This is a genomic window from Enterococcus sp. DA9 (genome assembly GCF_008000875.1).
Classification (GTDB): domain Bacteria; phylum Bacillota; class Bacilli; order Lactobacillales; family Enterococcaceae; genus Enterococcus_B; species Enterococcus_B lactis.
This window is the reverse complement of the sequence record NZ_CP042839.1, coordinates 567501-625171: the sequence shown is the minus strand read 5'-3', so window position 1 is coordinate 625171 and position 57671 is coordinate 567501. Positions and strand designations below refer to the sequence as shown.

Annotated in this window: 45 protein-coding genes, 1 tRNA gene, 2 rRNA genes, 2 pseudogenes and 1 riboswitch (2 of these 51 cut by a window edge); of the genes and pseudogenes, 44 read left to right on the top strand and 6 right to left on the bottom strand. The window is 40.3% G+C overall.

Annotated features, from left to right (window positions below; all coding sequences use genetic code 11):
* A protein-coding gene (gene proC / locus FTX43_RS03855) for a pyrroline-5-carboxylate reductase (RefSeq protein ID WP_147606755.1) crosses the window boundary here: on the bottom strand, positions 1-95 show its start. It extends 712 nt beyond the left edge of the window; the window shows 95 of its 807 coding nt (coding positions 1-95); the start codon lies at positions 93-95; its stop codon lies off the left edge, out of view.
* Between the two features lie 140 nt (positions 96-235).
* On the opposite strand from proC, the gene mprF reads away from it, so the two are divergent.
* The 9 genes from mprF to thiT all read left to right on the top strand — a co-directional run bounded on the left by mprF (position 236) and on the right by thiT (position 11166).
* Entirely contained in the window at positions 236-2809 is a 2574-nt protein-coding gene (gene mprF / locus FTX43_RS03850) for a bifunctional lysylphosphatidylglycerol flippase/synthetase MprF (RefSeq protein WP_147606754.1), read from the top strand.
* Positions 2810-2962: 153 nt separating this feature from the next.
* On the top strand, positions 2963-3814 hold the full coding sequence (gene ispE / locus FTX43_RS03845; RefSeq protein ID WP_002307715.1) for a 4-(cytidine 5'-diphospho)-2-C-methyl-D-erythritol kinase: 852 nt from the start codon (positions 2963-2965) through the stop codon (positions 3812-3814).
* A 244-nt stretch (positions 3815-4058) separates the two neighbouring features.
* On the top strand, positions 4059-4997 hold the full coding sequence (locus FTX43_RS03840; RefSeq protein ID WP_002345655.1) for a metal ABC transporter substrate-binding protein: 939 nt from the start codon (positions 4059-4061) through the stop codon (positions 4995-4997).
* 22 nt (positions 4998-5019) lie between these two features.
* The gene (locus tag FTX43_RS03835) at positions 5020-5700 is read left to right on the top strand and encodes a metal ABC transporter ATP-binding protein (protein WP_002287343.1); all 681 of its coding nucleotides are present in this window, start codon (positions 5020-5022) and stop codon (positions 5698-5700) included.
* On the top strand, positions 5673-6497 hold the full coding sequence (locus FTX43_RS03830) for a metal ABC transporter permease (protein ID WP_002287344.1): 825 nt from the start codon (positions 5673-5675) through the stop codon (positions 6495-6497). The genes FTX43_RS03835 and FTX43_RS03830 overlap by 28 nt, the downstream gene beginning before the upstream one ends.
* A gap of 166 nt (positions 6498-6663) precedes the next feature.
* Entirely contained in the window at positions 6664-7482 is an 819-nt protein-coding gene (gene purR, locus FTX43_RS03825; RefSeq protein WP_002287345.1) for a pur operon repressor, read from the top strand.
* 502 nt (positions 7483-7984) lie between these two features.
* On the top strand, positions 7985-9358 hold the full coding sequence (glmU, locus tag FTX43_RS03820; protein ID WP_002298200.1) for a bifunctional UDP-N-acetylglucosamine diphosphorylase/glucosamine-1-phosphate N-acetyltransferase GlmU: 1374 nt from the start codon (positions 7985-7987) through the stop codon (positions 9356-9358).
* Positions 9359-9451: 93 nt separating this feature from the next.
* A complete protein-coding gene (locus FTX43_RS03815; protein WP_002287347.1) occupies positions 9452-10423 on the top strand; it encodes a ribose-phosphate diphosphokinase in 972 nt (323 codons plus the stop codon).
* Positions 10424-10428: 5 nt separating this feature from the next.
* Positions 10429-10531, top strand: a riboswitch (TPP riboswitch).
* A 65-nt stretch (positions 10532-10596) separates the two neighbouring features.
* On the top strand, positions 10597-11166 hold the full coding sequence (gene thiT / locus FTX43_RS03810) for an energy-coupled thiamine transporter ThiT (protein ID WP_002293068.1): 570 nt from the start codon (positions 10597-10599) through the stop codon (positions 11164-11166).
* An 80-nt stretch (positions 11167-11246) separates the two neighbouring features.
* On the opposite strand, the gene FTX43_RS03805 is transcribed toward thiT, so the two are convergent.
* On the bottom strand, positions 11247-12020 hold the full coding sequence (locus FTX43_RS03805) for a hypothetical protein (RefSeq protein ID WP_002293067.1): 774 nt from the start codon (positions 12018-12020) through the stop codon (positions 11247-11249).
* Between the two features lie 256 nt (positions 12021-12276).
* On the opposite strand from FTX43_RS03805, the gene FTX43_RS03800 reads away from it, so the two are divergent.
* From FTX43_RS03800 to FTX43_RS03785, 4 genes are read left to right on the top strand one after another with little or no spacing between them, the layout of a single operon-like run.
* On the top strand, positions 12277-13977 hold the full coding sequence (locus FTX43_RS03800) for a patatin-like phospholipase family protein (RefSeq protein ID WP_002345656.1): 1701 nt from the start codon (positions 12277-12279) through the stop codon (positions 13975-13977).
* On the top strand, positions 13947-14165 hold the full coding sequence (locus tag FTX43_RS03795) for a YdbC family protein (protein ID WP_002293064.1): 219 nt from the start codon (positions 13947-13949) through the stop codon (positions 14163-14165). The genes FTX43_RS03800 and FTX43_RS03795 overlap by 31 nt, the downstream gene beginning before the upstream one ends.
* Before the next feature lie 19 nt (positions 14166-14184).
* Positions 14185-15075: a YicC/YloC family endoribonuclease gene (locus FTX43_RS03790; protein ID WP_147606752.1), complete on the top strand. Its 891-nt coding sequence runs from the start codon at positions 14185-14187 to the stop codon at positions 15073-15075.
* 17 nt (positions 15076-15092) lie between these two features.
* Positions 15093-15377 carry a hypothetical protein gene (locus tag FTX43_RS03785; RefSeq protein WP_002287356.1) on the top strand — a complete coding sequence of 95 codons (285 nt, stop codon included), beginning with the start codon at positions 15093-15095 and terminating at the stop codon, positions 15375-15377.
* A gap of 254 nt (positions 15378-15631) precedes the next feature.
* Here FTX43_RS03785 and FTX43_RS03780 read toward each other — a convergent pair whose 3' ends face one another.
* Positions 15632-16849 (bottom strand): IS110 family transposase, encoded by a 1218-nt coding sequence (locus FTX43_RS03780; protein WP_073490895.1) that lies wholly within the window; start codon positions 16847-16849, stop codon positions 15632-15634.
* Between the two features lie 625 nt (positions 16850-17474).
* Here FTX43_RS03780 and gmk point away from each other — a divergent pair.
* From gmk to FTX43_RS03705, 14 genes and pseudogenes are all read left to right on the top strand, one after another.
* Positions 17475-18089, top strand: a complete 615-nt coding sequence (gmk, locus tag FTX43_RS03770) for a guanylate kinase (RefSeq protein ID WP_002293062.1) — start codon at positions 17475-17477, stop codon at positions 18087-18089.
* Between the two features lie 4 nt (positions 18090-18093).
* Complete coding sequence (gene rpoZ, locus FTX43_RS03765; protein ID WP_002287365.1) at positions 18094-18399, top strand: DNA-directed RNA polymerase subunit omega; 306 nt, start codon at positions 18094-18096, stop codon at positions 18397-18399.
* Positions 18400-18651: 252 nt separating this feature from the next.
* Complete coding sequence (gene priA / locus FTX43_RS03760) at positions 18652-21060, top strand: primosomal protein N' (RefSeq protein ID WP_147606750.1); 2409 nt, start codon at positions 18652-18654, stop codon at positions 21058-21060.
* 14 nt (positions 21061-21074) lie between these two features.
* Positions 21075-21566, top strand: a complete 492-nt coding sequence (def, locus tag FTX43_RS03755; RefSeq protein WP_002287369.1) for a peptide deformylase — start codon at positions 21075-21077, stop codon at positions 21564-21566.
* Positions 21559-22496 (top strand): annotated as a pseudogene (gene fmt / locus FTX43_RS03750) (methionyl-tRNA formyltransferase). The gene def and the pseudogene fmt overlap by 8 nt, the downstream one beginning before the upstream one ends.
* Positions 22496-23854, top strand: a complete 1359-nt coding sequence (gene rsmB / locus FTX43_RS03745; RefSeq protein ID WP_002314334.1) for a 16S rRNA (cytosine(967)-C(5))-methyltransferase RsmB — start codon at positions 22496-22498, stop codon at positions 23852-23854. Before fmt ends, rsmB begins: the two are co-directional and overlap by 1 nt.
* 12 nt (positions 23855-23866) lie before the next feature.
* Entirely contained in the window at positions 23867-24607 is a 741-nt protein-coding gene (locus FTX43_RS03740) for a Stp1/IreP family PP2C-type Ser/Thr phosphatase (RefSeq protein WP_002310425.1), read from the top strand.
* Complete coding sequence (gene pknB, locus FTX43_RS03735) at positions 24604-26673, top strand: Stk1 family PASTA domain-containing Ser/Thr kinase (RefSeq protein ID WP_002344843.1); 2070 nt, start codon at positions 24604-24606, stop codon at positions 26671-26673. The genes FTX43_RS03740 and pknB overlap by 4 nt, the downstream gene beginning before the upstream one ends.
* 283 nt (positions 26674-26956) lie before the next feature.
* Complete coding sequence (gene rsgA, locus FTX43_RS03730; RefSeq protein WP_104760129.1) at positions 26957-27856, top strand: ribosome small subunit-dependent GTPase A; 900 nt, start codon at positions 26957-26959, stop codon at positions 27854-27856.
* A gap of 12 nt (positions 27857-27868) precedes the next feature.
* On the top strand, positions 27869-28519 hold the full coding sequence (rpe, locus tag FTX43_RS03725; protein ID WP_002310420.1) for a ribulose-phosphate 3-epimerase: 651 nt from the start codon (positions 27869-27871) through the stop codon (positions 28517-28519).
* On the top strand, positions 28520-29158 hold the full coding sequence (locus FTX43_RS03720) for a thiamine diphosphokinase (protein ID WP_002335302.1): 639 nt from the start codon (positions 28520-28522) through the stop codon (positions 29156-29158).
* A gap of 155 nt (positions 29159-29313) precedes the next feature.
* Complete coding sequence (gene mreC / locus FTX43_RS03715) at positions 29314-30168, top strand: rod shape-determining protein MreC (RefSeq protein ID WP_002316855.1); 855 nt, start codon at positions 29314-29316, stop codon at positions 30166-30168.
* Positions 30169-30171: 3 nt separating this feature from the next.
* Positions 30172-30681 carry a rod shape-determining protein MreD gene (gene mreD / locus FTX43_RS03710; RefSeq protein WP_002310417.1) on the top strand — a complete coding sequence of 170 codons (510 nt, stop codon included), beginning with the start codon at positions 30172-30174 and terminating at the stop codon, positions 30679-30681.
* 254 nt (positions 30682-30935) lie between these two features.
* Entirely contained in the window at positions 30936-32492 is a 1557-nt protein-coding gene (locus FTX43_RS03705) for an NlpC/P60 family protein (protein WP_002345658.1), read from the top strand.
* A gap of 67 nt (positions 32493-32559) precedes the next feature.
* On the opposite strand, the pseudogene FTX43_RS03700 reads toward FTX43_RS03705, so the two are convergent.
* Positions 32560-34358: pseudogene (locus tag FTX43_RS03700) on the bottom strand (M3 family oligoendopeptidase).
* Between the two features lie 121 nt (positions 34359-34479).
* On the opposite strand from FTX43_RS03700, the gene FTX43_RS03695 reads away from it, so the two are divergent.
* Both FTX43_RS03695 and FTX43_RS03690 read left to right on the top strand, forming a co-directional pair.
* Positions 34480-34986, top strand: coding sequence for a VanZ family protein (locus FTX43_RS03695; protein WP_002310414.1), 507 nt, complete (start codon positions 34480-34482; stop codon positions 34984-34986).
* Between the two features lie 78 nt (positions 34987-35064).
* Positions 35065-35787 carry a YebC/PmpR family DNA-binding transcriptional regulator gene (locus FTX43_RS03690; protein ID WP_002290927.1) on the top strand — a complete coding sequence of 241 codons (723 nt, stop codon included), beginning with the start codon at positions 35065-35067 and terminating at the stop codon, positions 35785-35787.
* Positions 35788-35868: 81 nt separating this feature from the next.
* On the opposite strand, the gene FTX43_RS03685 is transcribed toward FTX43_RS03690, so the two are convergent.
* On the bottom strand, positions 35869-37266 hold the full coding sequence (locus FTX43_RS03685) for a L,D-transpeptidase family protein (RefSeq protein WP_002316851.1): 1398 nt from the start codon (positions 37264-37266) through the stop codon (positions 35869-35871).
* Positions 37267-37435: 169 nt separating this feature from the next.
* Positions 37436-38410 (bottom strand): L-lactate dehydrogenase, encoded by a 975-nt coding sequence (locus FTX43_RS03680; protein WP_002287399.1) that lies wholly within the window; start codon positions 38408-38410, stop codon positions 37436-37438.
* A gap of 352 nt (positions 38411-38762) precedes the next feature.
* Between FTX43_RS03680 and pth the strand changes: the two genes are divergently transcribed.
* The 15 genes from pth to FTX43_RS03605 all read left to right on the top strand — a co-directional run.
* Positions 38763-39323, top strand: coding sequence for an aminoacyl-tRNA hydrolase (gene pth / locus FTX43_RS03675; RefSeq protein ID WP_002310408.1), 561 nt, complete (start codon positions 38763-38765; stop codon positions 39321-39323).
* Between the two features lie 16 nt (positions 39324-39339).
* Positions 39340-42861 (top strand): transcription-repair coupling factor, encoded by a 3522-nt coding sequence (gene mfd / locus FTX43_RS03670; protein ID WP_147606748.1) that lies wholly within the window; start codon positions 39340-39342, stop codon positions 42859-42861.
* 14 nt (positions 42862-42875) lie between these two features.
* Positions 42876-44471 carry a polysaccharide biosynthesis protein gene (locus FTX43_RS03665; protein ID WP_002310406.1) on the top strand — a complete coding sequence of 532 codons (1596 nt, stop codon included), beginning with the start codon at positions 42876-42878 and terminating at the stop codon, positions 44469-44471.
* A gap of 10 nt (positions 44472-44481) precedes the next feature.
* Entirely contained in the window at positions 44482-44751 is a 270-nt protein-coding gene (locus FTX43_RS03660; protein ID WP_002287407.1) for an RNA-binding S4 domain-containing protein, read from the top strand.
* 67 nt (positions 44752-44818) lie between these two features.
* Positions 44819-45244 (top strand): septum formation initiator family protein, encoded by a 426-nt coding sequence (locus FTX43_RS03655; protein ID WP_002287409.1) that lies wholly within the window; start codon positions 44819-44821, stop codon positions 45242-45244.
* Positions 45245-45289: 45 nt separating this feature from the next.
* Positions 45290-45760, top strand: a complete 471-nt coding sequence (locus FTX43_RS03650; protein ID WP_002290937.1) for a S1 domain-containing RNA-binding protein — start codon at positions 45290-45292, stop codon at positions 45758-45760.
* Positions 45761-45879: 119 nt separating this feature from the next.
* Positions 45880-47325 carry a tRNA lysidine(34) synthetase TilS gene (gene tilS / locus FTX43_RS03645; RefSeq protein ID WP_002314340.1) on the top strand — a complete coding sequence of 482 codons (1446 nt, stop codon included), beginning with the start codon at positions 45880-45882 and terminating at the stop codon, positions 47323-47325.
* The gene (hpt, locus tag FTX43_RS03640; protein ID WP_002310403.1) at positions 47325-47870 is read left to right on the top strand and encodes a hypoxanthine phosphoribosyltransferase; all 546 of its coding nucleotides are present in this window, start codon (positions 47325-47327) and stop codon (positions 47868-47870) included. The genes tilS and hpt overlap by 1 nt, the downstream gene beginning before the upstream one ends.
* 89 nt (positions 47871-47959) lie before the next feature.
* Complete coding sequence (gene ftsH, locus FTX43_RS03635; protein ID WP_002310402.1) at positions 47960-50071, top strand: ATP-dependent zinc metalloprotease FtsH; 2112 nt, start codon at positions 47960-47962, stop codon at positions 50069-50071.
* Positions 50072-50287: 216 nt separating this feature from the next.
* On the top strand, positions 50288-51175 hold the full coding sequence (hslO, locus tag FTX43_RS03630; protein WP_002310401.1) for an Hsp33 family molecular chaperone HslO: 888 nt from the start codon (positions 50288-50290) through the stop codon (positions 51173-51175).
* Positions 51176-52180 carry a tRNA dihydrouridine synthase DusB gene (gene dusB, locus FTX43_RS03625; RefSeq protein WP_002310400.1) on the top strand — a complete coding sequence of 335 codons (1005 nt, stop codon included), beginning with the start codon at positions 51176-51178 and terminating at the stop codon, positions 52178-52180.
* A 110-nt stretch (positions 52181-52290) separates the two neighbouring features.
* Positions 52291-53787, top strand: a complete 1497-nt coding sequence (gene lysS, locus FTX43_RS03620) for a lysine--tRNA ligase (protein ID WP_002310399.1) — start codon at positions 52291-52293, stop codon at positions 53785-53787.
* Positions 53788-54467: 680 nt separating this feature from the next.
* A 16S ribosomal RNA gene (locus tag FTX43_RS03615) occupies positions 54468-56027 on the top strand.
* A gap of 76 nt (positions 56028-56103) precedes the next feature.
* Positions 56104-56176: transfer RNA gene (locus FTX43_RS03610), tRNA-Ala, on the top strand.
* Between the two features lie 177 nt (positions 56177-56353).
* Positions 56354-57671, top strand: a 23S ribosomal RNA gene (locus tag FTX43_RS03605); it runs 1597 nt beyond the window's last position.
* The 16S and 23S rRNA genes sit together here with 1 tRNA gene alongside, the layout of an rRNA operon.

Below are 57671 nucleotides of genomic sequence, written 5' to 3'. Positions count from 1 at the left end.
ACGAACACTTCTTCTTTCGAGACTGTTCCTGTTTTCAATAAACCATCAATAATAGCTTGTGCCATATTCCCTGTACCGATAAATCCTACTTTCATGTTATCCTCTCCTTTAGCATTAGGATATCTTTCTTTTTCTATGATCGCAAGCAAAGAACAGGTCTAAAGTGGAAAAATTAAAATAAATAAGATAACATTGGGGTATAACACAAAAGTATACAAGTTAGGAATGGGAAAATGTGAAAAATAAACGATACTTGATGCTGCAATGGATAAAGGAACATAGTCTGATTTTAAAATTGATTTTTTTCGGCTCCGTGTTAGTCTTTGTGGCAAATCAAGTCGCAAATATTGCTAATGGCATGAGTTGGCAAGATATTTGGCAAAGGATGGGACAACAAAGCCACATGACGATTCTGCTCATGATTCTGGCTGGACTGCTGGGTGTCACTCCGATGTTGTTGTATGATTGGGTGACGATCAGAGTCTTAGAAAAACAAGGAAAACCAAAAATGGAAAGAAAAGAGTTCCTTCTTGCTGCGTGGGTAACAAACACGATCAACAATCTCGCCGGTTTTGGTGGTGTGGTAGGAGCCAGTCTTCGGGCTAGTTTTTATGGAAAGCAGACAAATAGGAAAATGGTGTTAGTGACTGTTTCAAAAGTCGCGCTATTTATGCTGACTGGTTTGTCTGTATGGTCGTTTCTTACATTTATTGATGTCTTTTTTATTCAGTCAGAAAGTATTTTTCGGAGCTATTGGATCTGGCTTTTCGGCGGTAGTTTTTTAGCACCAGTCATTTTCTTTTTTGCTTATCTAAAGAGAAAGTCATTGTTCTTCGAGTTTTATCCAAAAGGCTTGCTTGGTCTGCTACTGGCATCCTTTGGACAATGGACGGGAGCCCTTGCGGTATTTTTGATCATCGGCAAGTTGATGAGAATAGATATTTCCATGTTTTCGATCTATCCTATGTTCATGATTGCGACGCTGATAGGAATGTTGACAATGGTCCCAGGTGGAATGGGGACTTTTGATGTTTTGATGATTTTAGGAATGAGTCAATTGTCTGTTCGGCAAGACGTAGCAGTAGTTTGGTTGTTATATTATCGGTTGTTTTATTATGTCCTGCCTTTTTTGACGGGACTTCTATTGTTCATCACACATACAGGAGTCAAAATCAATCGATTTTTAGATAATATACCGCGATTATTTTTCCAAAAGGTTGCGCATATCGTGCTCGTAAGTGCTGTATATTTTGCAGGAATCATGATGGTACTCCTGTCAACGATCACTAATCTGTCTGCAATTAGTCGGCTGTTTCAGGTGTTATTGCCGTTCTCGTTCAACTTTTTAGACCAGACATTGAACCTATTAGTGGGCTTTTTATTGCTCGGTCTTGCTCGAGCGCTTTCAGTAAAAGTCAAAAAGGCATTTCTGCCTACGATTGCTTTACTAGCTTTTGGTATTTTAAATACAATCACACGTACACTATCTTGGCAATTGTTATTGGTATATGTCTTGATTCTATTAGCTGTGTGGTTATCTAGAAAAGAATTTTATCGAACAAAATTCGTTTATTCTTGGGGAGCTATACTATTTGATGCTAGCTTGTTCGGTTTCTTGTTTATTGTTTACGCAATTGCAGGTTATCATAGTGGACGCTTTTTAGTTGGACGGATAACAGGTAACCATTTTATTTTGTTTCCTTCAGATGATGTGTGGTTCTCAGGGCTCATTGGTTTGGGCATCTCATTGCTAGCTTTAGTGGCGCTTTATCAATACTTAGCAGAAGATACTACGACGCTTGGCAGTGAGTACGAAAAAGAACGTTTTGACCGTTTATTGGAAACATATGGAGGCACAGCTACAAGCCATCAGCTTCGCTTGCCAGGATACAGTTATTTTTATTACCAAAAAGACGACCATGACCAAGTCGTTTTTGGCTATCAAATCAAAGGGAATAAATGCTTTGTTTTAGGAGATCCAATTGGTAATCCCAAAATGATGCAGGCAGCAACGAATCAGTTCATGAAACGAGCAGATTGTTTAGGTTATCAGCTTGCTTTTTATAAGATATCAGAAAGCTACGTAGTGATGCTTCACGAATTGGGCTTTCATTTCACGAAAGTAGGTGAAGCAGGAATTGTTGATCTAGCGACAGAAGACTTGTCTCGGCTGAGTCAGCAACTTGAATATCAACGTTTGATGAAAGAAGGATACCATTTCACTTGGTATGACCAACTACCAGAAGAATTACATCAAGCTGTAAATGAAGTTTCACAAAAATGGCTTCACGGTGCACGAGAAAAATACTTTTCTGTGGGACGATTCGATGAATCCTATGTATTGTCTAGTGGCGTCGGTATTGTCCGTAAAGAGCAAAAAGTCGTGGGCTTCATCACCGCTCAACCGATGACGAAGGAGCAAGCGGGGTATGATTTACTGCGAATCTTGCCTGAAGAGCCTGAAGAATTAGCGGATTATCTATTAGCTAATTTGTTCATTGTATACGAGAAAATGGGCTATCTGGAAGCAAATCTAGGATTAGCCCCTTTAGCAAATGTTGGAGAAACAGATTTTTCTTTCTTTCAAGAAAAAGTCATGCATATCGTATATAATTATGGTAATTTTTTCTATTCCTTCCAGTCTGCTTATGAAAAGAAATTAAAATATGTCGATCATTGGGAAGGTCGCTACTTTGCATATCGGAAAGGAAGTAATTTCGGATTTGCTACCATGCAGCTGCTCAGTCTGATAGGGAAAGAAAAAGGAAATGTGCCGAGTTTGGCAGAAGAAGTGCTCACAGAATTATAAGAATCACTAGAGTTTATTTGGATTATGAAGAGAAAATTCTATGAAAGCTGTTGAAACGATGACAAAATCAACCACTAGGCAGACATAAGCTATACTTTTATTTTTCCCTATGATAGAATACTTGCGACTTAGACTTTTCGAATGGGTGAGAGGATGGAATTGATTGAAAAAGCGCCAGCCAAGATAAATTTAGGACTGGATGTATTATATAGACGGCAAGATGGGTATCATGAGTTGGAAATGGTGATGTCGAGCGTAGACTTGGCAGATCATCTATTTTTTGAAGAAATAACAGAAGACAAAATCATTGTAGAAACAAATAAAGCATTTTTACCGGTAGATGAACGGAACAATGTTTATCAAGCTGCTTTATTGTTAAAAAATAAATACAATATCAAAACCGGTGTCAAGATCTTTGTTAAGAAGAATATTCCAGTAGCAGCTGGATTAGGCGGAGGAAGTACAGACTGTGCAGCTGCTCTAAGAGGGATCAACCAATTATGGAATTTGGGCTGTTCGTTAGAAGAACTGGCAGAAATCGGTTTGGAAGTCGGTACAGATGTTCCTTATTGTGTCTACGGAAGTACGGCATTTGTCGGTGGCAAAGGGGAAGAAATCCAAGTATTACCTTCTATGCCACAGTGCTGGGTTGTGTTGGTCAAACCAAGAATGAGTGTCTCTACACGTACAGTGTTTAGAGAAGTAGATACGCAAGCCATCCAACATCAAGACATCCACGGACTTGTTGAAGCCATCCGAGAGCAAGATTATCAGCAGATGATCAAAAAAATGGGAAATAGTTTAGAAGATATAACGGGAAAGCGGCATCCAGTCATCCATCAAATCAAAGAGCGTATGATCAAGTACGGAGCAGATGCTGCATTAATGAGTGGAAGTGGACCAACCGTTTTTGCCTTGTGTCAACATTATTCAAGAGCGCAGAGAGTATATAATGGGTTAAAAGGTTTTTGTGAGGAAGTTTATTTAGTACGAACCCTGCAATAAAACATAAAAAGTAAAATAGGTGATGAAAAACTGAGGAATCCTAAAGTGGTATTCTTCAGTTTTTTATTGTAGTGAAATGACTAGATATGAGCAGCAACTCATCCATTTTACGATTTAATCAAGAATATACATGTTTAAATCAGAAATTGATGGATTTCTATTGACTGTGTTTTTTTATTTTGATACATTAGTTCTCGTTAATAAATCGTAAAATTCCGATTTGTTCATTGAAAGGAGCATATAAATGAAAAAATATCTTTTGACAGCTACGGTAATGATAGGTGCTTTACTGTTTGCAGCATGTGGAAATATGAACAAGGAAGCAGACAAAAAAGAGGATTTGACGATCGTTACGACTTTTTATCCGATGTATGATTTTACAAAAGAAATCGTAGGGGATGAAGGAAACGTGAAACTTTTGATCCCTGCTGGAACGGAGCCGCATGATTTCGAACCAAGTGCAAAAGAAAGAGCAGAAATTTCCGATGCAGATGTTTTCGTGTATAATAGTTCAGACATGGAATTTTTCGTGGATTCATTAAAGGATTCAGTGGATAGCAAACAGACCTTGATGATCGAAGCAGCTAAAGGAATCGACCGTTTAGAATCGCAAGAAGCAGACGAACATGAAGAATCAGAAGAAGGGCATGGTCATTCACATGAATACGATCCACATGTTTGGCTCGATCCGGTATTAGCTATAAAAGAAGTCAGAACGATTGCTGAAGAATTAGGCGAAAAATATCCAGATAAAAAGGAAACTTTTACGAAGAATGCCGATGCTTATATCAAAAAGCTTGAAGCACTGGATCAAAAATACTCCGATGGGCTAAAAGATGCAACAAACCGCACATTTGTCACTCAGCATGCTGCTTTTGCTTATTTAGCGAATCAATACGACTTAAAACAAGTAGCGATTTCGGGCGTTTCACCGGATCAGGAACCCACACCAAGCCGCTTAGCTGAACTAAAAGAATTTGTGAAGAAAAACAACATCAAAGTGATTTATTTTGAAGAAAATGCCTCTTCGAAGGTAGCTGAGACATTGTCGAATGAAACAGGAGTGAAGCTAGAAGTGTTGAATCCTTTAGAAAGCTTGACTAATGAACAAATCAAAGCAGGCGAAAATTATATTTCTGTCATGGAAAAAAATCTGAAAGCTTTAAAAGAAAGTATCAATTAAGTTTTAGAATGGAGGTTGTAAGGTGCGTTATATCGAAATATCTGATTTGACCTTTTACTATGATGATGAACCTGTACTAGAAGATGTCTCTTATCATGTAGATGCGGGTGAATTTGTCATTTTAACTGGAGAAAATGGAGCAGCCAAGTCAACCTTGGTGAAAGCATCGTTAGGATTACTGAAACCTTCAAAAGGAATGATAAAGATTGCTGAGAAAAATCAAGAAGGAAAAAAATTAAGTATCGGCTATATTCCTCAACAAGTTGCATCTTTCAATGCAGGTTTTCCTAGTACGGTGATCGAATTAGTCCGTTCAGGAAGATATCCAAGAGGCCGCTGGTTCAAGCGTCTCTCTGAAAAAGATCATCAACATGTACAGCGTGCTTTAGAAGCTGTAGGGATGTGGGATATGCGAAATCGGCGAATAGGTGAATTGTCTGGCGGACAAAAGCAGCGAATCAGTTTAGCGCGTATTTTTGCTACTGACCCTGACTTATTTGTTCTTGATGAACCAACAACAGGAATGGATGAAGAATCCAGAAATGAATTTTATCGTCTTCTCCGACATAGTGCGCATGTCCATGGGAAATCAGTTCTAATGATCACTCATGATCATGAAGATATCAAACAGTATGCGGACAGACAGATCCGACTGGTGAGAAAGGAGGATTCTCAATGGCGTTGCTTTCATATGAATTCATGAGAAGAGCTTTTCTTGCGGCTATCTTCATAGCGGGGATCGCCCCGATGCTAGGTGTGTTTTTAGTGATCAGAAGACAATCGCTGATGGCTGATACACTTTCTCATGTCTCTTTAGCAGGGGTAGCGTTAGGATTCTTTTTGAACCTTAATCCTACACTTACGACCATGCTAGTCGTTGTATTAGCAGCTGTGATATTAGAGTATCTGCGAACGATCTACCGAACCTATTCAGAAATCTCCATTGCCATTTTAATGGCTGGTGGTTTGGCGCTAGCATTAGTATTGATGAATTTGAGCGGAGGGAATTCAGCAACAAGTATCCAATCTTATCTGTTTGGTTCGATCGTTACCATTACATGGGAGCAAGTCATCTTTTTAGGAATCTTATTCGTTGCCATCGGTATATTGTTCTTTTTATTCAAACGGCCGATGTATGTTCTGACTTTTGATGAAGATACTGCCCACGTGGATGGGCTACCCGTTCATTTGATGTCGATGATGTTCAATGTGATTACTGGTGTGGCTATTGCTGTGATGATCCCAATTGCCGGTGCACTTTTGATATCCGCAATCATGGTTCTTCCCGCAGCAATCGGTATGCGATTAGGCAAAAGCTTCAATGTCGTGATTGCTATCAGTGTTTGTGTCGGATTTCTAGGAATGCTGTCAGGACTAACTAGCTCATTTTATCTAGATACACCTCCAGGAGCAACAATCACATTAGTCTTTATTGCTTTGTTCCTGATTGTCAATATCATCAAACGAATATTGGTTGCCTTCAGAAGAAAAAATAACTAAATTATAAAGAAAAGAAGCCTGATAAAAACGAAAAATTTTTTATAGGCTTCTTTTTATTTTAATAAATACCGAACTATTTTCTTATTTTTTCATAAAATGCTCGAATTTTTGAAGAAAAACTTATATAATGTAAAACGATAAAATTTCTTAAAAGGAGTTGGAATAGGTGAAAGTACGTCGCAGTGAACGTCTAGTTGACATGACACAGTATTTATTGAATCACCCGCATGAATTGATTTCCTTAACAAGCTTTGCCGAACGTTATGAATCTGCTAAATCTTCTATCAGTGAAGATTTGGGAATCATCAAGAAAACATTTAAAGAACGAGGGTATGGAACCTTGGAAACAATCCCAGGTGCTGCAGGTGGTGTATTGTTCATCCCTGAAATTTCATATGAAGAGGCGAAAAAATATATTGAATCTCTAGCAGAACGTCTATCAGAACAAGACCGTCTGCTTCCAGGAGGATATGTTTATCTCTCTGATTTGTTAGGAGAACCTGAACTGCTGCGTCAAGTTGGAAGAATCATTGCTTCTAAATACCTTGGTGAAAAAATCGATGCTGTAATGACTGTAGCCACAAAAGGCGTACCTATTGCCCAAGCTGTGTCCTATTATCTGAATGCGCCATTCGTTATTGTACGCCGGGACTCAAAAATAACAGAAGGATCAACAGTAAGTGTCAACTATGTGTCTGGATCTTCTGAAAGAATTGAAAAGATGGAACTGTCTAAGAGAAGTTTGAAACGTGGTTCACGTGTCCTTGTAGTGGATGATTTCATGAAAGGCGGCGGAACAGTCAACGGAATGAAGAGCTTGATTGAAGAATTCGAATCAGAACTTGTTGGCATCACTGTATTTGCCGAATCAAAATTCAACGGTCATCGCGCCATCGATGATTATACGTCACTGCTTTATGTCAAAGATGTAGATACTCAAACGAAAAATATTACGGTTGTGCCGGGAAATTATTTTTCAGAATAAGAGGTTGTGAAAAAGCCGCTTAGTTTCGAGTAGTAAGAAAAATTTTGTGAAAATGGCTTTCCACATTTTTTCATAAATTTGGCTTAATACCGAGAAACTGGCTTTTGAACACCGTTTATCTAGAGGTTGTGAAATCAGCGTCCTGTCCTGAGTATTAGCTCAATAAACGGAAAAATTGCTCCTCATATTTTGCCGTTTATTGAGCTAATACCGAAGGTCAGCTGATTGAAAACCGTTTAATGAAGAGGTTGTAAGCCTACCGTTTAACTCTAAGTCACAAGAAACGATTTCAAAAAACAGCTTTTCATGTTTTATGAGTAGTGTGACTTGTGACCGAGGAGTTGGCAGGAGAGCACTGGTTACCAAATAGATAGGCCCGTTATGGTCTATCTATTTTTTTATCCAGAAAACGCTGGGATAAAAGAAAATCACTTGTTTTGTTGAAAAAATGGGTATACTGGGATAAACTGAAATCAGCAAACTATATTTAGGAGTGACGCAGTTGGACGCACGTTATGCAATTATTTTGGCGGCAGGGAAAGGTACCCGCATGAAGTCAAAATTATATAAAGTTTTACATCCCGTTTCTGGTAAACCTATGGTAGAACATATCATTAATCGGGTCAGTGAAACGAAACCAGATGAAGTGATTACGATCGTTGGACACGGAGCAGAACAAGTTAAAGCACAACTAGGAGAACGCAGTAAATATGCGTTACAAGCAGAACAATTGGGAACAGGACATGCTGTTTTGCAAGCCGCTTCTTTCTTGGAAGGAAAAAAAGGAACGACGTTAGTTATCAGTGGCGATACACCGTTATTGACTACTGAAACGCTGAACAATCTTTTTGAATATCACCAAGGAAAAAATGCAAGTGCGACAATCTTGACGGCACAAGCAGAAAACCCAACAGGATATGGTCGGATCATTCGTGATCATATTGGGATCGTAGAAAAAATCGTGGAACAAAAAGACGCAACACCAGAAGAAGCACTTGTACAAGAAATCAATACAGGAACATACTGTTTTGACAACGAAGCTTTGTTCGATGCGTTAAGCAAAGTCGGAACAAACAATGCTCAAGGTGAATACTATCTGACCGATATCATCGAAATCTTAAAAGAAGAAGGCAATACAGTTGCTGCTTATCAAACAGATGATTTCGAAGAATCAATGGGAGTCAATGATCGAATCGCGTTAGCTAAAGCAAATGAGATCATGAGAAAGCGGATCAACCAGATGCATATGGTCAATGGCGTAAGCTTTGTCGATTCAGCAACGACATACATCGATGCAGGCGTAGAGATTGGTCCAGACACATTGATCGAAGCAGGTGTACAAATCCAAGGCAATACAGTCATCGGTTCTGATTGTGTCATCGGGGCACATTCAAAAATCGTAGACAGTAGGATTGAGGATCACGTCGTCATTGAAAACTCAGTCATTGAAAGCAGCCATGTCAAGAAACATGCAGATGTGGGACCTTATGCACATTTACGACCAAAAGCTGAAATTGGCGAAAACGTCCATATCGGAAACTTTGTGGAAGTGAAAAATGCTCAAATCGGCAAAGGAACGAAAGTCGGTCACTTGACTTATGTTGGTGATGCTACGTTGGGAGAAGAGATCAATGTCGGATGTGGTGTTGTCTTCGTCAACTATGATGGAAAGAACAAACATCATACGACTGTCGGTGACCACAGCTTTATTGGTTCTAGCACGAATATCATCGGACCTGTCGAGGTAGCTAAAAACAGTTCGATTGCTGCCGGGTCAACAATTACAGACAATATTCCAGAATATGCGTTGGCAATTGCGAGAGCAAGACAAGTCAATAAAGAAGGATATGCAAAAAAACTCCCTTATCTAAACTAAGACTTTTGCAAAATCACTTGATTTATTTAAAAAATATGACTACTATTTATTAGGTAGAATTCTAGAGTTGTGAAAAAGAAAGTGGAGGTCCCCATGTCAAAACATTACTTTGACCCAAGATTAAAAATTTTTGCGTTAAATTCCAATCGCCCATTAGCAGAGAAAATTGCAGCAGCAGTCGGTGTCGAGTTAGGAAAATCATCTGTTACTCAATTTAGTGATGGAGAAATTCAAGTAAACATTGAAGAAAGTATTCGTGGATCGCATGTCTATGTGATCCAATCAACGAGCAGCCCAGTCAATGATAACTTGATGGAGTTGCTGATTATGATTGATGCACTGAAACGAGCAAGTGCGAAAACAATCAACGTAGTCATGCCTTATTATGGTTATGCGCGTCAAGATCGTAAAGCACGTGCACGGGAACCAATCACAGCGAAATTAGTAGCAAACATGATCCAAAAAGCCGGTGCAACACGAATGCTGACTTTGGACCTTCATGCAGTCCAAATCCAAGGTTTCTTTGATATTCCAGTCGATCATTTGATGGGTGCACCACTTATTGCTAATTATTTCTTGGAAAAAGGAATCAAAGGTGATGATGTTGTCGTTGTTTCACCAGACCACGGTGGCGTTACACGAGCACGTAAATTAGCGGAATTCTTGAAATCTCCGATTGCGATCATCGACAAACGCCGTCCAAAAGCAAATGTTGCAGAAGTAATGAACATCATTGGACAAGTCAAAGGTAAAACTTGTGTACTGATCGACGATATGATCGATACAGCAGGTACGATCACGTTGGCTGCCAATGCTTTGAAAGAAGCTGGTGCAACAAGTGTGTATGCTTCATGTACCCATCCAGTATTATCTGGTCCTGCTTTACAAAGAATAGAAGATTCAGCTATCGAGCGACTAGTTGTCACAGACTCGATCTATCTTCCAGAAGATCGTAAAATCGATAAAATCGATGAAGTAAGTGTTGGCGGATTAATGGGAGATGCAATCAAACGTATCCATGAAAACAAACCAGTTAGTCCATTATTTGAAACAAAAAATAAATAATAAATAAACTCACAAAGGGGAGTCCAATTGGGCTGAGATTGAATCTATTTCTAAACCCTTCGTACCTGTTTCGGTTATGCGAGCGTAGGAATTGTGAAAAAACAGCTATTTGAAATTTTTCGAAAGCTGCTTCCTCCTTTGTGACTTTTTTATTCAAAGGAGGAAGTTTTTTTATGGGAAAAAATAGAGTTTGGGTAGAAGGAACGATTGTTGCAGCGTTAGCGATGGTGCTGTCATTGATACCAATCCAGATTGGCAGCAGTTTTTCTATTTCATTGGGGCAGATTCCGTTGACGCTTTTTGCATTAAGAAGAGGGACAAAGGCAGGTATGCTAGCAGGTTTCATTTGGGGGATCTTACACTTTCCGTTGGGACAAGTTTATTATTTAAGTGTCGTTCAAGTGTTGATTGAGTATCCGATTGCTTATACTTTTGCAGGTGCAGCAGGGCTCATGGCTTCAAATGTCCAAAAAAGCTATGCAGATGGAAATACGAAACAAATCAGAAAAAACATAGTGTTTGGTGCATTGATTGGCGCACTTTCCAGATATTTTTGGCATTTTATTGCGGGAGTTGTTTTCTGGGGAGCCTATGCACTATGGGGAATGAATCCTTGGCTCTTTTCTTTCGTAATGAATGGTGCTAGCGGGTTGAGCACAGCGATTGTGACGATGATCGTTTTATTAGGGATCCAACAAACGATTCCATCACTTTTTGTGCCAGATAAACGACAGAATCTTTAAATAAAAAGGAAACAAAAAACTTGAGACAGAATCATGTCCTAGTTTCTTGTTTCCTTTTTGTTTTTCGGCAAGAAATAGATTCACTTCAATGGCAGATAAGAAAGACCGGCATCTTCTACCAATTGCCAGCGCCGATCGTTGACAGAGTAGATTAAAGTAGCGACGACTTCTTCTTCCCGATACCGAGTACCTTTCAATTTCCAAATATAGTCCTCAATCACATAAATAGGAATACGGTATTCGTCATCGATCAAACCAACTTGATCAAAAGAAAAAATGATCCCTTCCTGCATTAAATTACGCATTTCTTTCAATAATTCCACACTGATTTTTTCAACAGGTGTTTCCTTTTTGAAAAAGGATTTTTTTACATTGATCTTATCTGACAGGATAGAACTTAATTTACTAGCAAAAATCCTGTAAAATTCATCTAAATAGCGATAATAAATTCGGTTCAATTGATCGTTCAGGTCGAAGTACACGAAATTATTTTGTAGCTTATAAAAAAATGGTGAGTGGAGATGTGTTTTCATATGGCCAAAATATAACAATTCTGAAATTTCTAAAGGTGTCAATTCTTTCAGCATCGTTAAATCAGTAAAGTCAATCCACTTCAATTCATCGAATCCACGCCTGTTTCGAGAAGAGGAAAAGAAACGCTGGATATTTTCTGTACCACGGATTACTTTCAGCCCTGTATGAGATTCGTATTCTCCAGCAGAAGCAGATGGATCGAGTAAGAGCAAGTTTTGAGGAAAATGCACGATACTGTTTGCAAAATCAGTAGCAGTCAGTCCTTTTGTTAAAACAGCATTACTTGTGGTATCAATATGTACATAAACTGACTCAGTCATCATGTTCCTCCTCTTATTTCCTCTTAATCTCTTTTATTTTACAACATTTGCATAAAAAAAGCTTGTTTCTTTTATTTTAAAATTCCATTACAAAATCACGTTTTCATTGAAAATACTCTCATTTTCAATTAATTTTTGTATTTTTTATTTAAAGGAGGTTTTATGAATTGTTTTCTTATGGAATATCCAAAGTCGAATACGATACTCATGACCTTTTTTCGACGTACTGGTATACTTGAAGAAAAAGGAGAAAGCGATGGAGATAAAAAAAGTTTACTTTTCACAGAAAATGTCGCTGTATTCGCGTATCAACCAAGCAAAACAACCTCTTCCGTTTTTTCAAAGCCATCAAGAAAGTAGAGAAGCATTTTGGCGTTCTGCAAAAAAGCAATGTGCCTTTGAAGCAGTATCAAAAAAATATACCATCTATTTTACTATTGATAAAAGTAGAGAAGATGTTATTTTTAACAACTTGCTGATCGAAGGCGAAACTTTTAAATGGCAAAAACTTTTTCAGCATATGGAAGCTTGTGCTCGTTTTTTTATTAAAGAAAACTGTTGTTTTTTATTTCAATCTCCTCTATCAGAAGAATGGTTGCGTATTTTTCATAAAAACGGCTATCAAGGAACCATGAAACTAAATAAAAAGCTGGTCTATCACACAGCACTTGTATTAGGAGGAGGGGGAGCACACGGTGCCTATCAGATTGGTGTATGGCAGGCGCTGAAGGAACATAACATCCGCTTTGAAATCATTACTGGGACCTCGGTAGGTGCGCTGAACGGCGCATTGATTTTACAAGGAGACATGGAAAAAGCTGTGGGTTTATGGAAAAAGCTATCAACAAGACAAGTGCTTGCGTTGCCAGAAATGGCTGCCGTTGAAGACTTGCGTGAACGTTTCTATCAAGAAAGACGCCAAATGACGAAAACGGCACTAGTTGAAGGTGGGGTTTCGTCTGCGCCATTGGAAAAGCTGGTCAAGGAAAATTTAGATTTGTCTTTGCTCAAATACAATTCCAAAATACGTTTATACACGGTGTCTACTAAATTGCCGGAACTAGCGGAAGTAGTGACTGCTATCCAACAGACAGAAACAGAAGAAATACCAGATTGGATACTTGCCTCTGCTTCATTTTATCCTGCTATGGCTTACCGAAAGATCGGAAAAAATAAATACGCAGACGGTGGATTTCGTAACAAAATCCCTATTGACATCGCGATTAACGAAGGCGCAACAGAGGCGTTTGTCGTGGATGTGCAAGGACCAGGGCCAGTGAAAAGAATCCGTGTGCCAGATACGTTTATCCATTGGAGATGTCAAACATTGTGGACGCTTGGCAGCTTTCTGCTTTTTGATAGCCAAAGAAACCAATTAAATTTACAATTAGGCTATCTGGAAATGAAAAAACGATTAGGCTGTTATTACGGGAATTGGTATACATTTGATTCTGTCAAACAAGCAGGAACATGCTGGCGTGGATTTTTATCTTACTTAATAAAAGAACTTCAGTTAGAGCTATCTTTTTTCAAAACCATAAAATTTTGGCAAAAACTGCGTAATATATATAAGAACAGGGTCGAACCAGAAACATGCGGACTGGCGATGCTGGAACTTTTAGCAAAAAAACATTTTTTATTACCAAACAAAGTCTATGAGGTAGATTGGATGTTTCAAATGATCTGCCAACAAGATAGAAAAAGTATGCCAGACGATTTATTGGCACAAGTTGGTCAATTAAGTACAGAAGAATGGCGGAGGTATCGAAAATATCAGCAGAAAATACAAAATGAACGCACGAAAGCCGTTTATTTTGAAAAACTGCTGCAAGAAAAATGTAAGGATCGTTTGCAGCGTGAACTGCTTGAACAGCCAGTTGACACATTACTGATCCTATATTTATATTATCTCAAGGAGGAACAACCATGGCACAAGAATTTTCATATGAAATCGTAGAAGAAATCGCTGTTTTATCAGAAAACAACAAAGGATGGCGTAAAGAGCTGAACTTAGTCAGCTGGAATGGTCGTCCGCCGAAATTCGATCTTCGAGATTGGGCACCCGACCATGAAAAGATGGGGAAAGGGCTGACACTGACGAACGAAGAGTTTGAACAACTGCAAAAAGCAATAGAAAATATGTAATGAGGAAGGACCCTGTCGAATGAAAAGTATGACTGGTTTTGGCAAAGCCATCCGCGAAACAAAAGCATATCAGCTAGATATCGAAATAAAAAGTGTCAATCAGCGTTTTCTAGATGTCCAAATACGAAGTCCTAAAATCCTGAATTTTATTGAAAACGATTTTCGGCAGCTTATCAAACAGCAGTTAAGCCGCGGACGGATCGAGGTATTTGTGAATCTAGCTTATATTGGCAAAAACGAAAAGCAGATCGTCATCAATTGGGAATTGATTGATTCACTTATCACCCAATTGACAGACGGGATTCAACAACGATACGGGAGTCAAAATCAAGTGTCAATTCGTCGGCTGGCGGAACGCTTCGCGCTGGATGAAAACTTCGTAACGGTAGAAGAAAAACCGGAAGAGAGCATGGAAGAATTGGCACAGTTAGCTCTAGATACATTGAAAAGTGCACTTGATTCTATTGAAGCCAGTCGAGAAAAAGAAGGACAAGCCTTAGCTTCGGTGCTGAAAAAGAACACGGAAGAATTCAAACAAGTACTAAAAAAACTCAATAGTTTTGTAGACGTCTATGAACAGGAGTTTCAATTAAGGTATCAAAAAAAGCTGGAGGAATTTCTTGGAGCGAAAGTGGATGAGCAACGGTTGCAGACGGAGTTGGCTATCTTGCTGGAACGTGGAGATATCCACGAGGAACTGGATCGTTTGGCAATCCATGTCCAAAAACTAGATGAACTTATCGAGGCCCAATGTCCTGTAGGTCGGGAATTAGATTTTCTGATCCAGGAAATGAATCGGGAAATCAACACGATCGGTTCCAAATCAAACGCAATCGAAATTAAAAATCAAGTCGTCCAATCCAAGACGATCTTAGAAAAAATCAGAGAACAGGTCCAAAATATTGAATGACGAAAGAGGTTGAGACAATGAAATACTATGACGTAACGTTCCACGAATTAAGTGGAAAAACTGTTGTTAAACGGGATATCCCTTCTGAAAAAAACGGCTTTGACGTATGGAAAGATGCCTGTGCAGACTATAATGAGAACGAACTGTTTATTTTGATCAACGACGGTGCTTACGTGACGATGAATCGGAAATTTATTGTTCGAATCGACACAGAAGAGGTAGAAGATCCGACAGAAAAAGCACGTTCTCGAAAAGATGAGATCATGGGTGTAGTGAATACTTTGTCCAATATGGGCTTTTAGCAAGGATGCTGAACAAAGAAATACAATAAATAATCAGAATTGAATTTCTTCGCTTAGCTTATTTGCTCTAGGAATACATTTAAAGGTTGTGACAAAATTCGTGTCACAACCTTTTTCCTACGATTAGTCAAGTAAAAGGTGCAAGAAAAATAGCTCGTAAACGAAAGCGACAAAATCAAGGCACACCAAATAAAGCCCCGTTCGTAAAAAATTTTCGATCTGGGCAAAGAAGTGGTATACTGTAAGTGGTTTAGTTAATGGTCCACTGAGACCGCGTACGCATAGTCGTACTCTGTATGTGCCCTAACCATAGCGTGCATACATTTCAGAAGCTTGTTCATACAAGCAACTGTGGCAACCTTCTCTTTCTTAGGGATAGGTTGCTTTTTTAATTTGTAGTAATAATCGACAATATGATTAGGAGCTGCGCGTTGCTGGCGAATCATATTTCGAATGGTGAAGAAAATAATTTTCCGTGCTTTGGGATTACCACGCTTATTGATGCGGTCTTGGCCAGTATACTTACCTGATTGATACCGTCGGATGTCGATTCCGACAAAAGCATTCAATTGTTTATGGGTTTTAAATCGTGTGATATCTCCTAATTCACCGAGCAATAAAGCGGCTGTGAGTGCGCCAATCCCAGGGAACGTTTGGTACAACAAAAAGCAAGGAGAGCCTTCGGCTTTTTTGATCATTTGTGTCGCCAGTGCTTCTTTTTGTTCGAGTAAATCTTGGAGAAGTTCGGCGTAATAGATTGTTTTTTGACATTGGATACTGTCTTTTTCAACAGCTGGATAGGCACACTGTGCATAGTGGATGATTTGATCTGCCTTTTGCTCGGCACGATTCGCGGAGATTTTTTTCCGTGTTTCGTTGATCAGTTTATTTTTTATTTTTGTCCGAGTAGATGCCAATACAAAATCTGGATGGGGAAAAAGACGGATCAATGTCAATGCGTAAGGGGTCAGCCTGTTTGAAAAGAACTGTTCAAGCTCTGGAAAAGTCAACTGAAGACAGTTGTGTAAATCCATGCGCAGACGAGTGATTTTCTTCTCAATTTCTTGATAAAAACGGGCTAAATCGCGCATCTCTAAGTAAAAATTGCTTTGTACTTCTTTTGGCTGACGTTGACTTTTAAGATGAGTCTGTGCGAGCCGATGGGCATCCGATTTATCTGTTTTCCAACTGCGTAAGGTGCTTTCTTCCATCTGTTTTTTCGCTTCTAACGGGTTTAACAAACAGTAAGAAAAGTGATGATCTTGAAAGAACTTTTCGACTGGTCTGGAATAAATCCCCGTTGCTTCAAAAACAATCAATGGACGTTCAGGCAAGTGCTGGATCTCTTCGAGTAATGCATGAAATCCTCTTTGAGTGTGTTCAATCTCGTCTTCAAATAAGCAGGTGTCGTCTTTGTATAGGACACTGTAGCTGTGTCCCATTGAAACATCTAATGCAAGAATGTAAGGCATTTGTTTTCCTCCTTTTTAAGTTTTGAAAGAACTTTACTGCTTCATTTCGATTCCAATTTCCTATACACGGGCTCATGGCCCCAACATACGTAAACCTGATTCTAAAATGACAGTAAAGAAGTTCGGTTTTTGATAGGGACTCGTAGTCCTCAAGGCTTTGTTCGAACTTTCTTTCACTCTTCACTATAATCTAAAAATAGAAAATAGAGGAGAACATCATTCGTCAATGATGTTCCCTCTAATCTTAGTATGTTTTTATTTTGAATAAGTGATGTTCAAAAACCATTTTCTCGGTATGGAGCCAAATTTATGCAAAAATATGAGAAGCTGTTTATGTTTGGCTGTTCTTATTACTTGATGCAGGACAGCTTTTTCACGACCTCTCATACACGGCGTTCAAAAGCTTGCATCTACGGTAATAAGCCCAACCAAACGAAAAACATGAGAAGCTGTTTATGTTTGGTCGTTCTTATTACTTGATGCAGGACAGCTTTTTCACGACCTCTTGGTACAGGGTAGCTTTTTTACCAATTTCTAGCTATAATTAAAGATAACCTTGAAAGTTGCAGAAAAAAAGTGCAAAATAAACGATAAGTACAAAAAGACTAGTTGAAAGGACGTCGTCATGTCAGAGCGTGGATTATTAATCGTGTTGTCTGGTCCATCCGGTGTAGGAAAAGGCACAGTACGAAAAGCAATTTTTGAGAGTGAGGATAATGATTTTCAGTATTCAATCTCAATGACTACCCGTAAAATGCGTGAAGGGGAGGTCGAAGGCGTTGATTATTTCTTCCGAAGCAAAGAGGAGTTTGAATCAATGATCGAAGCTGGAGAGATGCTGGAATACGCAGAATATGTCGGGAATTATTATGGAACGCCTTTGTCATATGTCAACAAGACATTGGATGAAGGAAAAGATGTTTTCTTGGAGATTGAAGTCCAAGGAGCAAAACAAGTCAAAGAAAAAGTGCCCGATGGTGTATTCATTTTTTTGACTCCGCCAGATTTAGCGGAATTAAAATCACGAATCGTAGGCCGAGGAACAGATGCAGACGAAGTAATCGAAGAACGAATGAAAGTTGCAAAAGAAGAAATCGAAATGATGGCTCTTTACGACTATGCTGTTGTGAATGATGAAGTGCCGCTAGCAGTTGAACGAATCAAACACATTATTGCCAGTGAACATTTTCGAGTAGATCGCGTAATCGGTAAATATATTAAAATGTTAAAGGAGATGTAGTCTTATGATGTTAAAACCTTCAATTGACTCACTATTAGATCGTGTAAATTCAAAATATTCTCTAGTAATTTTAGCAAGTAAACGCGCGCATGAGTTGGATGCAAGTGCACAACCTACACTAGATTCTTTTGATTCAGTAAAAAGCGTTGGTCAAGCTTTAGAAGAAATCGATGCAGGGAATGTAGTCAATGATCCTCATCCTGAATTAAAACGTGAACGTTTGAAGATGGAAGAAGAGGAACGTCAAGCTCAAAAAGAACGTGAACAACACGAATTGGAATCACGTATCCGCGAAGAGCAAAAAATGTAATAAAGAAAAGTAGAGCGAACATCTAAAAAGAAAAGCAAACCCAGCTGTTTCCTTTTCAAACATTCGCCACTTATTGTCTGGTAGAAAAGGCTGTGTCTGAACTTTTTGACACAGTTCTTTTTTTTCTTATCTGCTGTTAATTTTTTGTTAGGATTTGGCAGAAAATAAGACAAATCCAGCGATCTCTAGTAAAATAGGCAAGGAACTTTTTGTCGCTTGATATGAAAAGACAAAAAAAGGAGGAAACGAACCATGACATTAACAGCTGAAGTCATTGTGGACGTACCTACTATGCAGACCGATCAGCCATTCACCTATCTGGTTCCCTCTGAAATGGAAACAGCTTTGCAAGTCGGGATGCGGGTAGAGGTCCCTTTTGGTAATGGCAATCGTCATGTCCAAGGATTTGTTATGGCTATCCAAAAATCAGAAGAATCAGCTAACCCATCGTTGAAGGCAGTGATCCGTTTGCTGGACCTTGCTCCGGTGGTCAATGAAGAATTACTTTCATTAGCTGATTACATGAAAAAAATCACTTATGCATTCAAAATCACTTGTCTACAAACGATGCTTCCGAGTGTGATGAAAGCAGAATATGATAAATTGATCTATCCTTTGGCAGATACACCAGAAATTCAGGCATTGTTTGGTCAACGGGAAGTGATTTCCTGGAAAGAAGCAGAAGAAGAAGGCAGCCTTTCTCAATTGATTCGTTGGCGCCAAGAGCAATTAGTAGATATCAAATACGAAGTCCATACACGAAATAAAGTAAAAACAATTCGTTTGGTCCGTTCCCTATTAACTGAAAAGCAAATCGAAGAAGAATGGGCAAAATTACGGCAAAATGCCAAGAAACAAAAAGAGCTTCTTTTGTGTTTATCTGAACTGAGCCAAGAAGAACCAATCGCTTATTTCAAAGATAAAGAAATCAGTACTGCTGTCTTGAATCAAGGAAAAGAAAAGGGCTGGCTGGAGTTTGTAGAATCAGAACGTTATCGCGACCCTTATCAAGACCGAGTATTTGACCAAACGACGGCATTGGAACTGAATACAGAACAAAAAAATGCTGTCGAACAAATCATCACAGCAGGTCAGCAACAAAAAGATCAGGTCTTTTTGCTAGAGGGAATCACCGGTAGTGGAAAAACAGAAGTATATCTTCAATCAATCGCTGATGTTTTGTCAGAAAATAAAACGGCTATAATGTTAGTGCCTGAAATCGCATTGACTCCGCAAATGGTCGAGCGATTCAAAGGACGCTTCGGTGAATCTGTTGCGGTCTTACATAGCGGACTTTCCCAAGGTGAAAAATATGATGAATGGCGCAAGATCGAGCGTGAAGAAGCACAAGTAGTAGTAGGCGCACGCTCTGCTATTTTTGCTCCGCTGAAAAATATAGGATTGATCATTATCGATGAAGAACATGAATCAAGTTATAAACAAGATGAGACGCCGCGTTATCATGCGAGAGATTTAGCTATTTGGCGCAGTAAGTACCATCATTGCCCAATAGTCCTTGGAAGTGCGACACCCTCTTTGGAATCAAGAGCACGAGCTCAAAAAGGCGTTTATCAGTTATTGCAATTGAATCACCGAGCCAAAGTAGCTGCACAACTTCCAGCTATTGAGATCGTAGACATGCGTGAAGAGTTTCAGAATCATCGGACCTCTACTTTTTCTGCTAATTTGCAGGAAAAGATACAAGATCGGTTAGACAAAAAAGAACAAACTGTCCTACTGCTCAATCGTCGAGGATATTCGTCTTTTGTGATGTGCAGAGACTGCGGATTTGTTCTCCCATGCCCTAATTGCGATATCTCTCTTACCTTGCATATGGATACACGTTCGATGCGCTGTCATTATTGCGGACACGAAGAACCTATTCCTAATCGCTGTCCCAATTGTAGGGGCAACAAAATCCGTTACTATGGGACAGGCACCCAAAAAGTAGAAGAGGAACTCCGAGAACTTTATCCGCAAGCTAGGATTTTGCGTATGGATGTAGATACCACCCGAAGAAAAGGGGCACACGAACAGATTTTACAAAAATTCGGTGCAAAAGAAGCAGATATTTTATTAGGGACACAAATGATCGCTAAAGGCTTGGATTTTCCAGAAGTGACATTAGTTGGGGTGTTGAATGCTGATACCTCCCTGAATTTACCGGATTTTCGTTCTAGTGAGCATACATTCCAATTGCTTACCCAAGTTTCAGGACGAGCAGGGCGAGCGGAAAAAGCAGGCGAAGTCGTGATCCAAACATTCAATCCTCAACATTACGCCATAGAATTGGCTAAAAAACAAAATTATGAGCAGTTTTATCAGCAGGAAATGCATGTACGGCATCGTGGAGGCTATCCTCCTTATTACTTTACTGTGAAAATAACCGCCAGCCATCCTGAAGAACAAGTAGCGGCAAAGAAAATCTTTCAGATTGCCAATCAGCTAAAAGAAGTGTTAAGCCCTCAAAGCTTGCTATTAGGGCCAACGCCCAGCATGATTTTGAGAGTGAAAAACCGATATTATTATCAACTAATCATCAAATATAAACATGAACCGAATCTTCCTCATGTTTTGGATGAAATTTTGAATGGAAGCCAGAAAGAACAGCGACAAGGTCTTTTTGTGGCAATTGACAACGAACCATTAAACTTTATTTAAGAAAGGGCCAAATTATGCGCTATCCTATATTGATCCACCCTAATGATAAATTAAAAAGAACTGCTCAGCCAATCGATGTAATCACGGACGAGACAATCGCTTTATTAGACAATTTATATGAGACAATGATTGCGAATGACGGAATAGGGATCGCTGCTCCTCAAGTAGGACAAAACAAGAGAATTGCTGTGATCGAAGTAGATGAAGGCGAGAAATTTGAACTGATTAACCCAGAAATCATCGAAGCAAAAGGTGAAAGCCTTGACGTAGAAGGTTGTCTCAGTATTCCGCATGTCTATGGAACGGTCAAGCGAGCAGATGAAGTGACCGTGCGTTATTATGATCGAGACGGAGAAGAGATAGAAGTGACGGCATTTGGCTATTTAGCCCGTGCCTTCCAGCATGAAATCGATCACTTAGACGGTATCTTGTTCATTGAGAAAATGATACAGCAGATCCCGGAAGAAGAACTTGAAGAATATATGGAGGAACATCTTGATGACTAAGCTAGTATTTATGGGCACACCTGCTTTTTCTGTGCCGATTCTTGAAGGGCTGATAGAATCAGGTTACGAGATCCAGGCAGTGGTAACACAGCCCGACCGTCCAGTTGGGCGGAAACGAGTAATTACGCCGACACCGGTAAAAGAAGCGGCTCTGAAGCACGGTATCCGTGTGCTGCAGCCAGAGAAAATCTCCGGTTCGCCAGAAATGGAAGAAATCATTGAATTGGCGCCTGATGTGATCGTCACTGCGGCATTTGGCCAATTCTTGCCTGAAAAGTTATTGCAAGTACCAAAATTAGGGGCAATCAATGTCCATGCTTCTTTACTTCCTAAATATCGGGGAGGTGCGCCTGTTCATTATGCCATCATGAATGGGGAGAAAGAAACTGGTGTAACGATCATGGAAATGATCAAAAAAATGGATGCAGGCGGAATCTATGCGCAAGAAAGCATACCAATCACTAAACAAGATGATGTAGGGACGATGTTTGAAAAGCTTAGCCTTTTAGGAAGAAAGCTATTGCTAGAAACATTGCCCAATATTTTGGATGGACAAAAACCAGTACCTCAAGACGAGTCAGAAGCAACTTTTTCGCCAAACATCACACGGGAACAAGAAGCAATCGATTGGCATAAAACTGCAGAAGAAATTGACAACCAAGTACGCGGAATGCGTCCTTGGCCAATTGCATTCACGACCTATGAGGGCATACGCTGGAAATTATTATCGGTTGAAGTATTGGAAGAAACTACAGACAAAGCACCTGGTACGATCATCCGGAAAGACAAAAAAATCTATGGATTGCTTGCGGTAAACAGACCGTCTTAGCCATCAATGAATTACAGCCAGCTGGTAAAGGAAAACAGGCCGTACATGATTTCCTTAACGGAAGCGGTCAGCAAGTTCAGATTGGTCAGCAGGTGAAATAATGAAAAAAATCCCTAAAAAAATGAAAAAATCAGTACGATATATGGCATTACTGACATTAGAGCGAGTGAACAAGGGTGGCGCCTACTCGAATCTTTTGTTGAATGAGATGATCAAACAAAGCGAGCTAAATCAAAAAGATGTGGGTTTATTTACAGAATTGATCTACGGTACGATTAGCCATCAGCGACTATTGGAATTTTACGTTGCATCATTGATCGCTAAAGCAAAAAAAGTGGATGATTGGGTCAAGACGCTTCTGTATCTTTCTGTATATCAATTAGAATTTTTAGATAAAGTCCCTGCACATGCTATTTTAAACGAGGCGGTCGAAATCGCGAAAGTAAAAGGAAATCCTGGAACAGGAAAATTTGTAAATGGTGTTTTGAGGAATTATCAGCGTCAAGGAGCACCAGATCTGCAAGGCATTGCTGATCCTATCGAAAGACTTTCTGTCAAAATCAGCCTGCCTCTATGGATGACGAAACGGTTGGTGGATCAAATCGGTTACGAAGAAACTGAAAAGCTAGGTTTATCGCTATATCAGCCTAGCCATGCTAGTGCCCGAGTAGATACACGCCGACTTTCCAGAGATCAGGCCATCACTGTTTTGCAAGAAGAAGAGATCTCAGCTGAAAAAAGCCAAGTCAGTCCATACGGTATAGTAGCGAAAAAAGGGCATTTAGCTTCTAGCTCATTGTTCCACGATGGCGTCATGACGATCCAAGATGAAAGTTCGATGCTTGTAGCGCCGTCTATGCAAATCGAGCCTGAACATCATGTCTTAGATGCCTGTGCAGCACCCGGAGGTAAGACGACACATATTGCTTCTTTTTTGGATCCTTCATGCGGTGGGGAAGTGATTGCTTTAGATGTACATGAACACAAAGTCAAACTCATTGAAGAAAATGCAACACGTCTGGGTGTCTCTTCTGCTGTTTACGCTCAAAAGATGGATGCTAGAGAAGTCAGCAAGCAGTTTGAACCAGAGCAGTTCGATCGGATTTTAGTAGACGCGCCTTGTTCAGGTCTCGGGCTCCTTCGGCGAAAACCAGATATCCGTTATAAAAAACAGCCGGATGAATTAGCGAATTTACCAAAAATCCAATTGGAAATTTTAGAAAGCTGCGCACCAGCTTTAAAGTCTTCCGGTATTCTGACTTATAGTACTTGTACGATCTTAAAAGAAGAAAACCAAGACGTTGTTTCTGCTTTCTTGGAAAGACACCCTGATTTTGAGAGGATTGATGTTTTGACCAATCCTATGCTACAATCATCAATCGTAGAGAAAATGTTGACTTTGTATCCGCATCAGTTTTACACAGATGGATTTTTCATTTGTTGTTTGCGCAAAAAGTAATGAGGTGAAAAAATGCAGATTGAATATCAATCAGATGTAGGAAGACGACGTAACACCAATCAAGACTATGCCAGTGTATTTACTAGCCGTTCAGGTCTCAAGCTTGCTGTATTAGCAGATGGGATGGGTGGGCACCGTGCTGGAGACATTGCTAGTCAAATGGCGGTAACAAATCTAGGCGAAGCTTGGGAAGAACAAGAAGCTGCCGACGATGAAAAAATCGCCCAGTGGTTCATTCAATCGATTCAAGAGGAAAATATGCTGATTTATCAGCGAGGACAAGAACAGCCGGAATATAACGGTATGGGAACAACAATCGTAGCGGCAGCTCTGTCAGATGACTGGTTCACGATTGCGAATGTTGGCGACAGCAGAGCGTATTTGATTCGCGAAGATAAAATCATGCAATTGACAGAGGATCATTCTTTAGTTAACGAACTAGTCAAATCAGGGGAAATCAGCGAAGAAATGGCAGTGAACCATCCAAGAAAGAATATTTTAACACGTTCTGTCGGCATGCCAGGAACAGTCGAAGTAGATGTTTCTACTCATCTTTGGCAGCTAAAAGATCGCTTGCTGTTATGTTCAGATGGCTTGACGAATATGCTATCTGAAGAAGAAATAGGAACGATCATTAATCAAGAAGGCCCGTTATCCCATAAAGTAACTGAGCTGATTGATCGTGCCAATGAAGCAGGCGGAGCGGATAATATCACCGTTCTTCTTATCGAATATAAGGAGGACTGTGTATGATCGAGTTGGGAAAAAAATTAAATGGCCGTTATCAAATCACGGGGAATATCGGTAGTGGTGGGATGGCTAATGTATTTTTGGCGCACGATTTGATCTTGGATCGAGATGTAGCAGTCAAAGTCTTACGATTCGACTTTCAAAATGATCAAACCGCGATTCGACGATTTCAGCGAGAAGCTTTAGCAGCAACAGAACTCGTTCATCCAAATATTGTCAGTGTTTACGATGTTGGTGAAGAAGACAATATGCAGTATCTAGTGATGGAATACGTCAAAGGAATGGACTTGAAACGATATATCCAAACACATTATCCTGTTCCTTATGAAACAGCAGTAAATATTATGCAGCAGATTCTTTCTGCTATTTCTTTAGCTCATAACCATCAAATCATCCACCGAGATTTGAAACCCCAAAACGTATTGATCGATAACGAAGGTGTAGTAAAAATCACGGATTTCGGGATTGCTATTGCTTTATCTGAAACATCGATCACACAGACGAATACGATGTTGGGATCTGTTCATTACCTATCTCCTGAGCAAGCAAGAGGGAGTATGGCAACGAAGCAGTCAGATATTTATGCTTTAGGGATCATTCTTTATGAGATGCTGACAGGTAGCGTGCCGTTTGATGGCGAATCTGCTGTGACGATTGCTTTAAAACATTTCCAAGATGATCTTCCATCCATAAAGGCACTTGATCCAAATGTACCGCAAGCACTGGAAAATGTGATTTTACGGGCGACGGCTAAAGAACCTGCAGACCGTTACAAGTCAGCCGAAGAAATGTCTGATGATCTTTCTACAGTATTATCACCAGCTCGTGCAAACGAAGAAAAATGGCAACCTCATGCGATGGATAACGAAACAAAAGTTATCACACCGCTTGCAGCAGATACACCAATGCCGGATTCATTCAAATCTATGCCTCTGCCAAAAGACGAACCGAGAAACGAAACATTGCCGGAAGAGGAAGAAGATCTGCCTGACCCTAAAAAGAAAGGACAGAAAAAATGGTGGCTGATCCTGTTAGCTGTCCTCGCTGTTTTAGGAATCGGAACAGCTGTATTCTTTGCTTCTGGCGGACGAGGAGAAGTTGTTGTTCCTGATGTTTCTGATCTTTCTGAAGCTTCTGCCAGAGAAACACTCGCAAAAGCGAAATTAGAAGTAGCAACAAAAACAGAAGAAATTGCAGATGACAAAATCGAAGAAGGCAATGTGGTGAAGACAGACCCTGCAGCGGGAACCACAGTCAAGCAAAAACGCGAAGTCACTCTTTATATCAGCAGTGGCACGAAAAAAATCAAATTAGATGATTACAGTGGTAAAAGTTATGAAGATGCTGAAGCAAGTTTGAAAGAATTAGGATTTTCTGCTGATTTGATTCAAAAAGAAGAGGAATTCAGTTCAGAGGTAGAAAGCGGAATGATCATTTCGCAATCTCCATCAGAAGATACAGAAGTCGATCCTAAAACAGACACGATTACTTTCACAGTCAGCAAAGGACCAGAAACAGTGACTTTGAGTAGTCATGTAGGAGAAAACTACGAAACTGTCCGTAATTGGCTTGTTACACAAGGATTCAATATCAATAACATTAGTGCTACTTATGACTATAGCGACACTGTGCCATCGGGTTCGATCATTAGTCAGGATCCAGCCTCAGGTGAAGTTGTAGCAGAAGAAACTTACATCAGTTTTGTCGTAAGCCAAGGAACAGAACCTAAACTGAATGACATCTCCGGCTATACAAAAAGCGAAGCACAAAGTTATTTGGCTAGTATTGGTGCAGAATATATCGGTCATGAGTCTTCTGAATATTCAAGTACGGTGGATAAGGACAAAGTAATCCGTACAGTGCCAGGGGCAGGTACGACGATTACCAAAGGAATGGTTGTAAACGTGATTTACTCTAAAGGATCAGACCCAGTGTCTTCTAGTTCTGAGAAAGATTCTTCAGACAGTTCTAGTAGCTCAAGTAGCTCTAGCAGTACGAGTAGCTCTTCCAAAGAAGAATCTTCCAGCACCGCAAGTTCATCAGATAGTACCTCAGAAAGCTCAAAGTAAGTTTTTAATAAAATAGAACAAAGAGGTTGTGACAGAAGTGATCAGCTTCAAGAAATAAGAAGGAATTTACGAAAATTGATTCTCAAATTTTTGTGAAATTTCGGCTTATTTTTCGAAGAAGCTACTTCTGGAACACCGTTTACTCGGAAAAAGGGACTGTGTCACAGTTCCTTTTTTGTGTTTTCTATCCCTTTTGATTAGTTTTCAAGCCTTTTACTTTGAGAAGTTTGCGTGGAACGACACCTACTTTCCTTTTCATATGGTAAAATAAACAAAAACGGAGGTGGCACTTATCAAAGGACAAATCAGAAAAGCAATCAGCGGTTTTTACTATGTATACGCAGACGGAGAGACCTATCAAACAAGAGGAAGAGGGAATTTCCGGAATCGGAAAATCACGCCGCTTGTCGGAGATCAGGTAATCTTTGAGAGTGAAAATCAAACAGACGGCTATCTTCTGGAAATCTTGCCGAGAAAAAATCAATTAGTTCGCCCGCCAGTCACAAATGTTGATCTTGGAATCATTGTCACAAGTATCGTGGAACCTGCATTTTCTTATAATCTGCTTGACCGCTTTCTAGTTACCTTGGAATATGAATCAATCGAACCGCTCATTTTTTTGACGAAGACCGACTTGTTAGACGAACCGAAAAAAATCGAAGAAATCAAACAAACCTATACTAAGATAGGCTACCCAGTGATTGTACCCAATCATGCGGGTGACACGACAGAATTGATTCGTTACTTTCCAGAACGGCTATCGGTCTTCATGGGACAGTCTGGAGCAGGAAAATCAACACTACTGAATCAAATATCTCCAGAACTGAATTTAGCAACAGGAGAGATTTCTGATGCACTTGGAAGAGGGCGGCATACAACACGGCATGTGGAGCTACTCCCTATCTATGATGGATTAGTAGCAGACACACCAGGATTCAGCTCGATTGACTTTTTGACTATCGAAGCAGGAGAATTGCCAAGACAATTTCCGGAATTTGTGGAAGCTTCTGCCCATTGCAAATTTAGAGAGTGCATGCATGCCAAAGAACCTGGCTGTGAAGTGAAACAAAGAGTAGAAACAGGTGATATCGCACAGACACGTTACGATAATTATTTGCAATTCTTACAAGAAATCGAGAAAAGAAAACCCATGTATACGAAAAAAGAAGGTAAACGAAAATAGGAGGAACCAAGAATGAAAATAGCACCATCCATTTTGAGCGCAGATTTTGCCAATTTACAAAGAGATATTGAGTTAGTAGAAAAAGGAGGCGCAGATTACATCCACGTAGATGTCATGGATGGCCAATTTGTCCCAAATATCACGTTAGGGCCAAATATTGTTCAGGCAATCCGACCTGTCACTAAATTACCGCTAGACGTTCATCTGATGATCGTTGATCCGGAAAATTACATTCCAGCATTTGCGAAAGCTGGAGCAGATATCATTACTGTCCATGTAGAAGCAACTCCTCATATCCATCGGGCACTCCAAATGACAAAAAGCTTAGGTGTCAAAGCTGGAGTAGTTATTAATCCAGGGACACCAGTCTCCATGATCAAACATGTTTTGCCTTTGGCTGATCAAGTGCTAGTCATGACTGTCAATCCGGGGTTTGGCGGACAAAGCTTTATTGAAGAAACGGTAGAAAAAATCGCAGAACTCGCTGATCTACGTAAAGAGAACAATTGGTCTTATGCAATCGAAGTAGATGGAGGAATCGTTCCAGAAACAGCAAAAGTCTGTAAAGATGCAGGGGCGGATGTCTTTGTTGCAGGATCATATATCTATGGAGCCGAAAATCCAGTCGGACAAATCGAACGGTTAAAAGAGGCATTAGATTAAATGAAAATTTTATTAGCTGCTGGAGGTAATCCGGAAAACTGGCCGCAGCCTTTACTGACCAAATACGATGCCTATGTCGGAATAGATCGTGGTGCGCTGTATCTGCTTCAAGCAGGCTACCCAGTAGATCTGGCAGTAGGTGATTTTGATTCATTGTCGAACGAAGAGCAGGAGGAAGTATTTGCAAAAGCCAAAGAGTATGCCCGTTCACCCGCAGAAAAAGACGATACAGATACACAATTGGGGATCTTAAAGACATTTGAACGTTATCCGCAAGCTGAAGTCACTTTGATCGGCGCCACAGGCGGAAGATTGGATCATCTTTTAGCCAATCTCTGGTTAGGTCTGGAACCTCGCTTCAAACCGTTTGCCCATCAGCTTATTATTAGAGATCGTCAAAATTATTTGGCTTATTATTTGCCTGGAAAGCATATAGTAAGACAGGTTCCAAGTATGAAGTATCTAGCTTATTGCTGTTTGACGCCCGTCTCGGATCTTACATTGAAAGGCAGTAAGTATGTATTGGAAAATAAAGCAGTTGAATACCCGACATCTTATGCAAGTAACGAGTTTCTTTCAGATACCGCTGAATTTTCTTTTTCAGATGGTATGATTGCAGTTATTCAAAGCAAAGACTGACCAATGAACAAAAGGAAAAATTTTGTCTTTCAGGCTAAAAATGACAGAATCTATTATTTACTAAAAAAAAGCTTAAGAGGAGCAACTTGCCTTTTGTTTCCCGGCATTTAGTGATAAAATTGAACACAAGAGTCTAATTAATTCGAGGTGTCTTTGTGAAGAAGTTCAATCCTAATAAAAATATTATTATTACCTTGGTTATTGTTATCATCGTGGTGACGATACTAAGTGTGACCGCTGCACAGCGAGCGAATGAAGGAAAGCCTAATTTCTTCCAATCCATCGTTAATGACAGTGTTGCAATGGTTGATAAAACAATTTCTGCCCCAGTACGGTGGGTGAGAAACGGAGTAGATTCTGTCCATAGTCTTTTTTCAACTTATGCCGAAAATGAGCGGCTAAAAGAAAAAATCGATAGTTATGATGACGTTGCACAGCAAAACAAGAATTACGAGAGAGAAATCGAATCTTTGAAAAAAGAACTTGATTTGAACCAAACGCTGACGAGTTACGAAAAAGTAACGGCAAATGTCATTACTCGTTCACCAGATAGTTGGCAGGACATGCTGATCGTAGACAAGGGTTCTAAAGACGGTATCGAAGCAAATATGGCAGTCATGTCGCAAAAAGGATTGATTGGCCGAGTGATCGAAGTCAATACAGCTTCGTCTAAAATCGAATTACTGTCATCCTCTAACGAAAGCTCCAATCATTTTCCAGTACGGGTATCTTCGGCTAATGGCGAAGCATTCGGTTTGCTTAAAAACTATGATGAAAAACTCCATGCATTAGTGGTGACTCAATTGACTGGTGATACGGATATCAAAGAAGGGGATGTTGTTCAGACATCCGGTCTTGGAGGAAATTCTCCAGCTAACTTGCCGATCGGTACGGTTATCAAAACGAAACCAGACAGTTATGGTCTGGATCGGGAAGTGTATGTGAAACCTTATGCAGAAATGTATGATGTGTCAGTTGTGACGATTGTCCAACGGCTAGCGGAGGATTAGTCCATGTTGAAAAAAGAAACAATGAAGTACTATCTGCCAATCGTTCTTTTCTTTTTGATGTTGCTAGATGGCCATTTAACAAGAATGCTAGGAGAGTGGTCGAAAGGCAGTTATATGTCAAATGCCCACTTTCTGATCTTGGCATTGTTATGTTGTAGTATGGCATTTGAAAAACGCTATTTGCTAATCACCACGATTGTTCTCGGTGCAGTCTATGATGCTTACTATATCGGTGTTATCGGTATCTATGCAGTAGCTCTCCCTTTAATCGTATGGTTGATGTACGTAATGAAAGATGTCATCCACGTCAACATCTTTACTGAATTTTTCAGTATGATTATCTTTGTCACGGGTTATGAACTGTTTACGATGGTGGTCCAATTGATTTTTAAACTAGCAGTAGTAAATAACACGTATTTTATTACAAGGTTCTTAGGGCCTACACTACTGTTGAACATGATTATTTTTGTATTATTCATTTTTCCATTTAAGAAATTATTCAGTGATGAATAATTTCTTTTTTTGTTTTTCGTCTGAAAGTAAAAAAGAATTATTGTTATCTTAAAAAAAGCCCGTCTTAGCATGCCTTTTTCATGATCATTTTCTGAAACGAACAGTTTTGTCATTTTTAGAGGTTGTTTTGAAACATTTTTGTAACATAACTATTATATCGCTGACATACTGCTATGGTACAATTTTTATATCGTTAAGAAAGACTTAAATATATTTAGATATTTATTAAATTAAGCCAGTCGGAGGAATGAAGAGTGAAAAAGAGTTTAATATCAGCAGTAATGGTATGTTCAATGACCTTGACTGCCGTAGCATCACCGATCGCTGCCGCGGCGGACGATTTTGATTCTCAGATACAACAACAAGATCAAAAGATTGCAGACTTGAAAAACCAACAAGCAGATGCACAATCACAAATCGATGCCCTAGAAAGCCAAGTTTCTGAAATCAACACACAAGCACAAGATCTATTAGCAAAACAAGACACATTGCGTCAAGAATCTGCACAATTAGTAAAAGATATTGCAGATTTACAAGAACGTATTGAAAAACGTGAAGATACAATCCAAAAACAAGCACGTGAAGCACAAGTAAGCAATACAAGCTCAAACTATATTGATGCTGTATTGAATGCTGATTCATTAGCAGATGCTATCGGACGCGTTCAAGCAATGACAACGATGGTAAAAGCAAACAACGACTTGATGGAACAACAAAAACAAGATAAAAAAGCTGTAGAAGACAAAAAAGCTGAAAACGATGCTAAACTAAAAGAATTAGCTGAAAACCAAGCTGCTTTGGAATCTCAAAAGGGCGATCTTTTATCTAAACAAGCTGATTTGAACGTACTGAAAACTTCATTAGCTGCTGAACAAGCAACTGCTGAAGACAAGAAAGCTGACTTGAACCGCCAAAAAGCAGAAGCTGAAGCAGAACAAGCACGCATTCGTGAACAACAACGTCTAGCAGAACAAGCACGTCAACAAGCAGCACAAGAAAAAGCTGAAAAAGAAGCACGCGAACAAGCAGAAGCTGAAGCACAAGCTACTCAAGCTTCATCAACTGCACAAAGCTCAGCATCAGAAGAATCATCAGCTGCTCAATCTTCAACGACTGAAGAATCATCATCAGCTGCTCAATCTTCAACAACAGAAGAATCAACAACAGCGCCTGAATCTTCAACAACAGAAGAATCAACAACAGCGCCTGAATCTTCAACAACAGAAGAATCAACAACAGTGCCTGAATCTTCAACAACAGAAGAGTCAACAACTGTACCAGAATCTTCAACAACAGAAGAGTCAACAACTGTACCTGAAACTTCAACAGAAGAATCAACAACACCTGCGCCTACAACACCATCAACAGATCAAAGTGTTGATCCTGGGAACAGTACTGGTAGTAATGCAACTAATAACACAACTAATACAACACCAACACCAACGCCTTCTGGAAGTGTGAATGGTGCAGCAATCGTAGCAGAAGCTTACAAATATATTGGTACTCCATATGTTTGGGGCGGTAAAGATCCAAGTGGATTTGACTGCTCAGGATTCACACGCTATGTTTACTTGCAAGTAACTGGTCGTGACATTGGTGGTTGGACAGTTCCTCAAGAATCAGCTGGAACAAAAATCTCAGTTTCTCAAGCAAAAGCTGGAGACTTATTATTCTGGGGTTCACCAGGCGGAACTTACCACGTAGCGATTGCTTTAGGCGGAGGACAATATATCCATGCTCCTCAACCAGGCGAAAGCGTAAAAGTTGGTTCAGTTCAATGGTTTGCACCTGACTTTGCTGTCAGCATGTAAGAATGATTAATCAAAAAGAGTTAGCCCTTTTCTGGACTAACTCTTTTTTATTGAGAGAAAATAGAAATCAGATGAATTCTTCTGTCAATTCCATGAACGTTTGGATATCTTCCATCACCATATCGATACCTGCTTGCCAAAAATCTGGTTGAGTGAGATCAACATTCAAATGTTTCTTTGCAAGATCTTCCGTCGTCATTGAAGCAGTATCACGTAGTAAATGGATATATTCTTCTTCGAAATTTGCCCCTTTTTGATTAGCGTAAGCATAAATGCCTAAACTAAACAGGTAGCCAAAGGTATATGGGAAGTTATAAAACGGTACGTCATCAATAAAGAAATGTAATTTTGCAGCCCAGAAATATGGATGATAAGTGGCTAAAGCTCCTTGGTAGCCTTCTTTTTGTGCTTCAACCATCATCTCTGTGATCTTATCTTCTGAGACTAATCCTTCTTGCCGTGCTTCATAGAATCGATTCTCAAAAATGAATCGAGAATGGATATTCATGAACATAGCTAAAGCATTTTGCAGTTTTGTATCTAGCAAATTGATTTTTTCTTCTTTTGTTTTTGCGGCTTTTAATGTAGCATCGGCTACGATCAGTTCTGCGAATGTACTTGCTGTTTCTGCGACATTCATTGCGTATTCACGATTTAAAGAAGGTAAGTCCCACATCGTGCTGCTATGGAAAGCATGACCCAATTCATGAGCAAGTGTCGCAACCTCATTAACAGAATTGCTGTAGGTCATAAAGATCCTCGATTCTTTTGTTTCTGGTAACTCAGTACAATAACCACCAGGACGTTTTCCAGGACGATCTTCTGCTTCAATCCAGCTCTTTTCAAAAGCAGATTGTGCGAATTTAGCCATTTTTGGACTGAATTTATTAAAGTTTTCGATAATAAATGCAGCTGCTTCGTCAAAACTAAAGGTTTTTTCTTTCAAATCGCCTAAAATAATAGGTGCATCTTGATCCTGCCATTCCATTTTTTCTTTACCGAAAAGATTGGCTTTTCTAGTCAAGTAATCAACAAGGGGTTGTTTGTTTTTTTGGATCGTCTCCCACATGACAGACAATGTTTCTTTTTCAAACGGTTGTATTCTAATGGTTTTTGCAGAAAATCCGTGATGCCATGGAGTTCATAGTTAGAAAGTCTGAAACCATCTAAATGATTCAAAGTATCTGTGAAGAGGGGGGCCTTTTCTTTCCATGCTTTTTCCCATGCTGCGAAAAGTGCTTCTCTGATTTTTGGATCTCGATCGCCCATCATCTTATTGAAGGCTTGGCCAGCAGATAATTCGACTACTTGACCATCTTGTTCGAAGGGAATCGAAATGCTGGCTACAATCGTATCATAATGACTGCTCCAAGCATTTAGACCATCTAATGAGAGCGTGTTGATAATGTTCTCTTCAGCTTCTGATAATAATTGTGAACCGTCACGACGGATCTCGTTTAAACGAAACGCAATTGTTTCAAACGAACCCTGGGAAAGCATCTGATTCCAATCATTGTCAGATATTTCTGCAAATTTCTTCGACAATACTGTTTCGGCTGATTGTAGACGAGGAAGTATGGCGTAAAGCTTCCCTGATAAGATCTTTGCATCTGAATCATTGACATTGGCAGAAAGCAATGCAGTAATATAGCTGTTGCATTGGGTAAAGCCGTTCGTAATCGTTTCTTGCAATTGAAGAATCGCGTTTAGCTGCTCTGCATTGTCAGAACTAGGTGACCATTTTGTTACACGTTGATAATATTCGTTCGTTTGGTCTTCCAATTGCTTCATCCGTTGGTTCAAAGCATCAGAATGACTTCCTCCGGGGAAAATAGAATCTAGATCCCAATTTAATGAATAACTCATGAAAAAACTCCCTTCATATTGTAATACAAAATTAAGTATAGCACTTTTTTATAGAAGAAGTCTCTATGAAAATGATTGTTGTTTCTTCAAAAAAAGTCTAAGATAAATACAGAGGTGACTTATGAATTCTTCAAAAAAACAACTGAAAAACGGAAATATTTATTTAGTGATCGCACTTATAGTCGTTGCCATCTTATTTTACAGTTCTTCTCAAACTTACGGACAGCAATCACAAGTTTCGCGATTAGAAAGCTGGCTTCCTAATCAGCCATTTAAGGACACATTAGCAGGTATACGTTTTAATTATGGTGGAAGTATCGTGAGTATCGACCATCTGGGCTACGCCAAATTTGTAGAGTTCTTTTTAAGAAAGGGCGCACATTTTGGTACTTATTTTGTTTTGGGTGGCAGCTTGTTTTTAGGTGTTTTCCCTAAACTAAAGATTTGGTGGCTGACAGCGATCCTTGCTTGGCTTTCAGCAACAGGGTACGCAGGTTTGGACGAATTCCATCAGATGTTGACCGGTGGACGAACACCTATGTTCCAAGATGTCATGCTGGATTCGATCGGTGCTCTGACTGCTGTGGTATTATGTGTGCTTTTTGCGACATTCAAGAAGCGTTTATAGATTGGCTGTGGCTTTGTTTTTTTGTGAAATAGTACTAGAATAGAAGTGTATTCTCAAAAGAACAAGGGAGGAAAAATCATGTCAGGACATAGTAAGTGGCATAATATCCAAGGAAGAAAAAATGCCCAAGATGCGAAACGAGGAAAAGTTTTTCAGAAACTTTCTCGTGAAATCTATATGGCAGCTAAAGCAGGCGGTCCTGATCCATCCATGAACCCAGCTCTGCGGCTTGTTGTGGACAAAGCCAAAGCTGCAAATATGCCAAACGACAATGTAGAACGGGCAATTAAAAAGGCTACCAGCGCCGTAGATGAAACGAATTACGATGAAATCACGTATGAAGGATATGGCCCGGGTGGAGTAGGAATCTTAGTCCATGCATTGACGGATAACCGTAATCGGACAGCGACAAATGTCCGAGTAGCTTTTACTCGAAACGGTGGGTCACTGGGAGAAACGGGTTCAGTCAGTTACTTGTTTGATCGTAAAGGGTATATCGTCATTGAACGCGATGGGTTGGCTGTTGATGAAGAGACGATGTTTGAAGATGTATTAGAGGCGGGGGCAGAAGATCTGCAAACTTCTCCTGAAGTGTTCGAGATTTATACTGCACCAGAAGATTTTGCTGCTGTACGAGATGAGCTGGAAAAAGAGTTCACTTTAGCGCAAGCAGAATTGACGATGATCCCACAAACGACGATCGATTTAAATGAGGAACAACGGGAGCAATTGGAACGTCTAGTAGATAAGCTAGAAGACGATGATGATGTCTCAGAAGTCTTTACTGCTGCTGAAATGTAAGCAAGTGCATAGTTGAGATAATAAGTAAGAACGCACCTGTACGATTCGTACAGGTGCGTTCTTTTTATAAATTCTTTTTTGTTAGAAGACCAATACAGGTGTTCCTTTTTCGACCATCCCGAATAATTCCTTCATTACACTTGGCGGAGTGTTGATACAGCCATGTGAACCGCGGGTTTTCCATAAATCTCCGCCGTATTCAGGTTGCCAGTCAGAATCGTGGATACCAACACCTGTCCAGTCAATCGGCATCCAGTAATTTACTGGACTCTCGTAAGGTGTTCCGTCGTCATTTGTTCCTTTTAAAGTTGCATCTTCTTCTTTATTCCAAACATAGAAGACCCCAGCAGGTGTAGGTGTAGATGGCTTTCCGGAAACGATATCTGTTTCAAGGGCTACTTTTCCGTCTTTATAATACCACATATGCTGGTTCTCTAGATCAACTTCGATATACGTATCTTCGATCAATGGATGATCAGCGGTTGTGCCACCTTGCACAATCGGAGAACGAGTAAAGTCTTGGCCTGTCAGAATAGCTTTTTTCAGCGCTTCTGTCTCGCTATCTGTTTGGATCGTCCAGCTGTAAGTGCCAACTGGGACTGTAACTTCTCCTCTTTTTGTACTTTTAAATTTTGTGTCATTCGTACTTGTGTTATACTTTGTGCCTAAATCTGTTACATATTGACGTACTTGTTCTGTATCTAAATCGACTTTTCCGTCGTAGGTCAGCCAGCTCATGATATCACTTGATGGGATCTGGAAAGTCTCCCCGTTTATACTGTAAGTAGCTTTTACTTTTGCGATAGCATTCATGGATTCGAGCTGTTCTTTCAGTGAACTGTCTCCGGAGGTTACTTTTGGTTTTTCTTTGAACTCAGTTAATTCAATCGTATCTTTACCGGAATTTACTGCACTTTTTACTTGTTTGACCGCAGCATCGACGTTGATGGTATTTCCATTGACTTCAGGCTTGATAACAAAAGAGTCGCCTGATTTTTCAATTGTTGCATCAGTTGTAGGTGTCCGGTCTTTATTCAGATCAGTCAGTTTAGTTGTCAATGTCTGAACGGTAGTATCCAGTTTCTGGTGGTCTTGACTGATAGGATCGATTTCTTGTTTTTCAGCTGCTGAAACATAAGTCATTCCCCAAGTCCATCCGTTTTGTTCATTTAGGATCGGAGAAAGCTCAGAAGTGAAATCATCTTTATAGCCGAGCTCAGATTTTGGTACTTCCTGCCAGACTTTTCCATCTTCTTTAATAGCTAATTTTTTATCGGAATAAGCTTCTTTTAATTTTTCATTTGCTTTTTCGACTGTTAGATTGCTGACATTTATTCCGTTGATTTCCGTATTCGGCAAAAAATGCTTTGTGTAGTATGTACTGCGATAGGTATAAAAGCTAATCAGCACCAAGAGAACACCAAGAGCTGAAAGCAAAGCAACATGTTTCGATTTTTTTCGATGCGAAGATCTTGTCATATCGACAACTCCTTAAGTAAAAGTTTAGGGTGGAACGGTCTCATGATAGCATAATTTAGACGAAAAGACGAAGGTTATCTCTTCTTTATGAAAAAATTTAGAAACCATAAGAGTGATAAAATAAAAAAACGGAAAACACCGTTTAGATGTTTTCCGTCATATTCAAAGATTATTCAGCGTCTAGTTTAGCAAAAGCTTCATCTAGAATTTCTTTTAATTGTTTAGCAGAAGCAGCCATACGGTCTTGTTCGCTGTCGCTTAAAGGAATTTCGATTACTTTTTGGATACCTTGACGGTTGATAACAGCAGGTGCACCAATGTAGATGTCGTTCAATCCATATTCGCCATTCATGAAGACTGATAAAGGAAGAACAGCATTTTCATCATCTAAGATGGCACGAGTGATACGTGCTAATGCTACTGCGATACCATAGAAAGTAGCACCTTTTTTCTCGATAATTGTGTAAGCAGCGTCACGTACGCCGAAGAATAGGTTAACCATAGCTTCTTCATCGATTTCTGGGTTGTTTTTCACCCATTCATAGATTTGCAAGCCGGCAACATTTGCATGTGACCAAACTGGGAATTCTGAATCTCCGTGTTCACCTAAGATGTAAGCATGGACGTTACGCGCATCAACGTCAACTAATTCCGCAAGTGCTTGACGGAAACGAGCAGAGTCAAGAGACGTACCTGAACCGATAACGCGTTCTTTAGGGAAACCTGAGAATTTCCAAGTTGAGTAAGTCAAAATATCTACTGGGTTAGCGGCAACTAAAAAGATACCGTTAAATCCTGATTCAACGATTTGTGTGACAACATCGCGGTTGATTTTTAGGTTTTTGTTTACTAAATCTAAACGAGTTTCACCTGGTTTTTGTGGTGCGCCAGCTGTAATAACAACTAAGTCAGCATCATGTGCGTCTGCGTAAGTAGCAGAGTAGATTTTTTTAGGTGAAGTAAATGCCAAAGCGTGAGACAAGTCAATTGCGTCTCCTTCAGTTTTAGCAGTATTGATATCCACGATACCTACTTCTTGAGCAATATTTTGAGTAACTAGAGCAAAGGCATAGCTAGAACCTACGGCGCCGTCTCCAACAAGAATAACTTTTTGATGATCTTTTTTTTCTGCAGCTGCAGTCATTTAGTATCAATCCTTCCATTGATTTGTTTTTTCCCATGCTTATGCTAACATTTCTCAAGCCCCATGTCACGCTATTTGGCTATAAAATATAACAGATAACAAGGTTGTATTATATGTAAAAGCTTACATGTGTGTTATTTCACTATTTTTATAATTCAATTATTTCATTAAACTTTGAAGAAATTTTTAATTTCTTTATCATTTATTAACGATTCTCTTTTAGCCGAAACGCTTTGTTTTGTGTTATACTATACATTGACAGTATAAAAAAGAAAAAAAGCTCGATGGACTGGACCGCTAATTAGCAGTCCAGCCTTTTGTGCTGTTTTTAGAATTAGGTGGAAAAACAAAAATGAAAATGATTGTCGGGTTAGGAAACCCAGGTACCAAATACCAATATACTAAACACAATATCGGCTTTATGGTCGTGGATCAAATTGCACGCGAACATCAAGCTGCTTTCAAAAAAAATCCATTCGAAGCAGAAGTTGCCGAATTTTTTCATAATGGAGAAAAGATCCTTCTAGTCAAACCACAGACATTTATGAATGAATCTGGTCGTGCAGTCGGGCCGTTAATGACTTATTTTGGGATTTATCCAGAAGAATTAGTCGTCATCTACGATGATTTGGATCTGGCAGTAGGAAAGATCCGACTCCGTCAAAAAGGGAGTGCCGGCGGGCATAATGGTATCAAAAGTATCATTTCCCATTTGAATACGAATGTCTTTGATCGAATCAAGGTGGGAATCGGCAGACCAGAAGGAAAAAAAACAGTGGTCCAACATGTGCTTAGTCCTTTCAGCAAAGAAAACCAGCCTTTGATAGAAGAAAGCATATTTCAATCTGTTAAAGCAGTCGAATATCTCATAGAAGGGCATTCGTTCGTGGATGCGATGAATCAATTCAATTGAGAAAGGAGGAAAAGGAATGGATATCATTCAATTAGTCGGAAAAGATCCGCAAGTAAAAGAATGGATCAGCAATTTAGAAGAAAAAATGCCTAGACAACTAATCACAGGATTAGCTGGCTCAGCGAAGACGCTTCTATTTGCTCGAGCATTTAAGAAAACAAATAAAAATATGATCATTCTGATGCCAAATTTGTATTATGCCAATCAGTTAGCAGAAGATCTGCAACATGTGATTCCGCAGGATCAGATCCATTTATTTCCAGTGGATGAAGTGCTTTCTGCTGAAATGGCCTTTTCTTCTCCAGAAGCGCGAGGCGAGAGAGTCGCAACGCTCAACGCACTTCAAGAAAAAAAAGCAGGTATCTATTTGTTGCCAGTCGCAGCTTTGCACAAGCGACTGCCGAATAAGAAAACTTGGCTACAGGCGCAATTGAATTGGCATGTTGGTGATGAGATAGATGTGGAAAATCTTCCTCGCCAATTGACTTTGATGGGCTATGTACGAGAAGAAATGGTCGCAAAACCCGGAGAATTCAGTATTCGAGGAAGCATCGTCGATATTTACCCATTAACAACAAACTATCCTATTCGTGTAGAATTATTTGATGTAGAGATAGATTCTATGCGGTATTTTGAAGCAGAAACACAACGTTCAATCGAAAAAACGGAAGAAATCTGGGTTTCTCCAACGAGTGAACAAGTCTATGGACCAGAGGATCTGGAACATGGAATAGAGCAAATGCAAAAAATGCTAGAAAAACGGCTTGCTGCGACCACAGAAGAAGCAGACCGCGAGTTTTTACAAGATTACTTCGGTCAGATGACTTCAAGCTGGCAAGCAGGTATCCCGACAGAAGAAGCAAAATTCTACTCAGATCTTCTTTACCAAGAATTTGTAACAATCTTGGATTATTTTCCTTCAAATAGTCTACTAGTCGTTGATGATTACCAGCGGATCATGGAAACAAATCGGGAAATCGAAAGGGAAGCGGCAGAATGGCATACTCAAAAAATCAGCGAATTGCGGGTTTTTTCTGAGCAGTCATTTTCAGCAGATGTACAAAGAATCGTTCAAAAGGAAAAATTTACTACAACCTTTTTCTCACTCTTCCAAAAAGGGATGGGAAATCTTCGTTTCCAAGCAATCCATAATTTTCAATATCGGACGATGCAACAGTTCTTCGGACAAATGCCATTGCTGAAAACAGAAATGGATCGTTGGCGCAAGCAAAAACAGACTGTTGTGATCTTTATTCCGACAAAGGACAGAATACGTAAAGCAGAACAAATGCTTCGAGATGAAGATATATTAGTAGTAGAAACAGAAAAAAATGCATTGATCAGAGGACAGGTACAATTAGTTGAAGGAGCTTTGCAGGCCGGTTTTGAACTTCCTCAAGAAAAAATAGTAGCTATCACAGAAAAAGAAATTTTCCAAAAAACGACGAAAAAACAAACGAGACGTCAAACAGTAACAAACGCAGAGCGATTGAAAAGCTACAATGAGTTAAAAGCAGGAGATTACGTTGTCCATGCCAATCATGGTATCGGGAAATACATTGGGATGGAAACGCTAGAAGTAGATGGCGTTCACCAAGACTATATGACTATTTTGTATCAAAACGACGACAAACTGTTTATTCCTGTTACTCAACTGAATCTGATCCAAAAATATGTCGCCTCGGAAGCCAAAGCACCTCGCATCAATAAGCTAGGCGGAAGTGAATGGACGAAAACTAAACGAAAAGTATCTTCGAAAATCGAAGATATCGCTGACGATTTAATCAAATTATACGCAGCAAGAGAATCAGAAAAAGGATATGCTTTTGGTCCTGATGACGCCTACCAAAAAGAATTCGAAAATGCTTTCCCTTATTCTGAAACAGACGACCAGTTGAGAAGTGCAGCGGAGATCAAGCGGGATATGGAAAAAGAAAAACCAATGGATCGACTACTCGTAGGTGATGTTGGTTATGGGAAAACAGAAGTAGCGCTTCGAGCGGCCTTTAAAGCGATAAAGGAAAGCAAACAAGTAGCCTTTTTAGTTCCAACAACGATCTTGGCACAGCAGCACTATGAAACGATGCTGGAAAGATTTGAAGGTTTCCCCGTAAATATCGGGCTATTAAGTCGTTTCAGAACAAGAAAGCAACAAAAAGAAACCATCGAACAACTGCGCACAGGTCAAGTTGATATTGTTGTGGGAACCCATCGAATCTTGTCAAAAGATATTGAATTTAGCGATTTGGGTTTATTGATTATTGACGAAGAACAACGTTTTGGTGTAAAACATAAAGAACGATTGAAACAGTTACGTGCACAAGTGGATGTTTTGACTCTGACAGCAACACCGATTCCGAGAACTTTGCATATGTCGATGCTAGGCGTGCGGGATCTTTCAGTAATCGAAACACCGCCTGCGAATCGTTATCCGATCCAAACATATGTTATGGAAAAAAATCCTGGGGCTATCCGCGAAGCAATCCATCGAGAAGTGGGACGAGGTGGACAAGTATTCTATTTATATAATCGAGTAGAAACGATCGAACAAAAAGTAGAAGAAATCCAAGAACTCGTTCCGGAAGCGCGGATCGGCTATGCTCATGGACAAATGACAGAGGCGCAATTAGAAAATACGCTCTTTGAATTTATTGAAGGTCAGTATGATGTTCTTGTCACTACGACCATCATTGAAACAGGAGTGGATATCCCGAACGCAAATACATTGTTTGTTGAGAACGCTGATTATATGGGTTTATCCACGTTATATCAATTACGCGGACGGGTAGGAAGAAGTAGCCGCGTCGCATATGCTTATTTTATGTATGAGCAGCAGAAGATCCTTAATGAAGTCAGTGAAAAGCGTCTTCAGGCAATCAAAGATTTTACAGAACTGGGATCTGGATTCAAAATTGCGATGCGTGATCTTTCCATTCGCGGTGCAGGTAATCTCTTAGGTGCTCAGCAACATGGATTTATTGATGCAGTCGGTTTTGATATGTATTCTCAAATGCTGAGAGAAGCAGTGTCTCGTAAACAAGGAAAGAATAGTCAAGTGGAGAAGACCACTGTTGAGATCGACCTCGGTGTTGACGCGTATCTACCTGAAACATACGTGGCAGATCAGCGGCAGAAAATCGAGATCTATAAACGAATTCGTGAACTTGATTCGCAAGAAATGCTAGATGAACTGGAAGATGATCTGCTCGACCGTTTTGGAGAATACCCAGAAGAAGTAGCACACCTCCTGACAATCGGACAGATTAAAATGGATGGCGATCGAGCGCTCTTGGAAACGATAAGGAAACAGGAGCCGCATATCGTCTTTACTCTAAGCAAAGTTGGAACGAAACGCTACAGCGTGGAACAATTATTCGAAGCACTAACGGCGACGAAACTAAAAGCCAGTCTAGGCGTTGAAAAAGAACAGATGGTAATACGCTTGACGATTCCAAACCAAATGGAAGAAGCAGTGTGGCTTCAGGAAATCCAAAAGTTTGTCAAAGCATTGCGTGAGCAAAAATATCTGTCAGCGTAGGAAGGAGCAACGATTTGGATCATAAAGAAATGCGGCGCGTCATGCAAGGAGCATTTGTACTGACGATTGCTTCTTTCATAGCAAAAGTATTAAGTGCCCTTTACCGAATTCCTCTCCAAAACTTAGTCGGCGACGAAGGTTTTTATGTTTATCAGCAAGTTTATCCAATTTATGGGATAGCAATGACTTTAGCTTTATCAGGTCTTCCGCAGTTCATATCAAAGTACGTTGCAGAAAGAAAGAATCCTTTCGAGCGAAAGCAAGCTTTGCAAAGTCTTTATCCCTTGGTGTTTTGGACAGGCGTCTTTCTGTGGTTGTTTGTCTTTTCATTTAGCAGTTGGATTGCTTGGATGATGGGGGATATACAATTGAAACCACTGATCCAAGTAGTTTCTTTTACCTTTTTGCTGATGCCTGGTTTATCTTTTTATCGAGGGAATTTTCAAGGAAGATTTTTGATGGAACCAACGGCAGTTTCTCAAGTTGTTGAACAGCTCGTTCGTGTTTCTGTAATCGTCTGTAGTGCGTTTGCTTTTAGAAAGCTCGGATGGACGGTGTACCAAACGGGGACGGCAGCGATGAGTGGAGCCGTTTTTGGCGGGTTATGCGCATATGGGATCCTTCACTACTATGAACAAAAGATTCATGGAGGAGTATTAAGCTTCCGCCGGTTCCCATTATTCAAACAGCCACCAAAATCTTTGATCCGGCGCTTTCTAGTAGAAGGCGGTCTGGTTTCGATTTATAGCGGATTACTCATCTTTTTTCAGCTGATCGACTCTTTCTTTGTAAAAAATGCTTTGGAAGTTTACGGTCTATCGGAATATGGTGCGAAGATAGCAAAAGGGGTCTATGATCGAGGGCAGCCTTTGGTTCAATTAGGTTTAGTGATCGCCACCGCATTAAGTGCGACATTTCTGCCTGCATTGACCCGTCATTTGACCAACCGGATCTATCGTCAGTTTTTACAGACAGCCAAAATCTATCTTAGATTGACGACCGCTTTGGCATTAGCTGCATCTTTGGGATTAGCCTTACTGCTTCCTTATATCAATTATGCGTTGTTTAAAGATTATGCAGGAAATGCAGCGCTTGTATTGTTTGTTTTTTCCATTGCTTTTACTGCAGTCATCCAAGCCTATCAAAGTATTGCTCAAAGCAAGAACTCTTTTCGCCCTTCTTTAAAAGGAGCAGGATGGGGGCTCTTGGTAAAAGGATTGACTACTTCTTTTCTAACTGGTTTATTAGGAACAGCCGGAGCAAGCCTGTCTACCCTTTTAGGATTAGGTGTGACGCTTTGGTATTTTGTCCGAATCGAAACAAAAGAGCTAAATGCTTTTTGGAAAGAACGACATTTTGGGCGGAAGTTGATTATCAGCCTTCTTTGTATGACAGCAGTCCTGCTTCTGTATTATGGTGTGTTGAATATAGTGTTTGGTCCTGTAACTCATCGTTCCACTGCTTTTTTTGTCAGTGTGATAGGCGTTGGGATTGGCGCATCTGTGTTCATTTATGCAGTGATTCGTCTCCGTCTGTTTACAGTAAGAGAGTGGCTCATGTTGCCATTTGGTAAGAAAATTCTACGATTAAACAAAAAAATCAAAAAGTGAGGAATAAGATATGCGATTAGACAAATTTTTAAAAATATCCCGAATCATCAAAAGACGATCAGTAGCAAAAGAAGTGGCTGATAAAGGAAGGATCCAAATCAACGGAAAATTGGCGAAATCTTCCAGTGACGTCAAAGTAGGCGACATTTTGAAAGTCCAGTTCGGCAATAAAACGTTGGAAGTAAAAATTACGGAATTACATGAATCGACCAAAAAAGAAGATGCACAAAAAATGTACGAAATTATTTCTGAAAATCGCACAGAAACACTAGAGAAATAGATTAGACAAGCTTTCATGATATTGGTATAATGAGAAAGACAATCAAAAAAGATTGGAGCGAATCCAAGTGACGAAAAAAAGCAATAAAATCGCTGCGCTAGATACGGAATATGCAAAGAAAAAGTATGCTGAATTTCAGCAACAACAACGACAACTGATTTTTCGAAGACGCAGACTGGCTGCAATTTTTGTTGGTGCTTTGGTCATTTTCGCGATAATAGGTGTGCAGATTTTCCATGATATGCAAAGGATGCATCAATTGAACGAATTGAGAGTCGAAGCAAATACTGAAATGAAAGAAGTCAACGCAGACGTTGATCAGCTGCACCAAGATGTTTCATTGCTGAAAGATGATGAATATGTAGCTAAACTTGCCAGAAGCAAATTCTTTTACTCAAAAGACGGTGAAAAAGTTTATCCTATATTAGAATCAAACACAGACAGCTCGACAAATGAAACAGATCAATCAACTAGTTCTACAACTGCAAAATAAGCAGGAATATAAAAAAGGGAAATAATTAGGAGGAACATTTTTTTTATGTCAATCGAGGTAGGAGCAAAACTGCAAGGAAAAGTATCAGGAATTACAAATTTTGGTGCGTTTATTGATCTAGGTGCTGGAAAAACGGGTCTAGTTCATATTAGCGAAGTGTCAAATGGATATGTAAAAGACATCCATGATGTTTTAAGTGTAGGAGATGAAGTAACAGTCAAAGTTATTTCAGTAAATGATGATGGGAAAATCGGACTATCTATCCGCAAAGCGCAGGAACAACCTGTAGAATCTGGAGAAGAAAGCCGTCCTAAAAAATTTCAACAAAAAGATTCCCGTGACAACCGCAATCGTCCAGCACAGAAAAAATCTTTTTCTCGCAGTCAGCCTTCAGCTCAAAAAGAAGACTTCGATTCATTGATGAGTTCATTTTTGAAAGATAGCGATGACCGCTTATCTTCATTGAAGCGAAACACAGAAGGAAAACGCGGTGGCCGTGGCGGACGCCGCAGCTAATAAAGCTGAAAATAATGATGATGCGACTATTTTAGTCAAAGTATCAACAGAGGGCAGGTTAATTGTCGTTTTAGACGTTTTCCCGCTCTCTTTTTTTAGGAAGAAAGGGTGTGGAAAGAATGAACGTTGAAAAAGACGGTAAAAAAGTACCGCTATTGCAGCAGTCATTTATTCGGCACGGAAATGAACAAGGATTCTGGCAAAAAGAATCAAGGATTTTAGCAGCGGTATCAGGTGGGGTTGATTCGATGGTTTTGCTCCATTTGCTTTTGCAAGCGCAACGCCAAATCGGTTTTTCTTTGGGCGTCGTCCATATCAATCACCAATTGAGAGAAGAATCAGCAGAAGAAGCTGCTTATCTTCGCTCATATTGTGAAAAGAAGAATCTACCTTTATATGTAAGTGTTTGGGAAAATCCGGCCAAAACGGCCATAGAAACAGCAGCTCGTAACTTTCGTTATCAAGCATTCACTCGAGTGATGGAAGAAGGACAATATGATACGTTGATGACTGCTCATCATGGAGATGATCAAATCGAGACGGTGTTGATGAAAATCATTCGTGGAGGACAGTTAAGTACTTTTTCTGGAATCAAAGGAGTACAACCATTTGCTACGGGCAGACTTGTTCGTCCATTGCTGAGTTTCAGTAAAGAAGAATTATATGCTTATGCAGCAGAATCACAGCTTGTTTACTTTGAGGATCAGACGAACCAATTATTAGATGTCCAAAGAAATCGGCTTCGCCATTTGGTTGTTCCTCAATTAAAACAAGAAAACACCCAGGTGATGAGACATTTTCAACAGTTTTCGCAACAGATTCAATGGGCAGACCAAGTCATTCAAAAATGTATGGGGCAGTTAATCGAAAAGGAAGTCGAACAGTTAAAGGATCGATTTCAATTTTCAGCAGAAATGATAGAAAAAATGGAAGAAGCGGAACGATACTATTTTTTCCACTCCTTCTTCGACAAAGTATTCTCAGAAACAGGGGTCATTTTGAAAGAGCAGCAAATGACATCGATTTTAGATCAGTGGCAACAGAAAAAAAGTCAATGGCAGCTTAGCATCGGCAACAACTGGGTACTGAAAAGAGAGTATCATTTTGTTATACTCGCTAAAAAAGAAAAACAAGCCACTGCTCAGACAGAAGATCAGCGCTTGTTGCTTATTCCAGAACAAGGGATACAGTTGAACGAAACAGAATGGATTGGTCTGGTCAAACCTGAACATTCAGAGGACATCAAAACAACAGATTCATGGTCTCTGTTTTCTCATGACATTTGGGTTCCCGCCGATGTGCAACTATATGTCGAAAAAAGAAAAGCAGGAGACCGTATTCAATTAACGGAGAAACTTACAAAAAAAGTATCTAGATATTTTATCGATCAGAAAGTACCTAATTCACAAAGGCAGCATGCTTGGATCATTACAGATGCCAAAAGAAATATATATAGCCTGATACCTTTTGCCTTTTCATATTTGAGTATTCGTGAAGAAACTGATAAAATACACTACATACTTCTTTACAAATATCAAAAAGAAGCAATTGGAAGGAGAACCTGATGTTGGAAAAGGATATTGAGAGAATTTTGATCTCACAAGAAGAGATACAAGTTCGTTGCAAAGAACTAGGCAAAGAGTTAACAGAAATTTACCAAAACACCAATCCCCTAGTAGTAGGTGTCTTAAAAGGAGCGGTACCATTCATGGCAGATATCGTTCGTTCTATCGATACGTATTTGGAATTGGATTTCATGGATGTTTCAAGCTACGGGAATGCAACAGTCTCGTCAGGGGAAGTAAAAATCGTCAAAGACTTGGATACAAATGTAGAAGGTCGCGATCTGTTGATCGTTGAAGATATCATTGACAGCGGAAGAACACTTGCTTATTTAGTGGATCTTTTCAAATACCGCAAAGCAAAATCAGTCAAAATCGTTACACTGCTTGACAAACCCGAAGGAAGAGTAGTAAACATCGAAGCAGATTATGTTGGGTTCAACGTACCAAATGAATTTGTTGTCGGTTATGGCTTGGATTATGCAGAAGCATATCGTAACCTTCCGTACATCGGTGTATTGAAACCTACTGTTTATCAATCAAATTAATGCTGTATCTCAATTAAATTATGGTACAATAGAATGGTCAGGATTGATAAAAAACTGTTAAATTAAATTGACGCTTAGGGAGGGCAACTATGAACAAAAAGAACAATGGCATGATGAAAAATGCCTTGTATTATGTCCTCGTAATCTTAGCGATGGTAATGGTCGTTTATTTCATTTTTGGTAATAACGGCCAGCGATCGTCAGATATCGAGTACTCAAAATTCACAGAACAACTACAAGCAGGCAAAATCAAAGAGTTTGAAGTGCAGCCTGCAAATGGTGTATATAAGATCACTGGTGAATACAAGGAACAGCAGACAGTCGCTAACAGCGGCGGGTTAGCTATCTTGGGTTCAACAGATACGACTACTACCCATTTCACAACAATCATTTTGCCAAATGATACAACATTGAGCCAAGTAACAGAACTGGCAAAAGAAAACAAAGTTGCTACAACAGTAAAAGAAGAATCAAGCAGCGGCGTATGGGTTTCGTTATTGCTTAGCTTCTTGCCGATCGTGATCATCATCTTTTTCTTCTACATGATGATGGGACAACAAGGCGGCGGTGGTGGCGGTGGCGGCCGTGTCATGAACTTTGGTAAATCAAAAGCCAAAGAAGCAGACAAAAAAGCTAATCGCGTACGTTTTTCTGATGTAGCGGGTGCGGAAGAAGAAAAACAAGAACTAGTTGAAGTTGTTGAATTTCTGAAAGATCCTCGCCGATTTGTTGAATTAGGTGCCCGTATCCCGGCAGGTGTACTTTTAGAAGGACCTCCAGGAACAGGTAAAACCTTGTTAGCAAAAGCTGTTGCCGGAGAAGCTGGCGTACCATTTTATTCGATCTCAGGTTCTGATTTCGTAGAAATGTTTGTCGGCGTCGGAGCAAGCCGTGTTCGTGATTTGTTTGAAACAGCGAAGAAAAACGCTCCGGCTATCATTTTCATCGATGAAATTGATGCGGTAGGTCGTCAACGTGGTGCCGGTATGGGCGGCGGACATGATGAACGCGAACAAACATTGAACCAATTGCTTGTAGAAATGGATGGTTTCGACGGAAATGAAGGAGTAATCGTCATTGCTGCAACTAACCGTTCTGACGTACTAGATCCAGCGTTACTACGTCCCGGCCGTTTTGACCGTCAAATTTTAGTTGGCCGTCCAGATGTAAAAGGACGTGAAGCAATCTTGCGCGTCCATGCACGGAATAAACCGATGGCCGATGATGTTGACTTGAAAGTTGTTGCTCAACAGACTCCAGGGTTTGCCGGAGCAGATTTGGAAAACGTCTTGAATGAAGCGGCGCTAGTAGCTGCTAGAAGAAATAAAAAGAAAATCGATGCTTCTGATATCGATGAAGCGGAAGATCGCGTGATTGCAGGCCCAGCTAAAAAAGATCGTGTAATCAGCAAAAAAGAACGCGAAATGGTTGCTTATCACGAAGCTGGTCATACGATTGTAGGATTAGTGTTAAGTCGCGCTCGGGTCGTCCACAAAGTAACGATTATCCCTCGCGGACGCGCCGGTGGATATATGATCGCTTTACCAAAAGAAGATCAGTTCTTGATGACAAAAGAAGATATGTTTGAACAAATCGTAGGCTTGCTTGGTGGACGTACAGCTGAAGAAATCATCTTCAATGTCCAATCAACTGGGGCTTCCAATGACTTTGAACAAGCGACAGCTTTAGCACGAAGCATGGTAACAGAATATGGAATGAGCGATCGTTTAGGTCCCGTTCAATATGAAGGAAATCATCAAGTGTTCGTTGGCCGCGACTACGGTCAAACAAAAGCTTACTCTGAACAAGTTGCTTTCGAAATTGATCAAGAAGTACGCAAGATTTTGATGGAAGCTCATGCCAAAGCTCATGAAATCATCGAAGCTCATCGTGCGCAGCATAAATTGATTGCTGAAAAACTTCTGGAATTCGAAACATTGGATGCCAAAGCAATCAAATCGTTATTCGAACACGGTGTGATGCCTGAAGGTACTGAGTCAAATGATTATCCAAGCGAAAAAGAAGCGAAAACTTTTGAAGAAGCAAAACGTGCTTTGGAAGAAAAAGACGCTGAAAAACAAGCAGAAGAAAAACGTGATTTTGAAGAAGCAAAACATGAGCTGCATGAGGAAAATAAAGCAGAACATGATTCAGATTCTCAACGATCAGAAGATAATCATTCAGACGATCAATACAAATAAAAAAATATAGGTCAATTGATCTGATAGGACTCCCGAAAACCGGAACAAAAACAGGTTTTCGGGAGATTTCTTTATTTAAGATGTAAATAGGATGATGTCCTGTTATCTAGATGATTCTGAATTATTTTTAAAAGAAGCATTCCAAAGTTGAAAAAAGCAGGAGTTGCTAGTATGATTCACTATGAGTTTAAAAACGGAAAAAGGAGTACATAACAAATGAAAGATTATCTGGTTAAGGCACTTGCTCACGACGGATTCGTACGAGCATACGCCGTTCAAGCAACAAATACCGTAGCGGAGGCACAAAGACGTCATGATACTTGGCATACGTCCTCAGCTGCTTTAGGACGAACATTAGTGGGCAGTCTGCTGCTTGGTGCAACACTTAAAGGAGAAGATAAACTAACTGTTCGAATCCAAGGCGATGGTCCAGCAGCAGGAATCGTAGTAGATGCAAATGGGAAGGGAGATGTGAAAGGCTACATCAAAAATCCGCATCTCAGCCTTCCTTTGAATAGTGAAGGTAAAATCGATGTGCGAGGAGCAGTTGGGACACAAGGGATGTTTACTGTCACAAAAGATTTAGGATTAAAAGAGCCTTTTTCTGGACAAACGCCAATTGTTTCTGGAGAAATCGCTGAAGATTTTACTTACTATCTCGCTATCTCAGAACAAATTCCTTCAGCTGTTGGACTAAGTGTACTGGTCAATACTGATGACAGTATCAAGACAGCAGGTGGATTCATGATTCAAATCATGCCAGGTGCCGATGAAGAAACAATCAGCAAGATTGAGGAACAATTAAAAACAACACCAAGAATCTCTACTCTCTTAGATGAAGGACAGACACCAGAAGAAATATTGAAGGGATTGCTTGATACAGAAGAGCTGAACGTTTTAGAAAAAATGCCTGTTCAATTCAAATGTGACTGTTCGAAAGAAAAATTTGCAGAAGCAATTATTGCGCTAGGTGCAGAAGAAATCCAAGCAATGATAGATGAAGATCATGGAGCAGAAGCGGTATGCTCTTTCTGTAACAATAAATACAAGTATAGTGAAGAAGAATTAGCTGGATTGAAGAAAGAAGCCTTAGGAGGAATTTAAGTGGAACACAAATGGAAAATCGGCAATGTTGAAATCCCTAATCGTGTCGTTGTTGCGCCGATGGCTGGAATAACAAATTCAGCATTTCGAGTCACTGTCAAAGAATTTGGTGCAGGCTTAGTCGTATGTGAAATGATCAGTGACCAAGGTATCCATTTCAGAAACAAAAAAACTTTAGAGATGCTCCACATTGAAGAAACAGAACATCCATTAAGTTTACAGATATTTGGCGGGAACAAAGACAGCCTAGTTGAAGCTGCTCAATTTGTCGAAGAAAACACAGCTGCAGATATAATAGACATCAATATGGGCTGTCCAGTAAACAAAGTGATCAAAGCAGAAGCAGGGGCAAAGTGGCTTTTAGATCCTGAGAAAGTATACGAAATGGTCCAAGCTGTTTCTTCAGCAGTGGATATCCCTGTAACGGTCAAGATGCGTATCGGTTGGGATGAAGAACACGTCTTTGCTGTAGAAAATGCATTAGCAGCACAATCAGCTGGAGCAAGTGCCATCGCTATGCACGGGCGTACACGGGTTCAGATGTATGAGGGAAAAGCAGATTGGGAAATATTAAAAGAAGTAAAAAAACATCTCACCATCCCATTTATGGGGAACGGGGATGTCAAAACACCCGAAGATGCAAAACGGATGCTTGATTATGTTGGTGCAGACGGTGTGATGATTGGCCGGGCAGCTTTGGGAAACCCATGGATGATTCATCGTACACAGCATTATCTAGAAACAGGAGAACTGATTCCTGAGCCAACACCAGCCGAAAAGATTGCTACAGCTAAACTTCATTTACAACGCTTAGCAGATCTTAAAGGAGAAAAAGTAGCATGTAGAGAATTCAGAACACATGCGGCTTATTATTTAAAAGGGATTCCTCGAGCAGCAAAAGTGAAAGTAGCAATCAATCAGACAGAAAATCAGCAAGAAATCAATGGTCTGCTGGATCAATTTGTAGAAAAAGCAGAAAAAGTACTATTGAAACAAACGTTGTGATTTCTAAGTTTTTCGTGAATTTTCAAGCTGAAATTCCAAGTTCGGCTTGCTTTTTTTGTGTTTCATTGGCATTATAGGAAAGAGATTAACATGAGAATGGAGGAACTTTTGTGACACAGGAACAACAACATCAAGTAGAAGATTTAAATGATCAAATGCTTGTACGTCGTCAAAAAATGGAACAATTGCGTGAAGATGGAATCGATCCATTTGGAAAAAGATTTGAACGCACACATAACTCAGAAGAATTGCATGAACTATTTGATCCAAGAACAAAAGAAGAACTAGCAGAGATGGGATTGACCGCTAGTGTAGCTGGTCGTATGATGACTCGCCGAGGAAAAGGAAAAGCTGGATTTGCGCATCTACAAGATCGAGAAGGCCAAATTCAAATTTATGTAAGAAAAGACCAAGTAGGTGATGAAGCCTATGAAGTATTTAAACATGCAGACCTTGGAGATTTCTTTGGTGTAACTGGACAAATCATGAAAACAGACACAGGCGAAGTTTCTATCAAAGCTTCAGAAATCACGATTTTGTCAAAAGCACTTCGTCCACTGCCAGATAAATACCATGGCTTGACGAATATTGAACAACGCTACAGACAACGCTACTTGGATTTGATCAGTAATCGCGAAAGCTTTGACCGATTTATGAAACGAAGCCAAATTATCAGCGAGATCCGTCGTTATTTAGATGGCAATGGCTATATTGAAGTAGAAACGCCAGTATTGCATAATGAGGCAGGTGGAGCCGCTGCTCGTCCATTCATCACACACCATAATGCACTGGATATTGATTTATATTTGCGTATTGCGTTGGAACTTCATTTGAAACGACTAATTGTCGGCGGAATGGAAAAAGTTTATGAAATCGGTCGTGTTTTCCGTAATGAAGGGATTGACACTACGCATAATCCAGAATTTACGATGTTAGAAGCATACACAGCATATACTGATTTCAATGATGTAATGAATCTGACAGAAGGTATTATCCGTAACGCAGCTGAAAAAGTACTAGGGACAGCGAAAATCACATATGATGGACAAGCTGTTGACTTAGAAAGCGACTTTAAACGTATCCATATGGTAGATGCGATCAAAGAACAAACTGGTGTAGATTTCTGGAAAGAAATGACATTGGAAGAAGCATTAGCCTTAGCTGAAAAGCATAACGTAGAAGTAACAGAAGCGATGGGAGTCGGACATGTTATCAATGAATTCTTTGAAACGTTTGTTGAAGAAACGTTGACACAACCGACATTTGTTTACGGACATCCAGTCGAAGTTTCGCCTTTAGCGAAGAAAAATCCAGAAGATCCTCGATTCACAGACCGATTCGAACTGTTTATCGTAGGACGCGAATTTGCTAATGCCTTTACAGAACTAAACGATCCAATTGATCAAAGAGAACGATTTGAAGCACAAGAAAAAGAACGTGAACTAGGGAACGATGAAGCTCACGGTGTAGACGAAGACTTCTTGGAAGCATTAGAATACGGTATGCCGCCAACAGGTGGTCTAGGTATCGGGATTGACAGATTAGTGATGCTGCTAACTGACGCTCAATCCATTCGGGACGTTCTACTATTCCCAACAATGAGATAATCAAATAAAAGCTGTCTAGGGGACTCCTTAGGCAGCTTTTGCTATGTAGAAAGCAACAAACAATAACGAATGTTCAAAAGCTGTTATCAAATATTGCAGACATTAATGGAGCCGAAAGCGAACGATAAAGAAAGAAAAGTAATGAATAATCGCTTATTGAAAAAAACTTGAAAAAATACAAAAAATTCGTTGACCAAGATAAATTTAGTTGGTATATTATTACTTGTCCAAAAGACAGAAGGAAATATTTCTTCAAAAACATAACAAAAAAGTTGTTGACATGTTGCTAACGGCATGATAAGATAACTGAGTCGTTAAAAAAGAACAGCTTGCGAAGCTTGATTCTATCGAAAAAAACTTCAAAAAAGTTGTTGACAAATAACAAACGATGAGTTATGATAAATGAGTTGCTGAAAGATTTCAAAAAACGAAATCGAAAAAAGCTTTTAAAAAAGAGTTGACAATCACTTGCCGCTCTGGTATGATATAAAAGTTGCTACGGCAGCCAAAACAAATCGGAAAAACATTTCCGATGAAGTAGACCTTTGAAAACTGAACAAAGTAAGACAAACCAAATGTGTAGGGCGTCTTGATTCAATTCAAGACAACAAACATTTTTAACAAGCAAGCAATATGCTAGCAAACAAATTGAGCTTAACAATCGCAAGATTGTTCGAACTTTTTATGAGAGTTTGATCCTGGCTCAGGACGAACGCTGGCGGCGTGCCTAATACATGCAAGTCGTACGCTTCTTTTTCCACCGGAGCTTGCTCCACCGGAAAAAGAAGAGTGGCGAACGGGTGAGTAACACGTGGGTAACCTGCCCATCAGAAGGGGATAACACTTGGAAACAGGTGCTAATACCGTATAACAATCGAAACCGCATGGTTTTGATTTGAAAGGCGCTTTCGGGTGTCGCTGATGGATGGACCCGCGGTGCATTAGCTAGTTGGTGAGGTAACGGCTCACCAAGGCCACGATGCATAGCCGACCTGAGAGGGTGATCGGCCACATTGGGACTGAGACACGGCCCAAACTCCTACGGGAGGCAGCAGTAGGGAATCTTCGGCAATGGACGAAAGTCTGACCGAGCAACGCCGCGTGAGTGAAGAAGGTTTTCGGATCGTAAAACTCTGTTGTTAGAGAAGAACAAGGATGAGAGTAACTGTTCATCCCTTGACGGTATCTAACCAGAAAGCCACGGCTAACTACGTGCCAGCAGCCGCGGTAATACGTAGGTGGCAAGCGTTGTCCGGATTTATTGGGCGTAAAGCGAGCGCAGGCGGTTTCTTAAGTCTGATGTGAAAGCCCCCGGCTCAACCGGGGAGGGTCATTGGAAACTGGGAGACTTGAGTGCAGAAGAGGAGAGTGGAATTCCATGTGTAGCGGTGAAATGCGTAGATATATGGAGGAACACCAGTGGCGAAGGCGGCTCTCTGGTCTGTAACTGACGCTGAGGCTCGAAAGCGTGGGGAGCAAACAGGATTAGATACCCTGGTAGTCCACGCCGTAAACGATGAGTGCTAAGTGTTGGAGGGTTTCCGCCCTTCAGTGCTGCAGCTAACGCATTAAGCACTCCGCCTGGGGAGTACGACCGCAAGGTTGAAACTCAAAGGAATTGACGGGGGCCCGCACAAGCGGTGGAGCATGTGGTTTAATTCGAAGCAACGCGAAGAACCTTACCAGGTCTTGACATCCTTTGACCACTCTAGAGATAGAGCTTCCCCTTCGGGGGCAAAGTGACAGGTGGTGCATGGTTGTCGTCAGCTCGTGTCGTGAGATGTTGGGTTAAGTCCCGCAACGAGCGCAACCCTTATTGTTAGTTGCCATCATTCAGTTGGGCACTCTAGCAAGACTGCCGGTGACAAACCGGAGGAAGGTGGGGATGACGTCAAATCATCATGCCCCTTATGACCTGGGCTACACACGTGCTACAATGGGAAGTACAACGAGTTGCGAAGTCGCGAGGCTAAGCTAATCTCTTAAAGCTTCTCTCAGTTCGGATTGCAGGCTGCAACTCGCCTGCATGAAGCCGGAATCGCTAGTAATCGCGGATCAGCACGCCGCGGTGAATACGTTCCCGGGCCTTGTACACACCGCCCGTCACACCACGAGAGTTTGTAACACCCGAAGTCGGTGAGGTAACCTTTTGGAGCCAGCCGCCTAAGGTGGGATAGATGATTGGGGTGAAGTCGTAACAAGGTAGCCGTATCGGAAGGTGCGGCTGGATCACCTCCTTTCTAAGGAATATTACGGAGACTACACAATTTGTTTTTACTTTGTTCAGTTTTGAGAGGTTTACTCTCAATTTAAAACGGGGCCTTAGCTCAGCTGGGAGAGCGCCTGCTTTGCACGCAGGAGGTCAGCGGTTCGATCCCGCTAGGCTCCATTAACAACATTAGTTGTTAAATTTGTTCATTGAAAACTGGATATTTGAAGTAAATGTAAGTAATACAAACCGAGAACACCGCGTTGAATGAGTTTTTTAATAAGTTCAATTGCTTATTTTCTTGATCTAACTTCTATCGCTAGAAGAAGGATCAAAACCCAACCGTAAGGTTGATAAGGTTAAGTGAATAAGGGCGCACGGTGGATGCCTTGGCACTAGGAGCCGATGAAGGACGGGACTAACACCGATATGCTTTGGGGAGCTGTACGTAAGCTATGATCCAGAGATTTCCGAATGGGGGAACCCAGCATCTTTAATAGGATGTTACGATTGTGTGAATACATAGCACATTCGAGGTAGACGCAGAGAACTGAAACATCTAAGTACCTGCAGGAAGAGAAAGAAAATTCGATTCCCTGAGTAGCGGCGAGCGAAACGGGAAAAGCCCAAACCAACAAGCTTGCTTGTTGGGGTTGTAGGACTCCAATATGGTCGTTCTTTCAGATAGTCGAATGACTTGGAAAAGTCAGTCAAAGAGGGTAAAAACCCCGTAGACGAAATGTGGAAGACACCTAGGAGGATCCTGAGTACGGCGGAACACGAGAAATTCCGTCGGAATCCGGGAGGACCATCTCCCAAGGCTAAATACTCCCTAGTGACCGATAGTGAACCAGTACCGTGAGGGAAAGGTGAAAAGCACCCCGGAAGGGGAGTGAAATAGAACCTGAAACCGTGTGCCTACAACAAGTCAAAGCCCGTTAATGGGTGATGGCGTGCCTTTTGTAGAATGAACCGGCGAGTTACGATTGCATGCGAGGTTAAGTTGAAGAGACGGAGCCGCAGCGAAAGCGAGTCTGAATAGGGCGTTTGAGTATGTAGTCGTAGACCCGAAACCATGTGATCTACCCATGTCCAGGTTGAAGGTGCGGTAAAACGCACTGGAGGACCGAACCCACGTACGTTGAAAAGTGCGGGGATGAGGTGTGGGTAGCGGAGAAATTCCAAACGAACTTGGAGATAGCTGGTTCTCTCCGAAATAGCTTTAGGGCTAGCCTCGGAATTGAGAATGATGGAGGTAGAGCACTGTTTGGACTAGGGGCCCATCTCGGGTTACCGAATTCAGATAAACTCCGAATGCCATTCATTCATATCCGGGAGTCAGACTGTGAGTGATAAGATCCATAGTCGAAAGGGAAACAGCCCAGACCACCAGCTAAGGTCCCAAAATATATGTTAAGTGGAAAAGGATGTGGGGTTGCACAGACAACTAGGATGTTGGCTTAGAAGCAGCCACCATTTAAAGAGTGCGTAATAGCTCACTAGTCGAGTGACCCTGCGCCGAAAATGTACCGGGGCTAAACATATTACCGAAGCTGTGGAGTACACCTTTAGGTGTATTGGTAGGAGAGCGTTCTAAGGGCGTCGAAGGCAGATCGTGAGGACTGCTGGAGCGCTTAGAAGTGAGAATGCCGGTATGAGTAGCGAAAGACAGGTG

Bases quoted from the DNA above. Each gene is read 5' to 3' on its own strand.
- FTX43_RS03660 (WP_002287407.1), top strand. From the start codon at position 44,482: ATGCGATTAGACAAATTTTTAAAAATATCCCGAATCATCAAAAGACGA.
- pknB (WP_002344843.1), top strand. From the start codon at position 24,604: ATGATCGAGTTGGGAAAAAAATTAAATGGCCGTTATCAAATCACGGGG.
- thiT (WP_002293068.1), top strand. From the start codon at position 10,597: ATGGGAAAAAATAGAGTTTGGGTAGAAGGAACGATTGTTGCAGCGTTA.
- FTX43_RS03840 (WP_002345655.1), top strand. From the start codon at position 4,059: ATGAAAAAATATCTTTTGACAGCTACGGTAATGATAGGTGCTTTACTG.
- def (WP_002287369.1), top strand. From the start codon at position 21,075: ATGCGCTATCCTATATTGATCCACCCTAATGATAAATTAAAAAGAACT.
- ftsH (WP_002310402.1), top strand. From the start codon at position 47,960: ATGAACAAAAAGAACAATGGCATGATGAAAAATGCCTTGTATTATGTC.
- mreD (WP_002310417.1), top strand. From the start codon at position 30,172: ATGTTGAAAAAAGAAACAATGAAGTACTATCTGCCAATCGTTCTTTTC.
- rpe (WP_002310420.1), top strand. From the start codon at position 27,869: ATGAAAATAGCACCATCCATTTTGAGCGCAGATTTTGCCAATTTACAA.
- FTX43_RS03740 (WP_002310425.1), top strand. From the start codon at position 23,867: ATGCAGATTGAATATCAATCAGATGTAGGAAGACGACGTAACACCAAT.
- FTX43_RS03815 (WP_002287347.1), top strand. From the start codon at position 9,452: ATGTCAAAACATTACTTTGACCCAAGATTAAAAATTTTTGCGTTAAAT.
- pth (WP_002310408.1), top strand. From the start codon at position 38,763: ATGAAAATGATTGTCGGGTTAGGAAACCCAGGTACCAAATACCAATAT.
- FTX43_RS03720 (WP_002335302.1), top strand. From the start codon at position 28,520: ATGAAAATTTTATTAGCTGCTGGAGGTAATCCGGAAAACTGGCCGCAG.
- hslO (WP_002310401.1), top strand. From the start codon at position 50,288: ATGAAAGATTATCTGGTTAAGGCACTTGCTCACGACGGATTCGTACGA.
- FTX43_RS03680 (WP_002287399.1), bottom strand. From the start codon at position 38,410: ATGACTGCAGCTGCAGAAAAAAAAGATCATCAAAAAGTTATTCTTGTT.
- tilS (WP_002314340.1), top strand. From the start codon at position 45,880: ATGAACGTTGAAAAAGACGGTAAAAAAGTACCGCTATTGCAGCAGTCA.
- rsmB (WP_002314334.1), top strand. From the start codon at position 22,496: ATGAAAAAAATCCCTAAAAAAATGAAAAAATCAGTACGATATATGGCA.
- FTX43_RS03805 (WP_002293067.1), bottom strand. From the start codon at position 12,020: ATGACTGAGTCAGTTTATGTACATATTGATACCACAAGTAATGCTGTT.
- mfd (WP_147606748.1), top strand. From the start codon at position 39,340: ATGGATATCATTCAATTAGTCGGAAAAGATCCGCAAGTAAAAGAATGG.
- FTX43_RS03690 (WP_002290927.1), top strand. From the start codon at position 35,065: ATGTCAGGACATAGTAAGTGGCATAATATCCAAGGAAGAAAAAATGCC.
- FTX43_RS03695 (WP_002310414.1), top strand. From the start codon at position 34,480: ATGAATTCTTCAAAAAAACAACTGAAAAACGGAAATATTTATTTAGTG.
- FTX43_RS03780 (WP_073490895.1), bottom strand. From the start codon at position 16,849: ATGCCTTACATTCTTGCATTAGATGTTTCAATGGGACACAGCTACAGT.
- FTX43_RS03830 (WP_002287344.1), top strand. From the start codon at position 5,673: ATGGCGTTGCTTTCATATGAATTCATGAGAAGAGCTTTTCTTGCGGCT.
- FTX43_RS03790 (WP_147606752.1), top strand. From the start codon at position 14,185: ATGAAAAGTATGACTGGTTTTGGCAAAGCCATCCGCGAAACAAAAGCA.
- rpoZ (WP_002287365.1), top strand. From the start codon at position 18,094: ATGATGTTAAAACCTTCAATTGACTCACTATTAGATCGTGTAAATTCA.
- FTX43_RS03800 (WP_002345656.1), top strand. From the start codon at position 12,277: ATGGAGATAAAAAAAGTTTACTTTTCACAGAAAATGTCGCTGTATTCG.
- FTX43_RS03685 (WP_002316851.1), bottom strand. From the start codon at position 37,266: ATGACAAGATCTTCGCATCGAAAAAAATCGAAACATGTTGCTTTGCTT.
- priA (WP_147606750.1), top strand. From the start codon at position 18,652: ATGACATTAACAGCTGAAGTCATTGTGGACGTACCTACTATGCAGACC.
- FTX43_RS03795 (WP_002293064.1), top strand. From the start codon at position 13,947: ATGGCACAAGAATTTTCATATGAAATCGTAGAAGAAATCGCTGTTTTA.
- FTX43_RS03785 (WP_002287356.1), top strand. From the start codon at position 15,093: ATGAAATACTATGACGTAACGTTCCACGAATTAAGTGGAAAAACTGTT.
- FTX43_RS03650 (WP_002290937.1), top strand. From the start codon at position 45,290: ATGTCAATCGAGGTAGGAGCAAAACTGCAAGGAAAAGTATCAGGAATT.
- hpt (WP_002310403.1), top strand. From the start codon at position 47,325: ATGTTGGAAAAGGATATTGAGAGAATTTTGATCTCACAAGAAGAGATA.
- ispE (WP_002307715.1), top strand. From the start codon at position 2,963: ATGGAATTGATTGAAAAAGCGCCAGCCAAGATAAATTTAGGACTGGAT.
- gmk (WP_002293062.1), top strand. From the start codon at position 17,475: ATGTCAGAGCGTGGATTATTAATCGTGTTGTCTGGTCCATCCGGTGTA.